This window comes from Mycolicibacterium moriokaense, assembly GCF_010726085.1.
In the GTDB taxonomy this organism is placed as follows: domain Bacteria; phylum Actinomycetota; class Actinomycetes; order Mycobacteriales; family Mycobacteriaceae; genus Mycobacterium; species Mycobacterium moriokaense.
In genome coordinates this window covers 5064275-5121945 of sequence record NZ_AP022560.1, presented here as the reverse complement: position 1 = coordinate 5121945, position 57671 = coordinate 5064275, and the positions used below count along the sequence as shown (strand labels likewise).

The window sequence follows — 57671 nt, the reverse complement described above, 5'->3', positions numbered from 1 at the left end:
GGAGACGGCGAGGTCGGCCCGATCGGCGGCATCACGCACAAGATGCTGGCGGCCAAGGACGCCGGTGCCACGATCTTCCTGGTCCCCGCCGAGAACTGCGAGGAAGCCAAGTCGGCCAACGAGGACGGGCTGGAGCTGGTCCGTGTCGAGACCCTCGATCAGGCCGTGGCCGCCCTCAAGACGTTGTCCGCCGGTGGCGAACGGCCCCATTGCTAGATCGACCTCTCTGTTCGCATGCGTAGAGTTATGGCACGTCGATGAAGACGTATGCCAACGGTTAGAAACTGGAGTTGACGAGTGGGTATGCGGCCCGCGGCAAGAATGCCGAAGCTGACCAGACGTAGCCGAGTACTCATCGCGGTCGCCGCGGTATTCGTCTTGCTTCTATTGGTCGGGCCACGTCTGATCGACACCTACGTCGACTGGCTGTGGTACGGCGAGCTCGGATACCGCTCGGTATTCACCACCCAGCTGGTCACCCGCCTCGTGGTCTTCCTTGTTGCCGCGGTGGTGATCGGCGCGATCGTCTTCACCGGGCTGGCGCTGGCCTACCGCACCCGCCCCGTCTTCGTCCCCACCAACGGCCCCAACGACCCGGTCGCGCGGTACCGCACCGCGGTGATGACCCGGTTGCGGCTCATCGGCATCGGCGTTCCGGCCTTCATCGGGTTCCTGGCCGGGATTGTGGCGCAAAGCTACTGGGCCCGCATCCAGCTGTTCCTTCACGGCGGCAGCTTTGGCATCAACGACCCGCAATTCGGCAAGGATCTCGGCTTCTACGCGTTCGATCTGCCGTTCTACCGGCTGGTGCTGAGCTTCCTGTTCGTCGCGACATTCCTGGCGTTCATCGCGAACCTGTTGGGCCACTACCTTTTCGGGGGTATCCGGTTGTCGGGTCGCACCGGTGCGCTGAGCCGTGCGGCGCGCATCCAGCTGATCACCCTGGTCGGCATCCTGATGCTGCTCAAGGCCGTTGCGTACTGGTTTGACCGCTACGAACTGTTGAGCCACACCCGCGGTGGCAAGCCGTTCACAGGCGCTGGCTATACGGATATCAACGCGGTCCTACCCGCGAAGCTGATCCTGATGGCCATCGCGGTCATCTGCGCGGTGGCCGTCTTCTCCGCGATCGTGTTGCGCGACTTGCGAATCCCCGCAATCGGTGTCGTGCTGTTGCTGTTGTCGTCGTTGGTGATCGGCGCCGGGTGGCCGCTGGTGGTCGAGCAGTTCAGCGTCAAGCCGAACGCGGCGCAGAAGGAAAGCGAATACATCAGCAGAAGCATTACGGCCACCAGACAGGCCTACGGGTTGACCGATGAAACGGTCACCTACCGCGATTACAGCGGGGATGCGCAGACCACGGCCCAGCAGGTGGCCGATGACCGGGCTACGACGTCGAACATCCGGTTGCTCGACCCCACGATCGTCAGCCCGGCGTTCACCCAGTTCCAGCAGGGCAAGAACTTCTACTACTTCCCGGATCACCTGGCGATGGACCGCTATACGGCGCGCGACGGAAATCTGCGTGACTACGTCGTCGCTGCCCGCGAACTCAACCCCGACCGGCTGATCGACAACCAGCGCGACTGGATCAACCGGCACACCGTCTACACGCACGGCAACGGTTTCATCGCCTCGCCGGCCAACACCGTCCGCGGCGTCGCCAACGACCCCAACCAGAACGGCGGCTATCCAGAGTTTCTGGCGAGCGTCGTCGGCGCCAACGGCAGCGTCATCTCGCCGGGGCCGGCTCCGCTGGACCAGCCGCGGATCTACTTCGGCCCGGTGATCGCGAACACGGCGGCCGACTACGCGATCGTGGGCAAGAACGGCGACGTCGACCGCGAGTACGACTACGAAACCAACACCGAGACCAAGAACTACACCTACAGCGGTCGCGGCGGCGTGCCCGTCGGCAGTTGGCTGGCGCGCTCGGTGTTCGCGGCCAAGTTCGCCGAGCGGAACTTCTTGTTCTCCAACGTGATCGGCCCGAACAGCAAGATCCTGTTCAATCGTGACCCGGCTGAGCGCGTCGAGGCCGCTGCGCCGTGGCTGACCACCGACACGACCGTTTATCCAGCCATCGTGAACAAGCGGATGGTGTGGATTGTGGACGGCTACACCACGCTGGACAACTACCCGTACTCACAGCTGACGACGCTGTCCAGTGCCACGGCGGATTCCACCGAGGTGGCCGCCAACCGACTGCAGATCGACAAGCAGGTGTCGTACATCCGCAACTCGGTCAAGGCGACGGTCGACGCGTACGACGGCACGGTGACGCTGTATGCGCAGGACGAGCAGGATCCGGTGCTGCAGGCGTGGATGAAGGTGTTCCCGGACACGGTCAAGCCCAAGAGCGAGATCACCCCTGAACTGCAACAGCACCTGCGGTATCCCGAGGATTTGTTCAAGGTTCAGCGTGCGCTCTTGGCCAAGTACCACGTCGACGATCCCGTGACGTTCTTCTCGACGTCGGACTTCTGGGATGTGCCGCTCGACCCGAACCCGACCGCGAGCAGCTATCAGCCGCCGTATTACATCGTCGCCAAAGACCTTGCCCGCAACGACAGCTCAGCGTCGTTCCAGCTGACCAGTGCGATGAACCGGTTCCGCCGCGACTTCCTCGCCGCGTACATCAGTGCGAGCTCCGATCCTGCGACCTACGGCAAGATCACGGTGTTGACCATTCCCGGTCAGGTCAACGGTCCGAAGCTGGCGTTCAACGCGATCAGTACCGACACCGCGGTAAGCCAGGACCTCGGTGTCATCGGCCGTGACAATCAGAACCGCATCCGGTGGGGCAATCTGCTCACGCTGCCGGTCGCTCAGGGCGGCCTGCTGTACGTGGCACCCGTGTACGCGTCACCGGGCACCAGCGACGCGGCGTCGACGTACCCCCGCCTGATCCGGGTCGCGATGATGTACAACGACAAGGTCGGCTATGGGCCGACGGTGCGCGACGCGCTCACCGAGCTGTTCGGGCCGGGCGCGGACGCCACCGCCACCGGTCCGGCGCCGACGGGCCCGGTGACCAATGGGCAGCCGCAGGCCACACCGTCCGACGGCCAGCCACCGGCTACGCCCCCGCCCGGCAATCAGCGAACACCGGATGCGCAGGTGCCCGCAGCCGTCCCGCCGGGCGGGCCGGTGCAGTTGTCGGCTGCCAAAGCCGCAGCGCTGCAAGACGTCAACACGGCGCTGGACGCGCTGCAGGCGGCACAGACGAGTGGCAACTTCGCCGAGTTCGGTCAGGCCCTGCAGCGGCTCGACGACGCGGTGAAGAAGTACCAGTCGACGCGCTAGCGGGCGGCTGAGCACTCGATTTGGAGCTGCACCTGCGCCTTCGGTAACCTTGCGTTTACCCGACGCGGGGTGGAGCAGCTCGGTAGCTCGCTGGGCTCATAACCCAGAGGTCGCAGGTTCGAATCCTGTCCCCGCTACTAGGTGAAATGGCCCTCGGAGGAAGCTCCGGGGGCCATTTCTCATATGCGTGGCACGTTAGGGTGCCAGGCGCAGCACGCCCAGCCGGATCAGCGGCTGGATCACGCCGATCTTCTCTTCTGTGGTGACGCCGCCGGGTAGCTCGCGCACGTAGAAGCCGTCCACCCGAGCGATGAAATCGATGGCCTCAAGCGCCACGTCGTTGACGGAGAGCACGATTCCTTCGGAGTCGTCCACCAGGTGAACGGTGCCGTCGTCCACGCGGACGGTCAAACTCCCCGTCCTCTCGTTGATGACGGCTGCTCGCTGCGACGTTGTTTCCGTCGTACCAGACGTCCGGCAGGGGGTGGCCGTACAGCTCCTCATACCGTTGACGAAAATCGTTGAAGGAAGCCGTATTTTGGGGCCGATCGCCCTCCGCCTTTCCCTCGCCGCCACCGTGATCGCTTACGGGCGCATGGTGAACGTACTGTCCGAAGTAGCGCTGACCGAACTCCGCGTACTCGGCGGTGAAGAGGACGAATGCGTGCCAGGCTTCGTCCACCATTGCTGAACACATGCCAAACGACACGCCAGGCGTCGCCGCGCACAGTGTCCGTGGCCATGAAAAAGTCCCCACTGGTGGCCAAGTGGAGGTCCCCGTTGGTGGCCAGATAAAAGTCCCCACCTCGTGTTCGTCGTGTCGATCAGGAACTGCGGGCCCCGATGGTGACGGTGAAGGCGCCAACCAATCGCCACCACCACCGGGGAGTTCCATTGAAGTCTGCGAAGGACCGCATGGACATTATTTCTGCCTATCAACAGCTCGGGTCGTACCGGGCTGCCGCCGATGCGTGCGGCACCACCCATAAGACCGTCAGACGTGTCGTGGCCAAGTTCGAGGCCGACCAGGCCGGCGTGCTGCCGGTGCCGCGAGCCGAGCGTGTCCACAACTACGATGCGGTGGCCGATCTGGTCGCTGAACGTGTCGAGAAGTCCCAGGGTCGGATCTCGGCCAAACGGCTGCTGCCGATCGCCCGCACCGCCGGCTACCAGGGCTCGCCGCGTAATTTCCGGCGCCTGGTCGCTGAGACGAAAGCGTTGTGGCGCAGTAACAATCACCGTGGCCGCCGCCCGGCAGTGTGGGCGCCGGGAGAGTATCTGGTGATCGATTGGGCCCAGGCCGCGCCGGGGCTGTTCTTGTTCTGCGCGGTGCTGGCGTTCTCCCGGTGGCGCTTCGTGCGGTTCGCCACCGACCAGAAAGCCTCCACCACGCTGGCGTTGATCGCCGAAGCCATGGGCGTCATCGGCGGCGTTCCGGCGCGGGTGCTGGCCGACCGGATGGCCTGCCTCAAGGGCGGGGTGGTCGCGAACGTGGTCGTCCCGACCCCGGGCTACGTCCGCTTCGCGACGCACTACGGGTTCGCGCCGGACTTCTGCCATGCAGGCGACCCGCAGTCCAAGGGCATTGTGGAGAACCTGTGCGGCTACGCCCAACGCGACCTGGCCGTGCCGCTGCTGACCCAGGCCGCCGTCGACGGTGTGGCGGTCGACCTCCGGTCGGCCAATGCCGCCGCGGCCGCCTGGTGCGCCGAGGTCAACGCCACGGCGCATTCGGAGATCCAAGCGATCCCCGACGACCGACTGGTAACCGAACGTGAACTGCTACAACCACTCCCATCGCTACGCTTGCAGATCGGTGCACCCTCGGTGCTCCGTAAGGTCGACCGGTTGTCGTGTGCGATACGGGTCGGCCCGCTACTCGGTACCGACCCGGCTGATCGGGACCAGCGTGGCCGTCGTGGTCGATCACGGCGCGGTGTGCCTGCTCGAGCCGGCCACCGGGGTGGTCGTGGCCGAACACGAACTCATCGCACCCGGTGGCGCCTCAATCCTCGACGAGCATTACGACGGACCGCGGCCGGCACCGAACCGCGGACCACGGCCCAAGACCACCGTGGAGAAGCAGTTCTGCGACCTCGGTGAAGACGCGCAGGCGTTCCTGGTCGGCGCTGCGGCGATCGGCAACACCCGACTGGCCTCGGAGCTGGAGATCCTGCTCGCCCTGGGCGCCGCCCACGGTGAGCGGCAATTGGTGGCGGCACTGCACCGGGCGGTGGCGTTCCGGCGGTTCCGCGCCGCCGACGTGCGCTCCATCCTGGCCGCCGGCACCGGCGCCCCGCAGCCACGCGAAGCCGGGGATGCGTTGATCCTGGACCTGCCGGTCGCCCCGACCCGGTCTCTGGAGGCCTACCGGGTCGCACCCGTCGCTGACGGTGAGGTGATGTCGTGACCAAGACAGCACCGTTGACCGATACCAAAACCATTGCACCCCCGTCGGTTCCACCATTGGATGCCGATCTGGATGCCGGGCTGCGGCGGTTGAAGCTGGCGGCGATCCGGCGGACGGCACCGGAGGTGTTGATCACCGCCAAGACCCAACGCTGGACCCCTGAAGAGGTGCTGCGGACCCTGGTGGAGACCGAGCTGGCCGCTCGGGATGCTTCCAACGTCGTCAACCGGCTCAAGGCCGCCGCGTTCCCCGTGCCCAAGACATTGGAGAGCTTCGATGTGGCCACATCGTCGATCCAACCGAAGGTGTTCGACTACCTGTCAAGTCTGGAATGGATACGCGCACAACGGAACCTGGCGATCATCGGCCCCGCCGGGACCGGCAAGAGCCACACGTTGATCGGGTTGGGGACCGCGGCGATCCACGCCGGCCTCAAGGTGCGTTACTTCGCCGCCGCCGACCTCGTGGAGACGCTCTACCGCGGGATGGCCGACAACACCGTCGGCAAGATCATCGAATCGCTGCTGCGAGTCGACCTCATCATTCTCGACGAGCTCGGCTTCGCACCACTGGATGACACCGGCACCCAGCTGTTGTTCCGGCTCGTCGCCGGCGCCTACGAACGCCGCTCCTTGGCCATCGGGTCGCACTGGCCCTTCGAACAATGGGGACGGTTCCTGCCCGAGCAGACCACCGCGGTCAGCATCCTCGACCGGCTCCTGCACCACGCCACCGTCGTCATCACCGACGGCCAGTCCTACCGCATGAAAGACGCCCAACACCGAAAGGAGAACGCCACCACAACCTAGGAATCACCGCACGGGGTGGGGACTTTTATCCGGCCACCAGCGGGGACATCGAGTTGGCCATTGACACACAGCACGAGGTACTTCGTTGCTTCAGTGAAAAACCGTTCTGCGAAAGCCGAGTCGCTGGTGACCCGGTTCTTGACGGGTCGATCGATGACAGATGGGGCGTTGAATGCCAACGCCTCTGCAAGTTGACCTTCAAGCGCCACGTCGCCTACGCCACCAGTCCAAAGCAGGGGACGCAGACAACGGCGCTGGCCTTGACGACGCAGTAGGCATCGGGGGCCGGTCGCCCTGCGGGGCTGGCGATGGTCAGCCTGCCGACCTTGACCGTCTGAGTGCCGTTCTTTGCGTTTTTCATCGTTCGTACCTTTCGAATTGGAGGGCTCCGCCAAATTCGAAGCCCGATTGGTACGTCAACTATTGCTCGCGGCGCGATCCCGATGCGCCCACCGATCGGACGGTTCGACCGCCTTCTGGCATGCCGACAGCGGGACCCTCATCTCGGGCGACGCGGTATTGAGTGCAGGCGGCCAGGCGTGGTTCATCCCGGAGACCGTCGATAACGCCGCCGCGACGCGCAGTGAAGAGCGCTTGCGCGCGTTGCCCGTCGAGCACCTACTGCCCGGCCACGGTCTGCCGGTACACCGCGCCGACGTGTGGGCCGACGCGCGCTGAGGCTGGGCTGGTGGATTAAATACCCTGAGCTACAGGCTATTTCGGGGAATCAGGCTATCGAGCGGGCCTGGTTGTTGACCGTCACGCTCATACCCTGCGCAAGATCAGGCGGAAGGACCACCTTGATCTCGCCGGTGCGATTGAACCACAGGAACCCGGAGCCGCTGTCGCTGAGCGTGACTCGGCTGTCGGCAGCGTTCTCGGCGACAGCCAGGTGCGTGCCGTCACCACGCGTGACCAAACGCAGGTCGACGCGGGGCTCCTTGACATCGGCGTCGGTGACGAGGCGGACATCTACCGGCACGTCGCCAGTGTTGATGTCCAACACCCGCGTCGTGGTCGGCAGCGCCTGCGTGTCCGTGACGACGCGAATGCTGCTCACCCCGAAAGCGATAACGCAGAGGCTGATCAAGCTGCCGATGGACACCAATACAGCGATGAGCACGAGTGCGAACCGCATCATCGTGCGGTGACCGCCCTTCAATTCGGGCGGTCGTTCGGCGACGTCGACCTTGCTCACGGCTGCCGCTCCTGCGCCTCGAGGTGTGCGGCGGCATGCTTGAGCACCAGGATCGCGTCGGCATGGGTGGTCCGAGCGTCGTCATTGAAGGCGGGCAGGCTGATCCAGCCCGGCGCGGCCACCGAGTTGGCCATCTGCAGCAGCAGGCCCTCCAGCCGCTCGACCTGCTCATGTCCCGGAGTGGGCTGCCCGAAACCCCAGCAGCCGGCGGCCATGCGCAGCGCTCCCTGGAGACAGAAGCTGCACGGTGTCGAACCGGCATCGGTGTGCGCGCGATAGCCTCCCTCGCCGACGTGCTCGGTGCGCACTCGCACCCATTCGCCCGGGACCTCGACGGACGGCAGCAGCTCGTAGCCGTCGGCGTCGCGCCAGTAAGTGCCCTGGGTCCACCCGTTGTCGGCCTCGATGAGCGCAAGGGCGGCCTCGATCACCTCGCGGTCGGACTTCATGTTCGTCATGACTTCATTCCTTTCGATCACGACTCGAGGTAGCGCAGAACGGCGAGGACTCGGCGGTTTTCGGTGTCGTCTTGCACCAGGCCGAGTTTCGCGAAGATGGAGGCGATGTGCTTCTCCGCGGATCCGGTCGACATGTGCAGTGTCGAGGCGATCGCCGAGTTGGTCCTGCCTTCCGCCATCAGTTGCAGTACCTCGCTCTCGCGAGTAGTGAGCTGGTCGAGCGCGCTGCGGCGATGCGACCGCGCGAGGATCTGAGACACGACTTCGGGGTCGAGCAGCGTCCCGCCCCCGCCGACGACGTTGACCGCGTCCAGAAACGCCGGTACGTCCGCGACGCGGTCCTTCAGCAGGTACCCGAAACCGCGGGTGTCCGAGGTGATGAGGTCCGAGGCGTAGCGCTCCTCGACGTAGTGCGACAACACCAGTACGGGCGACTCGGGATTCTGACTGCGCAGCAGGGCCGCGCAGCGGATTCCCTCATCGGTGAAGGTCGGCGGCATCCTGACATCGACGATCACCAGATCCGGGCGGGTCTCGTTGACCAGGCGCAGCAGGTTCGTCGCATCCGGCACGCTGCCGACCACGTCGTGGCCGGCGTCGGTCAGGATGCGTTCGATACCTGCGCGCAGCAGCGCCGAATCTTCGGCGATCACAATGCGCATGGAAGCTCCGCTGTGATGGTCGTAGAACCGGTGTAGGGGCTGGAAACCGTGAACGTGCCGCGAGCAGCGCGCACCCGTTCGGCCAATCCGCGCAATCCGGTGGCGGTTTCGCTGTCGGTGATCTTCGCGCCGCCGTGGCCATCGTCGAATACCGAGACGTGGAGCACGTTTTCGACCTCGTCGAGTCGTACGGTGACGACAGCCCGCGACGCCTGCGCGTGCTTGGCGACGTTGGTCAGTGCCTCCGCGACGATGAAGTACGCGACCGACTCGGTCTCCTCGGGGATCCGACGGGGGAGGTCGACATTCAGCAGCGTCGGAACGGCGGAGCGCTGCACCACCGACGAGAGTGCGGCGTCCAGGCCCCGGTCCGCGAGGATCGTCGGCGCGATACCGCGCACGACGTTGCGCAGTTCTAGCAGAGCGGTTTTCGCGTCCTCGTGGGCCTCGGCGATCAGCTCCTTGGCGGCGGCGGGGTCGGTGTCGAATTTGGTCTGTGCGAGGCCGATCGTCATCGCCAGCGACACGAGACGCGGCTGGACGCTGTCGTGCAGGTCGCGTTCGATGCGGTAACGCTCGGTCTGCGCCGAGGTCAAGGCGCCCAACCTCGCGTCGGCCAGCGCGTTCATCTCGTGTTTCAGAATCGCGGTCGGCGACGGCGCGAGCAGCCAGCTGTCGATCTTCGCGTCGAGTATGGGTGCGAACACGATGATTGCGGCGGCGATTGCGAACGCGATGATGGCCAGCGGCCACGCCAACATCGGCGGGAGGAATATCACCCCGGCGTTGGGGCCGCTGCGGCTGATCGCGAACGCCCCGGCCGGGGCGAAGAAGGCGAATGCCAGCAGAGCGAAAGCCAGCCCAACGGCCGCCATGTCGTAGGCCAGCCGAATGAAGTGATGCGTGCAGCCCTTCCAGAACCGGGTGCTGTTGAGGTCCAGCCAGAGTTGGTGGAGCCAGCGGGAAAAGCCGGTTTTAGGAGAGATCTTGCGGGGCGGCACCGCCAGACCCATGCCGAAGACGGCCTCGCTGCGCACGCGCTCGAGCCATTCGACGCCGCGCATCAGGTACACAAACATGACGAGGGCAACCGCGAACCCGATGATCGTGGGAAGTGCCGAGATGCCGAAGATCACGATCATGATCGGCACCCACACCCACACGACACCAATCGCCGCACCGGCGATCATCGACGCGCTGGGCGCAAAACCGATGTGACGCCGCGTCGGCGGAGTGGGAGTGTCCGTGTCTGCCGTTTCCGGCTCAGCTTTGTGATCCGCGATTGTGACCATACCCCGAAGTTACGGACAGCTGCGGAGCAGCAACACTGCGTTTACCAACCAGGTTGAGGGGGGTTAACCCCCGGGCGCGGACTCCGCGAACTCCCTCCGGCGCAACCGCCGCTTCAACTTCATCGCCTGCCGCTCCACGACAAACCACGATGCGGCCGCCAGTGGCACCGTGCACAGCGTGGCCACCACGAAGAACACTCGGGGATCCAGCCAGACCAGGCCCGCCGCGGCCAGAAGCTGTTGTACCGGCCAGGCATAGATGTACATGCCATACGACAGGTCGTTGCGCAGCAGGGGCCGCTTCAACAGCGCCCCGGACACGTCACCGCGTAGGCCAGCGGCAATGCCGCGTACACCCGGTAGTTCGGCAGCAGGCCGAGAACCACGACGAGGCCCGCGCACACCGCCACCAGCCACCAGCGAGCCGGAATCCGGTCACGGTACTGGTAAATCAGCGCCCCTGCGGAGAACACGACGATGAAGCGCAACATCATCTGCGGAATCGTCTCCACCGACATCACCGGATAGCCCACAACTGCCGAGCCGGCGACGCCCAAGACGAACACGACGGGAACCGTCCACCGCCACCGCAGCAGTCCGGCGACGCCCAGCAGGGCGACGCCGATGTAGCACATCACCTCGAAGATCAAGGTCCACAGCGGGCCGTCCCACACCCCCGGCCACGGCACGCCCATGGGCGTCCCGTCGATACCCGTGTATTAGATGTTGAGCACCGCGTTGTTCAGCACATAGGCGATCTGCGATGACAGTCGCAACGATCCGCCGGATAGGGCGGCCCCGATCGGGGCCAGTACAAAAGCGATGACCAGCAGGCAGACCCACAGGCCGGGAAAGATCCGTAAGGCACGTGCCACGGCGTACTCCCGCAAACGTGGGTTGTTCAACCACGACCCCGTGATCAGGAACCCTGACACCACGAAGAACGCGTCCACCCATACCTGCGTGAGCAGCCCTGTGAACGGCGTCGCCAGTTCTCGACCGGTCAGCGGCCACGAATGCTGCAGGATGACGCCGGATGCCAACACGAGCCGCCACGCGTTGAGTGCGTTCTCGCGCGGATCGAACACCTGCCCGAGCGCACTTTGCATGGGCAGGGAGTCTAGCCGGGACGCGACGCACACGGCTCGGCAAAGGGCCGAATTTTCGCGGGGGTAAACCCGGGAGGTTTGCCAGAGACTTTTGGGGGGGTTAACCCCCAGGCGCGCCCGACGTGAGTTTGCTGACTGTAGTACTTTCCCTGCGTGTCGAACTTGGCCTTCGATGACCGCGGTCATGGGGAACCGGTGTTGTTCATTGCTGGCCAGGGGGGTGCTGGGCGCACATGGCTGATCCATCAGGTGCCCGCGTTTCTTGCCGCCGGCTACCGGGTCGTGACGTTCGACAACAGGGGAGTGGGCGCGACCGCGAATGAGAGCGATTTCACGACGGCGACGATGGTGGCCGATACCGCGGAGCTGATCGAGAGTCTCGACCTCGCGCCCGTCCGACTGGTGACCGTCTCGATGGGGTCGTTCATCGCGCAGGAGTTGATGCTCGCCCGTCCTGAGTTGGTGCGTCAGGCAGCGCTGATGGCCACCCGCGGACGCCATGATCGGGCGCGCGAGTTCTTCCGCGCGGCCGAACAGGATTTCTCCGATGCCGACATCCAGTTGCCGTCGAGCTATGCGGCCAAACTGCGTCTACTAGAAGGGTTTTCACCTAAAACCTTGAATGATGACGCACTCGTCGAGGACTGGATCGACACATTCACATTCTGGCCCATCGAGTCAACTCCTGGCGTCCGCGCGCAGCATCACGTTGCGCCGGTGAAAGATAGGCTGCAGGCGTACCGGGCGATCACCACACCCGTGCTGGTGATCGGATTCGCCGATGATTTGGTCATTCCTCCACACCTCGGCGCCGAGGTGGCGGCTGCCCTGCCCAATGGACGCTTTCTGGAGATCGCCGACACGGGCCATCTGGGATTCCTCGAACGGCCGGATGTCGTGAACGCGGCCATCCTGGAATTTTTTGCCCAGACGTCCTGATAGCGCAGGCGCGTCGAACTAGTTGTGGCGCAACTAGTTTCACTTTTCAATGAGAACGCGGACACCCTCAACGGCGAGGGTGTCCGCGTTGGAACGTCTCGAATGAGCAGCCGACGGCCTAGGGAATCTGGCGAGTGACCTTCGCGCGGATCAACGCTTCAGTCCCCAAGCCCGGTAGGGCTCAGTAGTTGACGCAGCTGGTCATCATCTGGGTGAAGACCGGGATGGCCTGGTCGATACCCGGATTGTTCTTGATCTGGTTGAGCAGCGAGATGCGTTGATCCTTCGAAGAACTGAGGAACACACGCACGAACTCCTGGTTCGGCGGCGACTGGGCCAGGTACTGCGCTGCCATCGGGTTCTCCGCGTTCACGGCCCTGATCGCCTGATCGTAGGTACAGGTTGAATTGACCATCGCGTCGATGTTCGGTTGCGCCGCAGCGATACCTGCGCCGGCGGTCACCGACAGGGCCAGACCGCTGGCGGCCACGGCCAACCGGGTGAATGTCGTTTTCTTCATTTGTGAACTTCCTCCCTCACGACTATTACGAACTCTAGTTGCCCAGCACGTACCTGTGCCAAATGTTCACTACCGGCACGACTACCTTCATCCCGGCGTTTTGAAACCTGGCGACGAGATGCAACTGCCATATCGGCAGGGGTTTCCCCCGTGTTACATCTACTTCAGGACGCTGTCACGTTCTCGTTATTTCCCGGTGAGCGGGGCTCGGTGGTACTGGACCCAGCGCGGAGTCCGGCCGGGTGGGTCGTTCGAACCCCAGGTCGGACGATGGTTTACCCCGAGCGCAGGTTGGAAAATACCTCTCACCGTGGCGGGTAAACAGCTCACCTTCATGATTTGCGGGCGGGTGGGAAATATCCGTACCGTACCGCTACGCTCGCGCTACGCATTGCGATCCCATTTTGCGTCGGGATCCACCCGATACGGAGGCCGCAGGCATGGTTTACTCGTCACGACCGGTTTGCGCTCGCCTAGGTCCTCGTGTTTGCGGTAACGACGCCCGCCCTGACGGCGACACCGCATTCGAGGGGGTGCCGACTGGCGTGTCGCGGCTGATGTGTAGTTGCATGGTCGCCGACATGGTGCCGGGCGTGGAGCGAGCTGGAGGGGGTCTGTGATTCTCAGGGTTTTCAAGCGGATATGGATTCCGCTGGTGGTCCTGGTGGTCGCCGGTGCCGGAGCGTTCACCGTGTCGCGCCTGCACGGCATTTTCGGATCAGACGACCGTCCTGCCTACGCCGACACGCAAAAGGACGAGGCGCCCTATAACCCCAAACACGTGACATATGAGGTCTTCGGATCGCCGGGAAGCGTCGCCGATATCAGCTATTTCGACGTCAACTCCATTCCCACATTCGTCGAGAATGTTCCCCTGCCCTGGTCGTTGGAGTTCCCTCTCGGTAACACGACGGCGGTGGGCAGCGTGATGGCGCAGGGCACTGGCGACAGCATTGGTTGCCGCATCCTCGTTGACAACACTGTTAGGGCAGAGAAGATCAAAGACGCGTTCAGGGCCTTCACCTCCTGCAGTGTGACGGCGCTATGAGTAACAGCCATGCGGTACAGGAACGCCGCCCATTCGCAGCCCGTTGGATCCATCGCCTTTCGGTTCCCATCATCTTGCTGTGGGTGGCGCTCACCGTAGTTTTGACGCTCTTCGTTCCGTCCTTGGAGCAGGTTGAGAGAGAGCATTCGGTACCGCTAATCGCCCAGGATGCGCCGTCGACCAAGGCCGCTCAGCGAATGGGTCAGGCGTTCTCGGGGTCTAATGTCGGAACTCTGGCAGTGATCGTGATTGAGGGGCAGCAGCCTCTCGGCGCCGATGCTCATGAGTACTACGACAATCTGGTTCATCAGTTCGAAGCCGACACAGCGCACGTTCAGCACGTCGAGGATTTCTGGGGCGATCCACTCACCGCGGGTGCTGCCCAGAGCACCGACGGAAAAGCTGTATACGTACAGGTCTCCCTCAAGGGCGCCACGGGAGCGCCCGAGGGCAACGCATCGGTAGCTGCACTCCAGAGAATCGTCAAGAACACGCCCGCGCCCCCCGGAGTGCAGGCGTACGTCACCGGTCCTGCGGCGATCGTCGCGGACATGGGTGTGAGCGGTAACAGGACGATCATTCTGATCACGCTGGTCACGTTCGCAGTGATCTTCATAATGCTGGTGATCGTCTTCCGATCCATCATCACCACAGTCGTGATTCTGCTGACGGTCTTGATCGAATTGCAGGTAGCCCGCGGGATCGTGGCATTCCTCGGCCTTCACGGGCTTGTCGGTCTCACTACCTTTGTCGTCAATCTCCTGGTGTCCGTCGGCATCGCGGCCGGAACGGACTACGGAATTTTCTTCGTTGGGCGCTATCAGGAGGCGCGCCAAGCGGGCGAGGACCGTGAAAACTCCTACTACATCACCTATCGGAGCGTCGCCAAGGTCGTCTTGGCCTCGGGCGTGACGATCGCTGGGGCCATCGCATGCCTCAGTTTCACCCGATTGCCCTTCTTCCAGCCCCTGGGGGTCCCGGGCGCAATCGGCATATTGGTTGCCGTCGCGGTCGCGCTGACCCTGGTTCCCGCGATCATGGCGGCTGGCGCCCGTTTTGGCATGTTCGATCCAAAACGGCGGATCAAGACACACGCTTGGCAGCGCATCGGAACCGCAACAGTTCGGTGGCCGGCACCTATTCTTGCCGCCACACTGGCTATTTCGCTTATCGGGCTATTGACGTTGCCGGGTTACCATCCGAGCTACAACGACCAAAAGTTCATTCCGCAAGATATCCCTGCCAACGAGGGTTACGCGGCCGCTGCGCGCCATTTCCCAGAATCGAAATTAACGGTTCCGGATTTGCTGGTACTTCAAAGTGACCATGACATGCGCAATCCTGCCGACATGCTGATTTTGAATAAGCTGGCCAAGGCGGTATTCGCCGTCCAAGGCGTTGCCACGGTTCAATCGGTGACGCGCCCAGAAGGTACCCAGATCGACCGCACAACCATTCCGTTCATGATCAGCGTGGGTAGCGCCAGCCAACTTCTGAACATGCCATTCCAGGAATTGCGTATGGATGACATGCTCAAGCAGGCCGATATGATGGCTCAGTCGATTAACATCATGAAGCGCATGCTGGCGCTAATGAAACAGATGGTCGCCGTTACCCATAACATGGTCGGAACGACGCATGAGCTACAGGATGTTACAGGAGAGCTGAGGGATTCGCTCTCCGACTTCGATGATTTCTTCCGCCCGATCCGCAATTATTTCCATTGGGAACCGCACTGCATCAATATCCCGATCTGCTGGTCGCTCCGAAGTCTATTTGTCGCATTTGACGGCGTCGATACGATCACCGCGAAGATGGAGGAGTTGGTTCAGAACCTCGACCGATTGGACGCGCTGTTGCCGCAAATGGTCGCCCAATTGGAACCGATGATCCCCATCATGGAAAGCATGCGAACCATGATGCTGACCATGCACAGCACCATGTCGGGCACCATCGGCGCGTTCCAGGACAACAGCGAAAACGCCACGGCGATGGCGAAGGCGTTCAATCAGGCAAAGAACGACGAGTCCTTCTATCTGCCGCCGGAAATTTTTGAAAACGCGGATTTCAAACGTGTCATGGATATTTTCATGTCGCCGGATGGGAAATCTGCGCGAATGCTGATATCGCAGAGTGGTGATCCCGCGACTCCCGAAGGCATGGCACGGGTTGATCCCATAAGAACCGCGGCGGAGGAGGCGCTCAAAGGCACTCCGCTGGAAACCAGCAGTGTTTACCTTGCGGGTACCGCGGCGACGGTGAAAGACCTCGTCGACGGATCGCGATACGACCTCCTGATCGCGGGCGTTGCCGCGTTGTGCCTCATCTTCATCATCATGTTGCTCATGACGCGAAGCTTTATCGCCGCGCTGGTGATTGTCGGCACGGTGGTGATTTCGATGGGCGCTTCGTTTGGGTTGTCTATCCTCGTCTGGCAACATCTGCTCGGCATCCAAATTCACTGGGTTGTGGTCGCGATGTCCGTGATCGTCCTTCTGGCGGTTGGGTCGGACTACAACCTGATGTTGGTATCGCGAATGAAAGAGGAGATCGGCGCGGGGCTGAAGACGGGCATCATTCGAGCTATGGGTGGAACCGGTCGAGTCGTGACCGCGGCCGGTCTGGTATTCGCAGCGACCATGGCATCGATGCTTGTCAGCGACCTGCTCACGATCGGCCAGGTCGGCACGACCATCGCGATGGGCCTGCTGTTTGACACCATGGTCGTCCGCGCATTCATGACACCTTCGGCCGCCGCCTTGCTGGGACGTTGGTTCTGGTGGCCGCAACCAGTGCGATCCCGCCCGGCCAGCCACATGCTTCGGTCTGTTGGCCCGCGTCCGTTGGTTCGTGCTTTGTTGCTGAGGGACTAGCGAAAGCCTATGAGCGACCAACGTTCTCGGCGTCCCGTTATTGCGCGCATGACACGCGCGCTCGCGCCACTGATCGTCTTGGCGTGGTTGGCGCTGATTCTGATCTCCACTTTGGTAGCCGTGGAGGGGAGTTGGCGCTCGGTGATTCCGGCGCTCGAAAAGGTCGGTCGGGAGCACTCCGTTTCGGTAATGCCTGCGGATGCGCCGTCGGTACAGGCCATGACGCGCATGGGCCACGTCTTCCAGGAGTCCGATTCGGACAGTTCGGCGATGATTGTCCTGGAGGGACAGGAGTCACTCGGCGAGTCTGCGCATCAGTATTACGACGAGTTGGTTCGTCAGCTGCGAGACGATTCGGAACATGTGGAGCATGTGCAGGACTTGTGGGGTGATCGACTCACGTCATCGAGCGTGGAGAGCCCGGATCACAAAGCCACATACGTCCAACTGAGTTTGGTCGGCAACCAAGGCACAGCCCTGGGTGAAGAATCAGTGAACGCGGTCCGCGAGATCGTGAATCGGAATCCACCGCCGGCCGGACTTGATGTATATGTAACCGGTGCCGCGCCTTTGGCTTCAGACATGCAGCGCGCCGGTGATCAATCCGTCCTGAAGATCACAGCGGTGACCGTGGTCATCATCTTCGCGGTGCTGCTCTTTGTCTATCGTTCGATTGTCACCGTGATTCTCCTGTTGATCACGGTGTTCCTGGAACTAGCGACTGCCCGTGGAGTCGTTGCATTCCTCGGCCACAATGACGCGTTTGTACTGTCGACGTTCGCCGTCAATATGTTGGTCTTCCTCGCCATCGCGGCCGGTACTGACTACGGAATCTTCTTTTTCGGTCGATATCAGGAGGCGCGTCAGGTCGGTGAGGACCCGGAAACCGCGTACTACACCATGTACCGCAGTGTCACTCCCGTCGTCTTGGCATCCGGCTTGACGATCGCGGGGGCGATCTTCTGTCTGAGCTTTACCCGGCTGCCCTACTTCCAGACCATGGGTATTCCCTGCGCGATCGGCATGCTCGTCGCAGTCGCCGTCGCGGTGACCGCGGGTCCCGCGGTCGTAACACTGGGTAGTCGATTCGGGTTGTTGGACCCGAAGCGCAAACTGGCGGTTCATCGATGGCGCGGCATCGGCACGGCGGTAGTCCGCTGGCCCGCCCCCATCCTGGCTGGCTCGGTGGCGCTTGCGTTGCTCGGTCTACTCACCTTGCCTGGATACGAGACGAGCTATAACGACCGCGAATACGTACCCGGGAAGATCCCGGCAAATCAGGGTTTCACCGCCGCTGAACGGCATTTTTCCCAGGCACGGTTGATGCCGGACATTCTGATGATCGAGTCCAACCGAGACATGCGGAATCCGGCAGATTTCTTGGTGCTGAATAGAATCGCGAAGGCAGTTTTCAGAGTGCCGGGCATCTCTCGTGTGCAGGGCATCACCCGGCCCGAGGGAACGCCGATCGGTAACACGTCAATACCGTTCATGCTCAGTTTGCAGAACGCCAACATGTCGACGGTGATGAGATACCAAAGCGAGCGCATGGGTGACTTGCTGGTCCAAGCCGACGACATGGCCAAGATGATCAAAATCATGGAATCGCAGTACGCATTGATACTGCAAATGAACGCGTTGACTCATGAATCGGTTGTGCAGACGCATGAGATGAAAAAAATTCTCGACGACTTGCGCGATAGTATGGCCGATTTCGACGATTTCTGGCGTCCCCTTCGGAACTACCTGTATTGGGAACCGCACTGCATCAACATCCCGATCTGCTGGTCAATAAGGTCTTTCTTTGACTCACTCGATGGGGTTGACCGAATTAGCGTCATATTCGACGAACTCCTCGTCCATCTCGACCAGATGGATGTGCTGCTGCCGCAGATCGCAGCGGTGATGCCGGAAAACATAGCGATCATGAAGTTCATGCGAACCATGATCCTCACCATGCACAGTACGACCACTGGTTTCTACGACCAGATGGACTACTCGAATAAATACCTCTCCACAATGGGCATGGCGTTCGACGCTGCCAATAATGACGATTCCTTCTTCATGCCACCGGAAGTCTTCGAAAACGAAGATTTCAGGAAGGCGATGGACTCCTTCCTCTCGCCGGACGGGAAGGCGGCACGATTCATCATCTCGCACCGCGGAGCCCCCGCGACTCCAGAAGGCATCGCCCGCGTTGACCAAATCAAGACGGCGGCCGAGGAGGCGCTGAAAGGGACACCACTTGCAGGCGCGCAGGTTTATTTGGCCGGCGCTGCTTCGACCGCAAAGGACTGGAAGGACGGCTCCGTAAACGATCTATGGCTGGCCGGAGTCGCCGCGATCTGCCTCGTTTTCATCATCATGCTCATCATCACGCGCAGCTTCATTGCCGCTCTGGTGATCGTCGGGACAGTGGTGCTTTCGCTTGGGGCCTCGTTTGGTGTGTCCGTGCTGGTCTGGCAATACATACTCGGCATCCACCTGCACTGGATGGTGCTGGCGATGTCGGTGATCATCTTGTTGGCGGTGGGATCCGACTACAACCTGTTGCTGGTGTCGCGGATGAAGGAGGAGATTGCGGCCGGCCTCAATACCGGCATCATCCGCGCCATGGGCGGTACCGGCAAGGTCGTGACGACCGCCGGCCTGGTGTTCGCGGCGACCATGGCTTCGATGGTGGTCAGCGATCTGCGCATCATCGGCCAGATCGGCACCACCATCGCGCTCGGCTTGATGTTCGACACCCTGATTGTGCGTTCGTTTATGACGCCCTCCATCGCCGCACTCCTCGGCCGCTGGTTCTGGTGGCCGCAACGAGTGCGCCCGCGCCCCGCCAGTTTCCTGCTCGAACCGCTGGGGACCCGTCCGGCGGTGCGCGCATTGCTCTCGGGAGATGGGCGTGCCGCGTACGACGACTACGACGACGATGCGCCGACCACCGAGTTCCCGAGGCCGTCAGTCTAAGGTGCGCTATGGGCGCCTTGGTGCGTCCGCCTAAAAGTACGACGCGGGCGGAGGCGTCCGCTCGTCTAGTAGATGGATGAGAGGCTCCTTTGTTGTCAGCTTCCGTGCTCATCACCGGCGGCGCTGGATTCATCGGATCCGCGCTTTCGCGGCGCCTGGTCAAAGCCGGCCATGACGTCGCGGTAATGGATGTCTTGCACCCGCAGGTGCATACCGGACATCAAGCGATAGATCTGCCGCCGGATGTGCGGCTGTACACCGGCGATGTGACCCACGGCCCAGACCTGGACGCAGTGCTTCGCCTTTTCCGCCCCACACAGATCGTCCACTTGGCGGCTGAGACAGGCACAGGGCAGTCGCTCTCGGAAGCGACGCGCCACGCCTCGGTGAACGTCGTCGGCACCGCCCAGCTGCTCGACGCTCTGACCCGTGCCAGACTTGTGCCCGATCAGTTCGTTCTTGCTTCGTCGAGGGCTGTCTATGGTGAGGGGGAGTGGCAGTGCGGAACACACACCTTCTACCCGCCGCCCCGCAGCCACGCTCAGCTGGTGGCTGGCATCTGGGATCCCCGAGGACCTTCAGACGAACCTGCGACGCCGATTCCTAGCTCAGCAAACCGAACGGAGCCGCGCCCGACCAACATCTACGCCGCGACCAAGCTTGCTCAGGAGCACATGCTGGCCGCGTGGGTGGCCGCGCACGACACCAACCTAAGTGTGCTGCGTCTGCAGAATGTATTCGGGCCAGGTCAGTCGCTGACCAATTCCTACACGGGGATAGTTGCTCTCTTCGCACGGACGGCGCGTGACCGGCAGCAATTGGAGGTTTACGAAGACGGCAGGATCGTGCGGGATTTCGTTTTCATCGATGACGTCGTCGATGCGTTGTTCGCTGCGCTGGAAAAGCCTGCAAGTGGGACCCGCTGTCTCGACATTGGGTCGGGGATCGGAACAACCATCCATGAGCTGGCCAATAAGATTGGTGCGGTCTGTGAGGCCCCGGAGCCGGTGGTGGTGCCCAAATTCCGTGACGGCGACGTGCGCGCGGCCAGCTGTTCCATCGAACCGGCAGACGCCGAACTGCACTGGCGTCCGAAATTTGCGCTCGACGATGGTCTGCGGGCGCTGCTTGACTGGATCGCTGAACAGCCTCCGATCGATCCCGCCGACAACCCGGCCAAACAACGCTGAACGCTCTGGCCGTTTGCTGCCGCCGGTTTGCGCCAGACACCTCAGCTAACACCAGGCGCCTCCGACGCCGACCCGGCCTCGCTATCTTGCCGTATCAGGAGTGGAGGTCCAGCTGCAAAACTCGGCCGCGCTTTGTATTTTGTGAGGAAGGTAACTCCACAATCGGTCTTTGATAGTGACGATGCGATCGTTCGCTAGTGTGCGCTGCCTGGGGGGGCCACCGGGGGTCCTGAAACTGGGAGTCGATGAAACTAGAGCAGGCATTCGACCCGCGAAACAATGCCCTGAATGCCGTGAGGTTGGCGCTGGCCGCCGAGGTGATCCTTTTTCACTCCTTTCCAATCATCGGACACATGCCGCCTGCCGCACTTCTTCAGCTTCTCTTCGCTGTGGGGGTGGATGGGTTCTTCGCGATCTCAGGATTCCTCATCGCCAGGAGCTGGCTCAACAAACCGCGCGTAGGTGAGTATCTCGGCGCTCGGGCCCTTCGCATCCTTCCCGGGTTCTACGTGTGCCTAATCGTCACGGCGTTCGTAATCGCTCCGCTTAGTTTGATGATTCAAGGTGGCTCGGCATTGGAGCTCCTGATGTCCTCGGCACCGTTTGAGTATGTCCTGAAAAACAGCGCCGTGATTTACGTTCAGCATGATGTCGGCGGAACACCGCTTGGGACCCCGTTCACCGGCGATTGGAACGGCTCATTGTGGTCGCTCATATGGGAGGTGTTGTGCTACCTGGCGGTCGCCGTCCTGGGGGTCGTTGGGCTCGCCACGCGGCGATGGATCTCACCCTTGATTTTCGGGTTCGCATTGTTGGGGGCGTTGATGTTGCCGCCGCTCACATTTCCCGGTGTGTGGACCATCCCTCAGTTGCTCGCTCGCTGCGTGATGATGTTCGCCGCTGGCGCGTTGATGTATCAGTGGCGAGATGTGATCCCAGCGAAATGGTCTCTGGTGGCGGTCAGCGCGGTAATTGTTGTTCTGGCATGTGCCCTGCTGCCCGACTATCGGGTCATAGGCGCTCTTCCGCTGGCATACGCCGTCATCGTCTCAGGTACGTTGATCCGCAATCGGCGTTTCGTACTGCGCACAGATCTCTCCTACGGGCTTTACATATACGCATTCCCGATGCAGCAGTTGCTGGCCATCTGCGGACTGACCTTTCTGAACCCCCTCCTGTTCTTCGTAGTTTCGACCATTGCGACCCTGCCCCTAGCGGCGCTCAGCTGGTTCTTGGTGGAAAAGCGTGCTATTTCGCTGAAATCGCGTCTCACACGGAGGACTATCGTTCCCCCCGAGGCTCTCCGTCGGGAGGATGTGCGTGACCCTGAAGTGCCGACATGACGCCACGCTGAAGGCTCGTTTGACGGCTGATACGCGCCGCGGAAGACGGAGATCCGCGGGGGCTGCAGCGGCGATGGATTGGCGCTCTAATTGCCGTCCCGCACCTACAAGTCGGCAAACGGCGGCAAATATCCACAAAACGAAGCGTGTCGTGGCCGGACGAGAACGGATTTGAACGGAAAGGCCAGTAAGACGTTCCTGCCGAGAGGCTGCAGAGATAGATTCATCCGCCACGGGCGATCTGCTTCGCCTATCCCAGCAACAGCCCGCCTCGCCGAGCGGGTACACTTCGAACTCATAAACGCTCGCCATCGGCGGGCAGCCGCCAACCCGGAGACAGGGGCGTTTCTTGACCGTGACCGATCGCCATGCTACCGCCGCGTATCTGGACCTGCTTAGGCGGGATCTCACCAGATACGGAGCCGACGAGCTGGTTCCCGTGGGGTGGTACACCATCGGCCGCCCGCTATTCAAGACGAAGAACATGATGCTGGTCCGGAAACGGCCGTTCAACAAGCATGCTCGCGACTTGGGGCTCGACTGGCCGGCTGACGCGCTGACGATGATCGGCATGCAGCGCCTAACCAGTCTGCAGCACTGTGTTGAGACGGTCCTCCAAGAGGGCATCCCCGGTGACCTCGTCGAATGCGGGGTGTGGCGCGGAGGCGCATCGATCCTGATGCGCGCGACCCTAGCGGCCTATGGTGATCAGACGCGAACCGTCTGGCTTGCCGACTCGTTCGAGGGCGTACCGCCACCCGACGCCGCGAAGTACAAAGCCGACAAGGGTGACAGGCTGCACCGGTACGCGGCGCTGGCTGTGCCCGAAGAGGAAGTTAGGGCTAACTTCCAGCGCTACGATTTGCTGGACGGCCAGGTCCGGTTCATCCCTGGTTGGTTCAAAGACACCTTGCACAAGGCTCCGATCGAACAGATCGCGGTCTTGCGTCTTGATGGCGACCTCTACGAATCGACGATTCAAGCGCTCGACGCCCTCTATCCGCGGTTGTCCCCCGGCGGCTTCTGCATCATCGACGACTATCACGCGATTAAGGCATGCGAGAAGGCCGTCACGGATTACCGTGAGCAACATAAGATCACGGCGGAGATCGTCGAAGTAGATGGGACAGGCGTCCTTTGGCGCAAGTAGTGATGCCTGAACGACGATTCTCGCTGAGCGATTCATAACCGGTGACGTTGGCTGCGCGATGAAAATTGTGCTGGCTTGCTATGGAACTCGGGGCGACGTCGAGCCCGCCTTGGTGATTGGTCGCGAGCTGCTGCGGAGGGGCCACGACGTGACTATGGCCGTTGCGCCAGATTTGGTGGAGTTCACCGAGGGTGCTGGGCTACCCACAGTCGCTTACGGCCTCGACACACGCACCTGGCTGGATACCTACCGCAATTTCTGGACGTCTGCGTTTCACTCCTTCTGGAAGTTCCGGAAATTGAGGGCACTGTGGCGGGAAATGTGGGACATCAGCGACAAATGCTGGGCGCAGATGAACGCCACCCTGTCATCCCTGGCCCGGGGCGCCGATGTGGTGTTGGCCGGACAGGCTTACCAAGAAACCGCGGTAAGCGTGGTCGAGTACCTCGACATCCCGTTGGTGACGCTGCATCACGTTCCAATGCGGCCCAACAGCCAGCTCGTCGCGTTTCTCCCACGGCCTTTTCGCCGGCCCGCGATGACGGTTTTCGATTGGTTCGCTTGGCGATTGAACAGAAAGGTCGAGAACTCTCAGCGCCGTGAACTGGGATTGCCGAAAGCGACGACTCCCTCGCCACGGCGAATCGCCGAACGAGGCGCGGTGGAAATTCAGGCTTACGACGAGGCGTGTTTCCCGGGTTTGGCAGAGGAATGGAAGAAGTGGGATGGGCTTCGACCCTTCGTTGGCACGCTGACGATGGAGCAGAGCACCGAAGTAGACGACGAGGTTACGTCGTGGATCGCGTCGGGGTCACCGCCGATCTGCTTCGGCTTCGGCAGTATGCCGGTGGAATCTCCGGCTGAAACGGTCGAGATGATCAGCTCTGCCTGCGCTGAACTGGGCGAGCGCGCGTTGGTGTGCGCCGGGTGGAGTGACTTCAGCGATGTGGCGTGCGCCGACCACGTGAAGGTTGTCGGGGGAGTGAATTACGCGGCTGTATTTCCGGCCTGCCGCGCGGTGGTCCATCATGGCGGCTCAGGCACCACGGCCGCGAGTCTGCGCGCGGGCGTACCGACGCTAATCCTCTCGATGGATGCGAATCAGGCCCTTTGGGGCACGCAAGTCAAGCGAATGAGAGTCGGTACCGCCCGGCGGTTTTCAAAAACAACCCGGGAAACGTTGGTTGCAGATCTGCGCCGCATCCTCGCCCCGGATTACGTTCAGCGAGCCCGAGAGCTCTCTACCCGTATGACAAGGCCCGCAGAGAATGTCGTCGTCGCTGCTGATCTTGTAGAGAAGTTTGCCAGCGCAGGAGCCAGCTGAATGGAGGAGGCTGCCATTCTTCCCGGAAAGCACGAAATGACAGCGCTCGAATCGGCCACGATCATCGTGTGGACTTCCAACCATGTAGTTGCTGGTCAAGTAACGAAGAATCGACCGTTGCCCACGCCCGGCGGACGTAATTCTGCTAGGTTCGCGGTGGGAGAATTCCGGCAAGATGTCGGCCCGTCTCCTCGGACGAGCGGTCGGTAGTTGTCGGACATAAACTGCCGCACAAAGTACGTGGCGTGCGGATGGGGGTCCGGATGAAGTTTGTGCTGGCGGCTTACGGTACGCGCGGCGATGTTGAACCGTCGCTCGCCGCTGGCCGTGAGCTGCTGGCCCGGGGGCACGAAGTGCGCATGGCGGTTCCGCCCAATTTGATCGACCTCGCCGAATCGGTCGGACTCACGGCAGTCGCCTACGGACCGCCTCCGCATGACTTCTGGGATGACGAAATCCTTCTCAAGTTTTCGGAGCTCTACCGCAAATTCTGGACAATCCGAGAGCCGATCAAGGTGATGCAGGAGGCCTGGGAGCCAGTGCGTCGGCACTGGGCGGATATGAGCAAGACCCTGACCGCACTAGCGGACGGCGCCGACTTGCTTTTCACCGGTCAGCTGTATCAGGATCTCGCAGTCAATGTCGGCGAGTACTACGACATTCCGTTGGCCGTGCTGCACTATTTTCCGATGCGGCCCAACGGCCACCTCATTCCGCTCGTGCCCGCGCCGCTGGCCCGCACCGGATTCAAGGTGTACGACTGGGTGTGCTGGCGCATGAACAAGCAGGCCGAGGATGCGCAGCGCCGTGAACTCGGACTGCCGAAGGCTACGGGCGCCTCTCCGCGACGGATCGCCGAACGCGGCTCACTGGAGATACAGGCCTACGATGAGGCGTGCTTCCCCGGGTTGGCTGCTGAATGGGCGAAGTGGAACGGTCAACGGCCTTTTGTGGGCGCGCTGACAATGGGGCTGTCCACGGATCGCGATGACGAAGTTGCGGCTTGGGTCGCTGCGGGATCACCGCCGATCTGCTTCGGCTTCGGCAGCATGCCTGTGGAATCTCCCGCCGCTACCGTCGAAATGATCAGCTCGGTATGTACGGAGTTGGGCGAGCGAGCGTTGGTGTGCTCCGGCTGGACTGATTTCAGCGGTGTGCCGGAGTACAACCACGTCAAGGTCGTAGGTGCAACAAACTACGAGAGAATCTTCCCGGCCTGTCGCGCGATCGTTCACCATGGCGGTTCGGGCACCACGGCCGCGAGTCTGCGCGCCGGGGTGCCCACTCTGATCTTGTGGACCGCGGGAGATCAACCGTTCTGGGGGAATCAGATGAGACGGTTGAAAGTGGGCGCTGCTCGGCGCTTTTCGAGCACGACTCGGGAATCGTTGATCGCTGATCTGCGTCGCATCCTCAAGCCTCAATATGCAGTGAATGCCCGTGATCTCGCTGCCCGGATGACGAAGCCCACCGAAAGCGTTGGCCGCACAGCCGATCTCCTGGAGAGATTCGCGAGCAGGAAGTGTCTCGTGTAGCCGCGTGGTACTACCGAGCCGATCTGGGCCGTCGTCCGATGTTATGGTTGCCGCCGTGGCATCCGGATTGTCAGCTAAGACCCGCATATGGCTGTTGGCGGTGCGCTTCGAGTACTGGCTCGCGCGCACACTGCTACCCAAGGTGTATGCGAATGACGCCTTGATCTGCTTCAACAGCTACGCGTTCGTGGACGACCCGGCGTTCCAGCGGGCGTACAAGCGTGGCGCACGCGCACTCGGTGGTGAGGACTGGTATCAGTGGCAGTGGCGGGTTCACGTGGGGCTGTGGGCGGCCTCGAGCGCCAGCAAGCTCAAGGGTGATTTCGTCGAGTGCGGCGTCAGCTATGGATTTCTCAGCAGCGCCATCATGGAGTACCTCGATTGGGATCGACTGGACAAGACGTTCTATTTGCTCGACACTTTCTCGGGGCTCGACCCTCGGTACGTCACCGCCACTGAACGCGCCGCTGGGGCCCTCGAGACGAGTAAGCACCATGTTGAAACCGGGATGTACGTGAGTTCGGTGGACAGTGTCCGGGCGAATTTCGCGGAATGGCAGAACCAGCGCATCATCGTGGGTGCCGTTCCGGAGACGCTCGATCAGGTCGATACGGACGCGGTGGCGTATCTGCATATCGACATGAACTGTGCTCCACCAGAAGTCGCGGCACTGCGGCATTTTTGGCCCAAGTTGACCCCAGGAGCATTCGTGCTGCTGGACGATTACGCGAATCGGGGACGCGACGAGCAGCGCTTGGCCATCGATGAGGTGGCAAGGGAATTGGGCGTCTCAGTGTGTATGTTGCCCACGGGCCAGGGACTGATCATCAAGCCCGCGGTTTGATGCGGTGACAAATCTGGCGCTGAACGAGTTCTTTCGCAACGGTCGGACGGCGATGCGGCCGTCGTTGTCCCGAGATCACGTCGCGGCTTAAAGGCTTGCTGAAATCGGCGACATATGCCGCAAGAGCGGTACGTGCCAAAGTATTGTGACCGCCGTGAGAGTATCGAAGCAGTGGCCGCTGAAGTTCCGTCTCATGTGGCTTGCCCTGCGCGCCGGATATGCGATTCCGAGGACTTTTCTTCCCGATGTGTATTCCGATGACGCATTGGTTTGTTTCAACAGCGATGCATTTAGGGATGACCCGGCGTTTCGCCACGCGTATCAGCGTGGCGTGCAGTCGCTGGGAGGCGAGGATTTCTATCACTGGGAGTGGCGATTCCACGTCGGACTGTGGGTAGCGGAGAGCGCCAGCAAGCTCGAGGGCGACTTCGTGGAGTGCGGTGTCAGCCACGGCTTCTTGAGCAGTGCGGTGATGCAGCACCTGGACTGGGACCGGCTGGGCAAGACCTTCTACCTGCTGGATACGTTCGGCGGGATGGATCCGCGATTCGTTACGGATGTCGAGCGCGAGACAGGCTCGCTGGAGAAGAGCCAGGCCGCTATTGACTTCGGCATCTACGCGAATTCGGTCGAGAGTGTCCGGAAGAACTTCGCGGAGTGGACGAACGTGCGGATCATCCCCGGCACCGTTCCGGAGACATTGGATCAGGTCGATACGGACGCCGTGGCGTATCTGCACATCGATATGAACTGTGCCCCACCAGAAGTCGCGGCGCTGCGCTTTTTCTGGCCACGGCTCACTCCGGGTGCGTTTGTGCTGCTGGACGATTACGCCCAGCGGGGGCGCGATGAGCAACGCCTGGCCATGGACGCAGTGGCCCGTGACCTCGACGTGCCAATCTGTACATTGCCCACGGGGCAGGGATTGCTGATAAAGCCGGCGAGTTCAGGCGGCAGAGGGTAGATCGCTGCGTGTGCTCGCCGTATTGGCCGACGCGCGTCCACGGTGACGTCGAAGAGGGGGAACGGTCAGTAGTCACCTAGGCAGCAGGATCAGCTGGCGCACCGCGAACCGGCGATAATGACCCCAAGTGTCGCCTAGGCGCAGGACACCGAAAGGCACGGATTCCGTGATGAAATTCGCCCTTGCAGGCTATGGAACTCGCGGCGACATCGAGCCTTGCATCGCTGTCGGTCGCGAGTTGCTGGGCCGAAGGCACGAGGTGCGTATCGCCGTCCCGCCCAACTTGGTCGGCCTTGTCGAGGCGGCCGGGCTAGGTGCCGTCGCTTACGGGCCGAATCAACAGGACGGGTTCTGGGACGCCGATTTCCTTCGGAAGTTCTGGCGAGTCAGGGAGGTGACCAGGCTGTGGCACGAAGCTCAATCGCAACTCATCCAGTCTTGGGCGGAGATGAATGCCACGCTGATGTCGCTGGCGGACGGGGCTGACCTGCTATTCAGTGGTCCGGGATTCCCCGCCATCCCTGCCAATGTCGCCGAGTTTTACGACATTCCGTTCGCCACTATGCAGTATTTCCCGATGCGGCCAAACGGCCAGCTGGCTCCGAGCCTGCCGTCGCCCGTAGTCCGGATGGCAATGACAGCGCTGGACTGGCCGCAATGGTGGGTGACCAAGAAAGCCGAGGATGTGCAGCGCCGAAACCTGGGCCTTCCCAAGGCAAGAGGTCCTGCGCCGCAACGGATCACCCGACGCGGATCGCTGGAAATCCAGGCATACGACGAGGCGTGTTTTCCGGGTTTGGCAGCTGAGTGGGCCAAGTGGGATGGCCAACGGCCATTTGTGGGGACTCTGACGATAGAGATGACCACCGAGGCCGATACGGAGGCTTCGTCATGGATTTCCGCGGGCACGCCGCCGATCTTCTTCGGATTCGGCAGCACAACGGTCAAGTCTCCCGCGGAAACTGTTGAGATGATCGGCGCCGCGTGTGCAGAGCTGGGTGAGCGGGCGTTGGTGTGCTCCGGCTGGAGCGATTTCAGCGACGTACCCACTCCGGACCACGTCAAGGTGGTCGGCGCGGTGAACTATGCGGCGGTGTTTCCCGCCTGCCGCGCGGTGGTGCACCACAGTGGTGCTGGGACCACGGCTGCGGGTTTGCGTGCCGGGGTCCCTACGCTGAGCCTGCCGAGTACCGGTGACCAGAAGATCTGGGCAGCTCAGGTAGAGCGACTCAAGGTAGGTAAGTCCCGTGGCTTTCCGGCAACCACACGCGAAACCTTGGTCGCCGATCTGCGCGAAATTCTCTCGCCGGAGTATGTTGGTCGGGCTCGCGAGTTCGCGGGCCGGATGACTCAAGCAGCGAAGAGCGCGGCCAACACCGCCGACCTGCTGGAAAACTTCGCTACTACACGGCATTTAACGTGAGGCTGCCGGTGGAACACAGGGACGACCGGCGCCTGTCCACGATGTCGGAAGGTGCCGAAATGACCGAGCTGCCCAGGAACGCCAAGGAAGACGACTCGAAGTGACCGAAGAAGAGGCAGCGCCGCCCAGGGTGAGCATCGTCGCGACCACCCACAACCAGGAGGCCTACGTCCGTCAAGCATTCGACAGCTTCCTCGACCAGCGGACGGATTTTCCCGTGGAGATTGTCGTCGCCGACGACGCCTCGACCGACTCCACCACCTCGATAATCAAGGAGTACAGGGACCGATACCCGGCCTTGTTTCGGCCGATCTTCCGATCCGAGAACCTCGGCCTCAACCGCAACATGACCGGAGCCCTGTCCGCCAGTCGCGGCGAGTATGTCGCGCTGTGCGAGGCAGATGATTACTGGGTCGATCCGCTGAAACTGAGCAAGCAGGTTGCCTATCTCGACCGCCATCCGAAGACAACCGTGTGCTTTCATCCCGTGCGGGTGGTCTGGGAAGACGGTTACGCCGAGGACTCCAAGTTTCCACCGCCACATGTGCGAGGCAATCTGACTGTCGACGCACTGCTCCTGATGAACTTCATACAGACCAACTCGGTCATGTATCGCCGCATTGAGCGTTACGACGACATACCCACCGACGTGATGCCCCTGGACTGGTACCTGCACGTTCGACACGCCGCACGCGGTGATATTGCCATGCTGCCCGACACGATGGCCGTCTACCGCCGCCACTCGCAGGGCATGTGGCACAACCAGGTGGTAGACCCCCCAAAATTCTGGCTGACGCTGGGACCTGGGCATGCGGCGACCTTCGACGCGATGCTCGACCTCTTCCCGGGCGACGCCGCACGCGAAGACCTCATTGCCGCCATGGCCGACTGGATTCTGCGTCAGATTGCCAACGTACCCGGTCCGGAGGGGCGCGCGGCGCTTCAGGACACCATCGCGCAGCACCCGCGGATGGAGACGCTGGCGCAGCGGTATCGCCAGGCTGGCCGCGCGCAGCGGTTAAAGGCGATATCTCGCAGGCTGGCCCTGGTAGTGCCGCGGCCGAGGGGACTCGTCGACTTCTGGCCTTCACGCTTTCGCGGGCACGCCGAGGTCACCGGAGCTGCTGCCAAATCGCTTCGCGACCGGTATGCGGTGCGTGGTGGCGACGCAGGTGACGGGACTGGCGCCTAGGCGGTAATACGCCGTCGTGCCAGGAGTACGGAGCCGAGCAGGTTTAAGGTGATCGGGAGCGGGATGGGCAGGCCTGCCGGCTACGGAGGGCCTGCGTACAGGGGAGGATCGGTCGCGGTGCCGGATAACGGTGACAATAACGGCGTGAAGAGCCGCGCAGGTCAACGACGGCGGGTGGCCAAAGTAGCGCGAAGGGATGCCAGGTGACATCTGCTCCGACTGTCTCAGTGATCACGATCTCGATGAAGGACTTCGAGGGGCTCAAGCGCACCGTGGACAGTGTGCGGGCGCAGCGCTACGACGGGGATATCGAGCACATCGTGATAGACGGTGGGTCCGGCGACGACGTCGTGGAGTACTTATCCGGAATTCAGCCGGGCTTTGCGTACTGGCAGTCCGAGCCCGACGGCGGCAGATACGACGCGATGAATCAGGGGATCAGCCGCGCCTCGGGCGATCTGCTGTGGTTTCTGCACTCAAGCGATTGCTTCTCTGATCCCCATGTGGTGGCTGACGCCGTAACTGCGATCTCCGACCGCGGGTCGCCGCGCGAAATGTGGGGCTACGGCAAGGACAATCTCGTCGGCCTCGGGCGTGTGCGCAGCCCGATGCCCTTCAGCCTCCGGAAGTTCCTCGCCGGCTGGCAGACGATTCCGCACCAAGCGTCGTTCTTTGGCGCGTCGTTGGTTCAGCAGGTGGGCGGCTATGACCTTGACTTCGGAATCGCCGCCGACCAGGAATTTATCCTCCGCGCTGCGTTGCTTCGGGAGCCAGTCACGGTGCCGCGGGTGTTGTGCGACTTCGACACCACCGGCGTCGGAACGAATCGACCGCCCCGCGAGGTGTTCCATGACCTCCGCCGCATGTGGGACATGCATGACCGCTACCCGCTGGGAGGGCGGCGGCTCTCGCGCGCCTACCTACGAGGGTGCGAATACTACTTCGACTTACTGGCGTACATCTTCAGGCAATGATCGTCAGTTGGCGGTGACCTCGCCCTTGGGCGAGCCTGTCTAGGCCCTTCTCAGCCAGAACGAACCGGGTTCGCGGGATTCAAATTGCTCCCGAAGTACGGGGCACGCTGCGGTCAGCTCGTTCGGGTGGTGATGTTTCAAGAAGTTCAGCGCCCCGATGATTTTGAACTCTGAATTGTAACTAAGGAAGGCCTCCAGCAGATACTGCTCATTCCAGAAGCAGCCAGCTTGTATCCATTCTTCGAGATAATCTTTGGGGGTGAAAATATCATGAATATGAATCAAAACCCCGGGCTTCAGAATTGGGAGAATCTCGAAGTATTCGTAGAGCACATCGCCTTGTGGCCGGATCATGTGCGACGAATCGATGAAGAGGATGTCGTTCTCCTCCAACTGCCGGAATAGCGAGGTATCGATCAGCTCCACCGGCTTGCGGACGACGTTCACGCCGATCTCGTCGAGCCACCCGACTTCGTAGGGTTCGATGCAGACGTGTTCGCACTGGTAGTCGGGGTCGTCGCCGCGGTTGGCTTGCACGGCGCATGCCGCCAGGAGGGTCGACTGGCCGCTGCCGATCTCGAAGATGCGTTTCGGCTTGAACAACCTGATCATGTTGTACAGGAACTCGGCATCGCCCGATTCGAAGAAGCCGTTCTGATAGAAGAATTCGTGGTCGGCGTGGCGTTCGAGGGGAAAGCGCCTCAGTTCATCGTTGAAGTGGAACTTGCTGAGTAGGTCGAGCTGTTCTGCCTCATTCCAGTCGATGCCACGCAGTTCACGGTCGTCGGACAGCGGCTTTCGAAGATGGGCCGGATTGAACAGGGGTTCGTAGTAATGGTCGAGAAGCGGATATATCCCCACTTTCCTGAAGACACGCAGGGTCAGCGGCATCCGTCCGAACCCGGTCTGGCGGATCACCCGCAGCGCCACAGACGCCGTCGCCGCGATTGGAATCAGCGCGAAATCAATCAGTGACAAACAGAATTTTTGAAACTTCTGCATCGCTAGCTGACAGCCATATCGGAATTACTCGTGACAAAAGGAATTTTGTCCGACTTGACAGAAATTTTCAGTGATCCCCGGTTCACGCCGCGATCGTAACATCAACGCTAAAATTCATCAGCCACTCGCGACGTAGTCGCTCGATTGCGGCAACGTCGGTACGGGGTACGACGGGCACGCGGCCGGCGTGTATGGCCTCTATTCATGTCAAACTTTGGCCGAGACCTGCCAAACGCCGGGGGCCTGACAAAGGAGAACGTATGGGGATGGTCGAAGCCGCGTATCGACTCGCGCGGCGCGCAATCGACAGGTTGCACGGATATGGCGTGATCAACCGCGGGGGCAGAGGGGTGGTCGGCCTGATCGACGTGGGTTCGGTGGGCCCCCTGCCCGACCCGTGGCATAAGCGGTCCGACCTCGTCAGCCACGTCCTCAAATTCGAACCTCGCGATCCTCGCGAGGAGAAGCCGCGGGTGGTCAGCGTGGACGTGGCGCTCTGGAGTGAACCGGCGACGCTGCCGTTCTATGTGTACGCCGGTCAAGCCGGCCACGGTTCGTCGCTCTTCCGCGAGGACCAGGACTACGTGCGCGAGAACTTTGAAAAACTGCGCACCCTAGGGCCGGCTCACCTCGCTGAAACGTGGTTCGACCGAGTGCAGCTGCACCATGTCGAAGAGATTCAGTGCACGACGCTCGACGCCGTGCTCGCTGAACGCTCGGAGACGTATCACGTACTCAAGATCGACGCACAGGGCGCTGAGCGGCAGATCTTGGAGGGCGCGGCCAACTACCTGTCGGGTGACGATTGCCTGGCCTTGCATCTCGAACTGTTCCGGTTGCCCCTGTACAAGGGGATCGCGTTGCGGCCCGAGGTGGAGGCGATGGTCGACAGCCTGGGCTTCAGCCTGGTCAAAGAATTTCCGCCACACGGCACATTCGACTCGCAGAACGACTGCGTGTTTCTGCGACGCGGAGCCGATGGCCCGGTGGCGGATGCGATTCGCGTTGCCTATGAGCTCTAGTGGGCGAACGCGGTGACACTTTCGGCCGACCGGGTCACGGTGCCGGTGGCCTACCACGGCGAGGGCCCCTTCTGGGACGCGATCTCGGGCCGACTGTTGTCGCTGGATGTCCTCGCGGGTGTCATCGTGGCGCTCGATTCCGCGGGCGGGTTGTCGCGCTACCAGGTGCCGAGTCGAGTCGCGGCGGTGGTCAGGCGCCGAGCATTGGGTGGGTTCGCGATTGTCACTGAACACGGGCTTGTCGGTGCGAACGAACAACTGTCGGCTTTCGAGCGAATCGCCGGCATTACCGACGATCCGAACGTGCGATCCAACGACGGGGGCTGTGACCCGCTCGGCGGCTTCGTCATCGGCACGATGGCCTACGACGAGCGTCCCGGCGGTGGCGCTGTGTATCGCGTGACGCCCGACCACCAGGTCGTTCAATTGCTGTCGCCGGTGTCGATTTCGAACGGAGTCCAGTGGTCGGCCGACGGGTCCCGCGTCTACTACATCGACACGCCGACCCGGCGGGTCGACGTGTTTGACGTCGATCCGGAAACCGGCGCCTGGTTGGGGCGGCGGCGCCACGTCGACCTTGACGGGACGCCGGGCTACCCGGACGGGATGGCCATCGACGAAGACGATGGTCTCTGGATTGCGCTGTGGGGAGGCGGTGCCGTGAACCACTACGACGCGGCGGGCCGCCTCGTCGAGACCATCCGCATTCCCGGCGTCACGCAGGTCAGCTCCTGCACCTTCGGCGGTGACGGGCGGGACGTGCTCTACGTGACCACTTCGCGCCAAGGGCTTCCCGACGACCATGAGCCCTCTGCTGGCGCGATATTCGCACTGCGCACCCACGCGCGGGGGGCTGCGGCCGCCGAGTTTGCCGGCTGACGTCTAAACGGATTGGTTCGCACTGTGCCGCAACGCCGCGAAAACTGCGACCTGCAGGTATGGTGAGGTCGCAATGCTCCTGTGCGCGATATCCATTGTGTCATGGGTGCGTGCGGGCGGCAGCGCAAAATTTGCGGGCGGCGTGACAGGTGATGAACCGCGGCTAGGCCTTCGGTATGGTCTGGTCCGACGGAATCTCAGCTAAGGGTGTTCTCGCCACCCCAATAGACATGCAGGTCGACCGAGATGGGGGCAACGCGCGAGCGATGAACGGGGACAATTCGCCACGCCGGATATCGGCGGTCATCCGTGCCTTGAACGAAGGCAAGCACATTGGCCGTCTGCTGAAGGGACTTGATGAGCAGACCGTCAAACCAGACGAAATCATCGTGGTCGACTCCGGTTCCACGGACGACACTGTCGCGATCGCCGAAGCGGCCGGCTGCAAGATCGTGCACATCGCCAAGCACGAGTTCTCCTTCGGGCGTGCCTTGAATAGAGGCTGCGCCGCGGCCACTGGCGACATCCTGCTGTTCGCTTCGGCACACGTCTATCCCGTTTACAACACGTACGTCGAGCACATCGTCGGTGCGTTCGAGCGCGAAGGCGTGGTGATCGCATATGGGCGTCAAGTCGGTGATGAGCGAACAAAGTTCTCAGAATCACGAGTGATGCTGAAATGGTTTCCCAACCAGAACATTTGGGACCAGGGCCACCCGTTCAGTAACAACGCGAACGCTGCTGTACTGAGATCTGTATGGCAGGAGACACCCTACGATGAGACGCTGACTGGCCTCGAAGACCTCGACTTCGCCAAGAAGGCCCTCGACCGGGGCTACAAGATCGCCTACGTCGCGGATGCTCCTGTGGTCCACGTGCACGAGGAGACGTGGAGCACGATCCGCAACAGGTATCGCCGCGAGGCGATGGCTTACGCCCGCATCGTCAAGGGGTCCGATATGTCCCTGCGGCGGGCGCTGAGTCTGGCCGTAACGAACATCGTGAGCGACTACCGCGTTGCGCTCAAGGCGCGCCTTCTTCGAGGCAATGCGTTGAGCATTCCGCAGTTTCGCCTCGCCCAGTTCATAGGAGCATGGCAAGGGTTTCGCGAACCAGACCACGTATCGGCCCGATTGCTGGAGCGCTTCTATTACCCAGCCGAACCAGAAAGCAACGAATCTTCACCCGCGCCCGGTCGCAAGATCGTCTACTCCGATGACTCCTAGCCGTTACAGAGCAATGACCCGAACCATCGCTGTCGTACCGATGCGCCACAATAGTGAGCGCGTCCCTGGCAAGAACTATCGACCCCTGGCCGGAATTCCGCTGTACCACCACGTCGTCCGAACGCTGGCTGCGGTACCCGAAATCGACCTGATCGTCGTCGACACCGACAGTGATTTCATCATCGGTGACTGCGCAGAGCACTTTCCGCAAGTGCGGGTACTACTCCGTCCAGAACACCTCCGCGACGGCAATATCGCAATGAACGATGTCCTGCTGAACACGCTCGAGCAAGTCGACGCGGATACCGTATTGCAGACACACTCGACGAATCCGTTCCTCAAGGCGGACACGATGTCAGCGGCGCTGCGACGATTTGCCGCGTCCGACCGGGAGTTCGACTCGGTGTTCAGCGTTACGCGCCTTCAGGCTCGACTTTGGGACGCTGACTCACGGCCGGTCAACCACGATCCGTCCGTCCTGCTACGGACGCAGGACCTTGCACCCCTTTTCATCGAGAATTCCTGCTTCTTCATATTCACTCCAAAGCTGTTGCGGGAGCGTGGTACTCGCATCGGCGCCCACCCGCTCATGATCGAAATGGCGCCGCTCGAGGCCGTCGACATCGACACCGAAGAGGATTTCGCGTTGGCGGTCGCCATCGCCGAGCACAGTGGGTCCGTCAGATGAGCACTCCGCTGGTACTTGTGACCTGTCGACAGATGCAGGTCGAGTTGCCAAGGCACCGTGACCGGATCGAGCAGCTCGGCTACGAAGTCGTCGCGCCGGATCTCGCTGGGCGACAACAGTTCACCGCCGCAGAGCTGCTCGAGTACAGCGATCGATTGGTCGGCATCATTGCCGGCGATGACGAGCTTGACCGCACATTCTTCAATGGGTCCACCAAGCTGAAGACAGTGATCCGTTGGGGCATCGGCATGGATTCTGTCGATCACGATGCCGCTCGAGATCACGGGGTCACAGTGCGCAATACCCCAGGTGTCTTCAGCCACGAAGTCGCCGACTCAGCGTTCGGTTACATCTTGAATCTCGCACGCGGCTACATCGCGGTCGACGCTGCTGTACGACGTGGCGAATGGCCCAAGGTCGAGGGGATAACGCTGGCCGGCTCGCAGCTCGGAATTGTGGGCTTGGGTGCAATAGGTCGTGAAATCGCCAGGCGTGGAACAGGTTTCGGTATGGACGTGGTAGCGCACGATCCTTTTGCGGGAACAACGCCGACCGGTGTCTCGATGATCGACTTGGATAGTCTGTTAACTACCAGCCGGTTCATCGTCCTGGCGTGTCCGCTGACATCGGAGACGCTGCACCTCATCAACGCCGAACGTCTAGCCCTGGTGCGCCCCGACGCCTACCTGGTCAACGTCGCCCGGGGCCCAGTCGTCGCGGAGAAGGACCTGATCGACGTCCTCAAGAGCGGCCGGCTTGCCGGTGCGGCGCTCGACGTCTTCGAGGTCGAGCCGTTACCGCTGGATAGCGAGCTGCGAAACCTGCCCAACGTCGTGCTGGGTGCGCACAACGGATCCAACACCCGCGAGGGCGTCGCACGTGCGAGCAGCGCCGCAGTCGACTTCTTGATCGAGGAGCTCAGACGATGACCTCCGCGGTCATTGTCACGGGCGCCGCCGGCGGGATCGGCACCGCTCTCTGCGAACGGTTTCGCAAAAACGGCCACATCGCGATCGGGCTCGACAGAACTATTGCATCGGCAGCCGATGCCTACATCGAAGTCGATCTGAGCGAATCTGATCAGCTCGTGGAGCTGGGCCGGCAGCTCGCAAGGGACTACGAGCTGAAGGCCCTCGTGCACAACGCCGCCGTGCAGCCCGTCGCCACGGCAGGGGAGACACCCCTCCGTGAGTGGGAGAACGCCTGGCGCGTCAATGTCGTTGCTGTCGACGCCTTGGCCTCGGGCGTACGAGAAAACCTGGCCGCCAACCAGGGGTCGGTTGTCGTCATCAGCAGCGTCCACGCCCATGCGACGACCAGCGGGATCACGGCCTACGCCACGACTAAAGCAGCGCTGGAGGGATGGGTACGCGCCGCTGCATTGGATCTCGGGCCGACTATCCGGGTTAATGCCATCGCTCCGGGGGCGATCGACACTCCGAAGCTTCGTGAGGGGTTCGCTCGGTGGGGAGAGACGGCTGAAGAGCGCAGGGCGATCCTCTGTGAGCGCACCGCACTCCGCCGAATTGGGGACCCGGCTGATGTCGCTGGGGCAGCGTCGTTCCTGATGGGCGAAGACGCCCGATTCATCACCGGAACAGTGCTCGTCGTCGACGGCGGAGCGACGGCCCGATTGGGGTCGGAATAAGGATAGAGGGGGCGTGCCCACATTGACCACGTTTGCCGCCGTAGGGCGGAACAACAGCATCGGATTTCTGCGTCTAGTCGCCGCATCGCTCGTAATCGTGGGCCACTCGATCCCGTTCGGTGGGTTCGGCAGCTCAGATCCGCTAATGGAGTGGACACACAATCAGGTGGCAACGGGGCGGTTTCCCGTCGATGTGTTTTTCATCCTGAGCGGCTTCCTCATCACGGCCAGTTTCGAAAGAACCGCGGACTGGCGCGTCTACGCATGGCATCGCTTCCTTCGGATCTACCCGGCTTTCCTGGTGTGTATAGCTTTGACAGGTCTGGTCGTGGCGCCGATATTCGGATCTGGGGTGGACCTCACTTACATCTTGGTGAATGCCCCGCTGATCAGCGGCATCATCGACGTGAGCCCAGGGCTCTTCACCACCAACCCCTATCCCTCGGTGAACGGCGCGCTCTGGACTCTGCCCTGGGAACTGAGGGCATACCTGCTGCTCGGCGTCCTCGGAGCTCTTGGGCTGTTCAAGCGGCGGTGGTTGATTGCCGCCGTGTTCGTGGTGTGTTGGGCGACGTTCGTCGTCGAGATCTTCTCCTACCCGGGACTGCAGACCTCGGCCGCGGTGACCTCGGGTATGCGGCTGTTTACGTTCTTCTTTGCAGGAGCACTCTTTTACTTGTACCGCGAATCGACTCCCGTTAAATGGCAAATCTTCGTGGCGTCGCTGGTATTTATCTTGGTCGGAATAATTCTCGGAACTATCACTCCGGCTTATTCAGGCGGTGTTTTCTACGCCGTGGCTCCGATCCCGCTATCGTATGCGACGTTATATCTCGGAATACGATTGAACGTCACCAAGGTGAATTCGTTAAATGACCGATTGTACGGGATCTATATATACGGTTCACTGATGCTCAATATCTTCGTGTGTTTGGGCCTCAATCGCATATTCGGAGATGGGCCCAGTTTCTGGAACTGGCTCGCCTACCTCGTGCTGACGTACATCGCGACGTATATCGTGGCTTCCCTCAGCTGGTTCGCGATCGAGAAGCCTGCGATGAGCTTCAAGAATCGTCCGCCATGGCGCCGGTCTGGTAAGTCCGGCCCCGGGATACGACCTCGCGAGAGCGAGGTTACAAAAAAGTTGACTGGAGAAGCCGCTCAGTGAGTTTTCGTGAACACACAGCCAGAATGCTGACTCGATCCATCGCTGGCGCGCGGGCGCTGGCGGATGACACGCTGAGCGCGGCGGGCCGCGCAAATCGCGCGTACATCCGCCAGTTCAGGCAGGTGCACACCGGCGAACGATGTGTCATCATCGGCAACGGTCCAAGCCTTCGCGATACCGACCTGAGCTTGTTGCGCGACCAGTACACGTTCGGCCTCAATCGCATCTACCTGATGTTCGATGAACTGGGATTTGAGACCACCTTCCACGTCGTCATCAACCGGCATGTGGTCGAGCAATGCGCCGACGATTTCCGTAAGATCAACGCTCCTCTGTTCACCACGGAGCAAAACCGTGATTTCCTCGACGGCGCCGCCAATACCGCGTTCCTTCACAACATCGTTGGGCTGTGGCCGCATTTCTCTCGTGATGCCAGTCGGGGAGTCTGGGAGGGCTATACAGTCACCTATGTGGCGATGCAATTGGCGTACTACATGGGCTTCACCGAGGTCATCCTCATCGGTGTCGACCATCGCTTCGCGGTCAGTGGAAAGCCAAATCAGCTGATTGAATCCACCGGACCGGACGCCAGCCACTTTGACCCGCAGTACTTCCCGAAAGGGTTCAAGTGGCAGCTGCCCGATCTCGAGAACTCCGAATTTGCGTACCGGCTTGCCCGCAAAACGTTCGAGGATGACGGCCGACGAATTGTTGACGCCACAGTTGGCGGCGCGCTGACGGTGTTTCCCAAGGTGTCACTCGAAGAGGCGCTCGCCAGGTGACCGGTGAGCAGGATCGACCGCAGAGGACGCGTGAAGGGTCTGTGTTGATGGCATGCACGGTGTTCTGCAGGCAGGTGAAGTGATGGTATTGCGATGGCTCGCGCGCCGTGTGCTGCCTCCGTGGGATCTCGATGAAGTTGGCATCGTGTTCCACGTCATTGGAAAGACGCCCGGCACCATGCTCGATGTCGGAGCGCACCAAGGCTATTCCGCGGCACCGTTTTTGGCGAAGGGGTGGACTGTCCACGCGTTCGAGCCAGATCCGGCCAACCGCGGCATATTGGCGGCCCGCTTTCCCAACGCAAGAGTGACGATAGATCCGCGCGCCGTATCTGAGCAGGACGGCGACGAAGTCCAGCTCTTCACGAGCGATGTTTCCAGCGGCATCAGCACCCTGTCGCCGTTCCACACCACCCACACCCCGACGACGACGGTCCGAACCGTTCGGCTAGACACGTACATTCGTGAGCGAGGCATCGCGAACGTCGACTTCTTGAAGGTCGACACCGAGGGGTTCGATCTGTTCGTACTTCGCACCTTCCCGTGGGAGTCGCTGCACCCCAAGGCTGTGGTGTGTGAGTTCGAGGACAACAAGACAACCCGCCTGGGTCATGACGTCCACGAAATAGCCCGATTCCTCGAGAGGCAGGGGTACGCGATTGTCGTCTCGGAGTGGGAGCCGATCACCCAATACGGGGTCCGGCACACGTGGCGTCGTTTCGCGCGTTACCCGACTCAGCTCGATGCGGACAGCTGGGGCAATCTCATTGCCGTCGAGCCATCGCTGCTCGACTCGGTGGATCGCGCCGGCCAAGCTGCGGTCAGGCGTCTTCGCATCAGCCAGTGGGCGGCCCAGTGATCAGGCTCCGGTGAATCCGAAGAATTAGGCGTGTCGCAATGTGGAAATCGAGGGTGCTGATTTGTTCGATGCTTTGAGGCTCCGTGCGTTGAATCGACTGGGGAAACCCCTGCGCATCAAGATTCAGGGCGTCGACTACTACCTGAACCCAGAACCAGTCGCCTTTTATCACGCCCGCAATTCGATGTCGAAGCTAGTACGCATGGTCGATTTGATCAGCGATGCTCAGTCGATATTCGACGTAGGCGCGAATTGCGGCATCTTTTCAGCGCTCTGCGCTCGAAAGTTTCCAGGGGCATCCATACATGCTTTCGAACCCGCGGAGGCACTGCAGTCGGTCTTGGCGCTGAACTGTTCAGCTCCCAACATCTCGGTGCATCAGTTGGCTGTCGGGGAAAGAAACGAGGACGCGACCCTCTACGTGAATCCCGATTCGCAACAAACCAACAGCCTCCAGCTGTCGGCGGTAGAGCCGTTCCTCGCCGCGACGAAGATCGAGACGGAAACCACAAGATGCGTTTCCATCGATTCCTTCGTTGCCGAACACGGCATCCCGCCTATCGACGTACTGAAGGTCGACGTCCAGGGCCTCGAGGGTGCCGTGCTGCGCGGCGCCCAGGCTTCGATGGACAGCGTCCAATATCTATTTCTCGAAGTGACCTGGCTTGACCTCGAGGGTGTTCAACGCATATTGCCGGCCGCTGAGCACTACGGCTTCAGCTATGTCGCGGTCGTCAATCCCGTCTATACGGGCGCGGATCTGCTGTTCACGCGGCAACCACTGAGCACCGACGTGCCGAACGTGTTGTGCTTCCCGCTGAACGAGGAAAGTGCTGGCCAGCAATGGTTCTAGACGCCGTCGGGTGAGCCTACGAACGAGCCGGTGACCCTACGCTGCGTGCAGGATGAGGTGCGTCTGATCCCATCGATCGGCCCGGTAGGTGGCGTTGGTGTACCCGAACTCTTTGAGCAGCGCGTGCACCTCGTCGGCCGACGATCCAAAACCTGGCAGGTACGTATCGTGCACTTCGATATAGAGGGCCCGCGGTCGTTCCGGTGACGTCAACAGTTGTTTCGCGCCCCTGAGGGCCAGAATCTCCGCGCCCTCGATATCCAGCTTGATGACGGTCGGATGGGGGAGCCGGCCTTCCGCTACGAGGCTGTCCAGCGATCTTGTCGAGACCGACACACTGCCGGTTTCGTCGCGCTGATGAACAAGACTGGGACTGTTGCCATCGTCGCCATCGGTGTACAGGACGACGGTTCCGTCCGAGTCGCTGATAGCGAGGGGCTCGACGGCGAACGTCCGATCAGGGTTGAGCGCCGCATTGACCTCGAGGCGACGTCTGATCGAAGGGTCGGGTTCAAACGCCACTGTGCGGCAGATTTTTGCCGCATGGAGTGCGACCATGCCGATGTTCGCGCCGACGTCAAACAGCACGTCATCGTCACGAAGGTCTTCCAGCATCGCCGCCGTGTATTCGGTCTCCCCGCCGTGCTCGACCACTCGGAAGGTCTCTGTGAGATTGCTGATCTCGAAGCGCACACCGGGACTCTGGAACTCGGTCAGGGTCACCACCATCGGCAGACGACGCCTGTACACGTACTCGTTCAGTCGTCTCTTGGCTTCCGATGCAGCGAGCCGAATCGATTTCACTTGCAGTATCCCCTCCGAGAACGTCGGGTCTGAAGTCTAATCGAGGGCGATGAAGGGCGTAGTTGTTGCGGCCTAAGCCGCTCGCGGTGCCGATTGACGTCGACATCTACTATGAGGCTGGCGGCGGCGCCTCAAATTGCCAGCAGGACAGGCTGACGATCGCTGCAGCTATACGTCAGACGTGCGGTGACCTACACCAGAAGCGGGAAACCAGTGAAGCGAGCGTTGATAACCGGAATCACCGGACAGGACGGCTCATACCTCGCCGAACTGCTATTGCGCAAGGGATACGAGGTCCACGGGCTTATTCGGCGTGCGTCAACGTTCAACACATCGCGTATCGATCACCTCTACGTCGATCCGCACCAACCGGGCGCGCGATTGTTCTTGCACTACGGAGACCTCACTGACGGCGCGCGTCTGGTGACGCTATTGAGCACGATCGATCCCGACGAGGTCTACAATCTCGCGGCGCAGTCGCACGTGCGGGTCAGCTTTGACGAACCCGTACATACCGGTGACACCACCGGTATGGGTTCGATGCGACTGCTCGAGGCCGTGCGGCTCTCGCGGGTGGACTGTCGCTTTTATCAGGCGTCCTCTTCCGAGATGTTCGGCGCATCGCCGCCGCCACAGAACGAGAACACACCGTTTTACCCGCGGTCGCCATATGGGGTGGCGAAGGTCTACTCATATTGGGCTACCCGAAACTATCGGGAAGCGTATGGAATGTTCGCGGTCAACGGCATCCTGTTCAACCACGAATCCCCAAGGCGCGGTGAAACCTTCGTGACTCGAAAGATCACTAGGGCGGTGGCGCGCATCAAAGCTGGTATCCAGTCGGGCGTCTACATGGGCAATCTCGATGCTGTGCGCGACTGGGGATACGCCCCCGAGTACGTCGAAGGGATGTGGCGGATGCTGCAAGCCCCCGAGCCTGCGGACATAGTTCTGGCGACTGGCCGCGGATACACCGTCCGCGAGTTCGCCCAAACCGCCTTCGATCATGCAGGGCTCGACTGGGAGAAGTATGTGAAGTTCGATGACCGCTACCTCCGGCCTGCTGAGGTGGATTCACTGATTGGCGATGCCTCAAAGGCAGCTGAGTCGCTTGGTTGGAAGGCGTCGGTCCATTCCGCGGAACTGGCCAGAGTCATGGTTGATGCCGACATCGCTGCCTTGGAATGTGATGGCACACCGTGGGTGGACAAGCCGAATCTTCCGGGCTGGAGCTGACACGGATGGATTCGCCACTAGGCGTTCTCGACCGCGCAGCACGCATATATATAGCCGGGCACCGCGGGTTGGTCGGTTCGGCACTGCTGCGCAAATTTCAGGACGAAGGATTTACCAACCTCCTTGTCCGGCCACACAGTGAACTCGATCTGACTGACCGGGCGGCGGCATTCGACTTCGTGTTGGAGTCACGACCGCAGGTGATCATCGACGCCGCAGCCAAGGTCGGCGGGATCATGGCGAATGACACCTACCCGGCAGATTTTCTATCCGAGAACCTCCAGATCCAGGTTAATCTGCTCGACGCCGCCCTCGCAGCGCGTGTACCGCGACTGTTGTTCTTGGGTTCCTCGTGCATATATCCGAAGCATGCTCCCCAGCCCATAGAAGAGAGTGCGCTGCTCACGGGCCCCCTGGAACCCACAAACGATGCGTACGCAATCGCCAAGATCGCGGGCATCCTTCAGGTCCAAGCGGTGAGGCGGCAATACGGATTGGCGTGGATCTCGGCCATGCCCACCAACTTGTATGGGCCCGGTGACAACTTCTCCGCGTCGACGTCGCACCTGCTGCCTGCGCTCATCAGAAGGTATGACGAGGCAAAGGCGGCGGGCGTGGGGGAGGTGACCAATTGGGGGACCGGAACCCCACGCCGTGAGCTGCTACATGTTGACGACTTGGCGGGCGCGTGCCTGCATCTTCTGGAGCATTTCGACGGTCCGAACCATATAAACGTGGGCACAGGAGTCGATCACACCATCAGCGAAATTGCCGGCATGGTGGCCGACGCGGTTGGGTACACCGGCGAAACACACTGGGACGCAACGAAGCCGGACGGAACGCCACGGAAGCTGTTGGATGTCTCGGTCTTGCGAGGGCTGGGATGGCGACCCCAGATCGAGCTGCGCGACGGTATTGAGGACACGGTGGCGTGGTACCGCGCGAACCTTGATGCGGCCAGGAAATGAATCTGCCGATTGCGCCGGTCCGGAAGAAGTGATTTGGTAGCTTCGCGCAGGGAGAACGCAGGATCACCCACACCAGGCGGACCGCAAGAGGTCAAAGATGTCCGGCGCGGATCTTTTCTATTCCGGACGGCCTGTGCACAGGAAAGACGTAGGGGGCATCGCAATGGAAAAACTTGACAGCGCCGTGGAATTCACCGCGCATAACATCCGCCTCGATGATGGCACTTACACGATTCCCGAGTCTCCGCATTCGATGGTGGATCTCTCCTGGTTCATATCCGCCCGCGGGGTCCTGGACACGGTGTTTCCAGGGGATAAGAGCCAATTCCGGATAGCGGATGTCGGCTGTCTCGAAGGTGGGTATGCCGTCGAGTTTGCGCGCATGGGATTCCAGGTCCTTGGAATAGAGATTCGTGACCAAAATATCGCTGCGTGCAACTATGTAAAGTCGAAGGTCGACCTACCGAATCTCGAGTTTGTCCAGGACAACGCCCTAAATATCGGCGATTACGGCGAATTCGACGCGGTCTTCTGCTGTGGACTTTTCTACCATTTGGAACGTCCTAGGGCATATTTGGATACACTCTCGGCGGTAACGAAAAAGCTTTTGATCCTGCAGACTAATTTCGCGCTTATCAGTCGGGCGGAAAAGCTACTTCGGTTGCCAACCAGTGTGCGTTTTGTAACGGACAAATTGCTCAGGAAGAGTGAGCCGACGAAGTTCGTACTTTCTGCACCGATTGTGAACGAGGGCGTTCCCGGAAGGTGGTTCACCGAGTTTCCCACTAAACGGTCTTACATCGACCGGGCGTCCAACCGGTGGGCGTCCTGGGACAATCGCAAGTCCTTCTGGATTCAGCGCGAACATTTACTCCAGGCGATCAAAGACGTCGGGTTCGATCTCGTCATGGAGGAATTTGACAATTTGAAGCCCAGCATCGCGGAGTCCCTTCTCGGTGGCCGCTATGCAGCGAACCTTCGGGGAACGTTCCTCGGAATCAAGACCGCGGATCAGGCGTCTCCCGGCATCGGCTGAACTCGACGCGAGGAACCGTCCCCGCCGGGATTACGTCGCTGATTCGGCCGCTCGCCGATACCCGCGTACGGCGATCGGAAGGAATACGACGACCAACGCGCTTGTCCAGAGCACAGTCATAGCCAAAGGCCAGGCAACGGGGTCACCCAGCGCCAGTGCGCGCATCGCCTCGATGGGCGGTGACATCGGCTGGGCGCGGACCAATGGTCGAAGCCATTCCGGGAACAGGTCAATGGGTGTGGTACCGGGATTGAGAAATGCCAGTGACACGACGGTAGCCACCAGCCAGGTCATGATGGTGCGGCCGTTGGAGCGTACAGCCATTGCCATTACCAGCGTTGCGTATCCGATGACTGCGAACGAGGGGATCAGGATGAACAACAGCGCCGTGTGCCAGCCGTGCACGAATCGTAGGCCCATAACCATCCCGACGGCGGTGATGAGGATCGTCCCGACCGACGCACGCACGGCTTCGGCGAGCAACCGGCCGATCAACGGGCTCGAACGGTGTACGGGTAGCACCCACATCCGACCCGTGAGCCCCCAATCGCGCTCCAGTTGGAGGCCGACTGCGCCCCCCAAGGCGCCGAACACTGCTGACAGCACTGAACACAGCGGTACGAGACCGTAAGTGCTGTCGACGCCGGTGACCTCTTGAACGCGCCGGCCCAAGACGATGTCGTAGACCACCAAGATGAATATCGGGAGTGTGAGTGATCCGATGAGGACCCCTTGGTCGCGGCGCCACTGCGTGAGGAATCGCCCGGTTTGCACCAAGCTCTCCGATATCAGCGAGCCCTGTAACCGATGCTTCGGCATCACTTGACCCGCCTCTGCATACGCAACGTGATCGCACCGAAGACCATCACCATGCCCACGCACCACGCGAGGCTTACTGCAAAGTTGCTGATCATCAAATCTCCGCTGGCGAACCCACGGAGCGTCTCGGCGACCTGAGACACCGGCTGGTTTCGTACGTATGGACGCAACCAGCCAGGGAAGGTCGCCTCGGGCGCGATGCCGGTCGATAATAGGAACAGCACAACCTGGCAGACGAACAACATGGGGCTGATCGCCTGCAAGCTGGTCGAACTCGAACCCAATGCGTCCGCGCCAAGCGCCACCGCCAGGCACAAGAGCATCGCGATGCCGACAAACGCCAGCGCATAAAGCGGTCCGCCGGTGAATCGAAACCCGAACGCAAAGCCGGCGACCGTCGCAACCGACAGTGCGAGCGCCGCGCGCATCAAGGTGGCGACCATACGGGCGGTCACCGGGGCGGCCGCAGTGATCGGGAGCGTTGCAAACCGCTCGCCCATTGCGGTTTGGCGGTCACGGGCGGCGCGGTCTGCGGTCATCAGCCCGACGAAGATCACCGACTGGACGATCACCGCGGGAACGAGGTACTGCGAATAGCTGATCGGTCCGGTTTCGACGAGGCCACCCAGCGCGACGGTGAAGCCTGCCAAATACGCAATGGGCGAAAGCATTTCGAAGACCAGGCCACCGTCCCGCGCAGCTGCGGTCAACGAGCGTTCGGTGAGGGCCGCCAGGGCGCTCATGACTGTGCGACGGTCCGCTCGGTGATCTGCAGGAACGCCTCGTCCAACGAGGGTTTGCGCAGCGAGATGTCGGCGAGTTCGATGCCCAGCGCATCGAGGCGACGGAATACGTCGCCGAGCGTGGACACCCCATCCGGCGCCGGTACTGAAACCGAGTTCGTGTCGGCGTCGACATCGATCCCCGCGAGCCCGGTCAACGCCGTCGCCACCCGGGGCAGGTCGGCTGGGTTGACAGGACTGACCTGGCAATACGTGGTACCAACTCGGCGCTTGAGATCCTCTGCGGTACCGCTCGCGATCACCTGCCCGTGGTCAATGACGACGATCGAGTCGCTCAGAACGTCCGCCTCTTCCAAGTACTGCGTGGTCAGGAGCACGGTGGTGCCCTGCAAGGTCAAAGAGCCCACCAGAGCCCAGACGGTTCGGCGACTGCGAGGGTCCAGTCCGACTGTCGGTTCATCCAAAAACAGCACCTGAGGCACTACAACGAGGGCGATGGCAAGGTCGACGCGGCGCCGCATCCCTCCCGAGAACGTGGAAGCGCGCCGGTCGGCCGCATCGACGAGGTCGAACTGTTCGATCAACTCCTGGGCCCGAGCCTTCGCCTGCTTACGACTCAGACCCCTCAACCTGCCGAACAGGACCAGGTTCTCCCTGCCGCTCAGCAGGGGATCCATGGCGGCGAACTGCCCGGCCATCCCGATGCTGGCACGCACCGGGACGGGCTGGCGGATGATGTCGTACCCGTTCACGAGTGCGCTGCCTGCAGTAGGGCGGATCAGAGTGGACAGGATGTTTATGGTGGTCGTCTTGCCTGCGCCGTTGTGGCCGAGCAGGCCACATACCGTCCCCGTCGGGACCGAAAAGCTCACATCACGCAGGGCGGGCGTTTTTCCGCCGAAGGTCTTTGTGAGGCCGACGACCTCGATGGCAGGTGGGCTCACGGTAGGGAGTATTCCACATCGGGGAGACCGCAACCTCTTTGCTGTGGCGGGCAGCCGCCCTGGATAGCCAATAGTCTCAAGATCACCGGGAGCACTGCCACAGCGCCTGGTCCGGTTGGCGTCAACTGCCGCAAATGCCGTCTGACACCTGACGGGCTAGTTGTACTAACCATGGCGTTCATGGCGCAGTCCGTGCCGAACGGCGGTCAACTTGGTGTTTAGCGACGGGCTGCGCGCTCGAAGAGGTCGGCCGTTCGGGTGATGCTGTCGGCGGGCGCAGTCAACTGGGTGGCGAGATCACGCGCGCGAACGGAGTACTCGGGGTCCAGGATTCGGCGGAGGTCGCGGACCATCGACTTAGTAGTGGTGGCCGACTGTCGTCGCGCGGTGCCGACGCCGAGTCGTTTGAGTTGATTCCCCCAATACGGCTGATCGGCCGAGCTCCACAGGATCAGCGCAGGGACCCCGGCGCGAAGGCTTGCCGCTGTAGTGCCGGCGCCGCCGTGGTGGACGACGGCACGGCACGCGGGAAAGATCTCGGCGTAATTGACCGTGCCAACGACTTTGATGTAGTCGGGGTGAGGAACGTTGCTGTAGTCCGTCCCGCCAGCGCACACCAGCCCTCGCTGGCCGAGCTCTTCGCAGGCGGTGCTGATCATCTCCATCGTGTCGGCGGGCGATTCGACAGGGATGCTCCCAGTGGCGAAGCAGATCGGTGGCGTCCCCTCGGCGATCCAGGCTGCGACTTCCTGATCGGCCGCTGTGGTCAATTGCATGGTCAGTGCGCCGACAAAAGGACGTTGCCCATCCCACTTGGCCCACTCTGCGGCTAGCCCGGGCACGCATACCGCATCGTAGGATTGGATTTCCAACCACCGGTGCTCGGCGATCCGACGTGGCGAGCGTCGGGTCGCCTTAGGTAGCCCTAATGCGCGACGCTGGTCGTCTTCGACGCTGCGGGTCGCGCGCCAGAACAGCCACTCTGAGATCGTGCCGCCCGAGCGGACCAGCGGTGAAGGCAGCATAGGAATGAGTTGGCCGTTGGGGCGCAACGGGAAGTGGTGCATCGCAATCAACGGAATGCCGTAATGCTCTGCGACGTTTCCGGCGGCCTGCTCGAAATTGATCGCGGTTGACAGCAGGTCCGCGCCGTCAGCCAAACCCATCAACGTCGTGTGGACCTCGGGCCAATTGCGGATGATCGGCGCCCACATCTCGCGTAGCAGCCCGATTGGATTGCGGAAGAACTTCGACCAGAGATTGCGTACGAAGTCCTCATTGAGGATGGCTTCTACCTCGGGTCCGTATGGAACTGCCGGTAGCCCGGCCGCCTCGACGAACCCCACCAGGTCCGGCGGAACGGCCATCCGCACCTCGTGCCCGCGGCGGGCCAGTTCACAGCCGACCGCCAGCGAAGGCTCGACATCGCCGCGACTTCCCCAACACGCCAGGACGAATTTCATCGAGGGTCCAGGCCTTTCGGTGGTCGTGTCGGGGCGTCTTGGTTGCGGTCCATTATCTACGGCTGGTATGGAATGCTGGGCCGAGGTAGAAGCCGCCTGCTCAGATTACGTTTGAGCCCATCGCCACGAGCACAGCGCCGCCTCCGACGCATGTGTATACCCAGTAAGCGAGCATGTTCTGGCCCGGGCCGTGGGCGGAAAACGACGAGGAAAAATCGCGATGAAGCGCAGGGGATCGGCCAGCGAAACATGCGCCAACGCCATCGCCGAGCCCCCATGTACCCAACGACACACTGACGGGATCTGCCCGGTGATTGATCCGCGAGGGATCCGCAAGCCGCATACGTCGAAATAGTTGTGTTACAACGTGTTTAGACCACACGCAGTCAGCAGGCCAAAATCGATTGGATTTGCCTATCACCGCTTACAGGTATAGTCGGTCCCATGAACCTGGTCGAGTCGATCGAACGCGGCTTGGCATGGTTGTCGACGCCGAGATGGATCCCGGGTCGTCTCGAGATGGAGACGAAGCGCGGCCAGCGTCTAGAGCTGGAGATCGTGTCGTTCCGCATGCGCGTGCCGATTCCAGGCGGCGCGGTCGTTCGCGTACCCCTGTTCATCGCTCTCATGCCGGCTGGCTCCTCGCCGATCCAGGGAGACGATGGGCCATCGGGCGAGGACTCCAACTGACACTCACGCCACCAGGCGACGCAACTTCGATTCCGCTAGGGCCCATCGAGTGCTTGTTGGTATTGGACAGCAGTATCAATACCCGGGCGTATGGTAGATTACCGACCAGTAACCCCCGCTGAAATCCGCGACTGCGGGCATCTATTCGGGCTGTTCTGTGATCAATCACGAGATTCTAATAGTTTGCCCGCGCGCGACCGCGACCGTTGCTGGATGCAACCCTGACGGGACACTCGCAATGTTGCTGTATGGTCGGCTGAATCCGTGGGCGAGGTAGCTTTGTACAAATCGCTTACCTTACGGCGCGGTTTGTACAACTCGCTTACTTCACGCCGGTGAACGAGAGCCGGCGCGGCCACCCGCAGTCGACACTACGGGGCACCTCCGGGGCGCGGCTTCACGTTCATGCACTACGCGGGTTTGTGTGGCGGTCCTCCGTGAGCGGGCGCGACGACGCATGTGGTGCCTGGCTAAGCCGGTCCTTCACGCTGTGCATCCCGCAGACAACACGCTTGTGCCGTCGACAACTCCGGCCCTGCCACCGTGTCGTGCACGTTTGCGGGAGATCCCCGATTGATTGCTATATCCGTCCCCGGGTTTCACATTGAGAGATAGCCCACACCCCCGTGGTGGGCGAAGCTCGACCGATATGCATCAAATCGTGATGCTGGCAACCTCTTGAGTAGCCAATAAACCGTCGCTAAGCTCTCTGAGCCGTCGACCGGAGAGAATCTAGCGACCATGGGAGCCGTCTGATAGCCGACAGAGGGCTGCCGCGCAGCAGACTTTTGCAAGATTGTTTGCTGGGGCCGTCTTTCCATTGGGAAAGATTCAGCTAGCCCTCTGGCCGTCGGCTTAGCGAGCCCACAGGAATTTCACATTCGGGCCGATCTCGCAAAGAGAGGTTTCAGAAGGATATAACTGCTAGCCTGCGTGGACGGGAGAGGAATTGACGCCGCAGTTAATAACCAAGGCGACCTTGTTAAAGTTTGCTGAGGATCCCGACCCTGGGAACCTCGTGAGAATGATTTGCCCACCATTTCAACCTGCACTAGGTTTGCGGTAGGCTCGCCATCGGTTTGCGGTAACCGACGAACAACCTGGAGAGACGTGAGCATCAATCCGTTCGACGACGACAGCGGCAGCTTCTTCGTCTTGGTCAACGACGAGGAGCAGCACAGCCTGTGGCCGAGCTTTGCCGACGTGCCAGACGGCTGGCGTGTGGTTTACGGCGAAGCTGACCGTGCAACGTGTCTGGAGTACGTCGAGAAGAACTGGCCGGACATAAGGCCGAAGAGCCTGCGGGAGCGGTTGGCGCAGGACGGGGCTCTTGACGGCTAGTCAGTGCGGTGGGGAGGGCGCGCGCGTGGGGACTTACGACGGGGGCTTTCCGCTGTCGCGAGGTCAGATGGATATCTGGCTCTCGCAGGAGAGCGGCCTCGTCGGGACGGAGTGGCAGCTCGGCCTTCTCGTAAGAATCGACGGCGCGATTCAACGAGATCTGCTGCACCAGGCGATCCGTCAGGCGGTGCAGGAAGCCGAGCCCTCGCGCGCGTGCTTTTTCGAAAGAGACGGTCAGGTATTCCAGAAACCGGTCGATTACTCGGATCTGGAGCTGCCGTTCTACGACGTGCAGGATGCAGACGATCCTGAGGACAAAGTCCGCGAGATTGCTTCGTCAATTCAGCACACCCCGATGCCACTTACCGGCCGGCTGGTGACATTTGCGCTTTTTCAGACTCAGCCTGATCAATATTATGCGTTCGGCTTGGGCCACCACATCTCCGTCGACGGCGTGGGCATGGCGCTGGTCTGCCGCCGAATCGCGTCGATTTACACGGCGCTGGTCAAGGGCGAACCCGTGCCGCCCGCGTACTTCGGGTCACTGCAGGACTTGGTCGACATCGAGGCTCGCTACGCAGCCTCCCCTGACTTCGTAGAAGACCAGGCCTACTGGAGCCAGAGTCGTCCCCCGGAAAGCGGTCTGGATCGGCGCGCATCGCAACTGGCGAGCCGGCACGACGGCTACGCGCCCTCTGGGCAGGTTCAGGTTGGTCAAGCTGCGATCGGCGGCATCAAGTCGCTGGCGAAGGCTCTGCGCATCCGTCGCCACACGGTGATGACCGCCGCTCTGGCGTTGTTGTCGCGGTCGTGGTCTGGCAACGGTTCCGAGGTTGCGCTGGACTTCCCGGTCAGCCGGCGAGTCGGCGAAGAGACGAAGTCGATCCCCGCGATGCTCGCCGGCATCGTGCCTCTGGTGCTGTCCGCTCCACCGGACGCCACGGCAGGTGAGTTCTGCCGACATGTGGACGTACGCATTCGAGAGTTGTTGCAGCATCAGCGATTTCCGGTGCACACCCTGGATGATGAGTCCGGTGGTCCGAGGCAGACCTCCGATCGGGTAGCGATCAGTTTCCTGCCGTCGCGACTCACGCTGGACCTGGCGGGTGTTTCCGCGACTGCCGCCTTCACCAACCACGGTCCGATGGGTCACTTCGGGTTGTTCTTCTCCGGCGCCAGCGACCAGATGTTCCTGGGCACGGCCGGTCCAGGACAGCCGTTCGCCAAGTTCGGTGTCGCCAATCTCGCGGAGCGCCTGGAACGCATCGTGGTGGCGATGGCCGAGGATCCCGATCGACCGCTGTCGTCGATTGACGCGCTCGACTCCGAAGAGCGTTCAACTCTGGATCGACTCGGTAACCGAGAGGTCCTGACTAAACCTGCGCCTCGGTCCACGATTCCGGAATTGTTCGCCACACATGTGAACAGCTCACCGGACACTGTGGCGCTGGTGTGCGGCGACCAGTCGTGGACCTATCGCGAGTTGGATGAATCGGCCAACCGATTCGCACACCTCTTGGCTGACACCGGTGCTCGCGCAGGCGAATTCGTCATGCTGCTGATGCCCCGGTCCGCCGAGGCGATCATCGCGATTCTCGCGGTACTCAAGACCGGTGCGGCGTATGTGCCCGTGGACCCGTCGGTGCCGGAGGCACGCTTGGAGTTCATCGTCGGTGATGCTAAGCCTGTTGCGGCCATCACCACCGCGGGGCTGCGATCACGGCTGGACAAGTTCGACGTGGCGGTGGTCGATGTCGACGACCCGGCTGTCGACGCACAGCCGAGCACATCGCCGCGGAAAGGTCCGTCACCAGGCGACTTGGCCTACATCATCTACACCTCGGGCACCACGGGGACGCCGAAAGGTGTGGCAGTCACCCACCACAGTGCCGGGTACGTGATGAAGAATCTGGAATCCAGCTTCCCGCAGCCGGCGATATGGGCGCAGTGGTTTTCATTGGCGTTTGACGCTTCGGTGTGGGAGATCTGGCGTGCGCTGCTTCGCGGCGGCCGGTTGGTAGTGGTGCCTGAGGACGTCGCGAACTCACCGGAGGATCTGCACGACCTATTGATCAGGGAACGGGTCACCGTGCTGACCCAAACCCCCACGTCGGCCGCAATGCTGTCGCCGGAGGGCCTGGAATCGATGGCGTTGGCGGTGGTCGGCGAGGCCTGCCCGCCCGCGTTGGTGGATCGGTGGACCACCGACGGGCGCGTGATGGTCAACGGTTACGGCCCGACCGAAACGACGGTGTGTGCGGCCGTCAGCAGGCCGCTGACGGCGGGATCCGGTGTTGCGCCGATCGGTGAGCCGGCGGCCGGGGCGGCGCTCTTCGTGTTGGACACCTGGCTGCAGCCGGTCCCCGTCGGTGTGGTCGGCGAGCTGTATGTGGCCGGCGAGGGAGTAACTGCGGGTTATCTGGGTCGATCCGGCCTGACCGCGTCGCGGTTCGTGGCGTGCCCGTTCGGGGAGCCCGGTACGCGGATGTATCGCACCGGCGACTTGGTGTGTTGGGGCGACGACGGTCAGCTTCAGTATCTGGGTCGCGCTGATGAGCAGGTCAAGGTCCGGGGCTATCGCATCGAGCTCGGGGAGATCCAGTCCGACCTGGCTGAACTCGAGGGGGTCGACCAGGCGGCGGTGATCGTCCGCGAGGACCGCGCCGGTGACAAGCGTCTGGTGGGCTATATAGCTGGCACCGCCGATCCGGCCGAGCTCCGTTCCCAGCTTGCCGATCGGCTCCCGCCCTACATGGTGCCGACCGCAATCGTGGTGTTGGATCAGCTGCCACTGACGATCAACGGCAAGCTGAACATCCGCGCGCTGCCGGCACCGGACTACCAAGGTCTTGGCGCCAACTATCGCGCGCCTTCCACGGCGATCGAGGAAATCCTGGCGGGCATCTTCGCTCAGGTGCTGGGCGTGGAGCGCGTCGGCGTCGACGACTCGTTCTTCGACATGGGTGGCGACAGCATCTTGTCGATGCAGGTGGTGGCGCACGCCCGGGCGGCAGGACTGCTGTGCCGCCCGCGTGACATCTTCGTCGAGCAGACCGTCGCCCGGTTGGCCGCGGTGGTCACGGTGGTCGGCGGCGAGGCCGCCGTCGTGGACGAGGGCGTCGGCGCGGTCGTGCCGACCCCGATCATTCGTTGGCTCCACGACGTCGACGGTCCGATTGACGAGTTCAACCAGACCCTGGTTCTGCAGGCTCCCGACGGGGTCACCGCTGACGACGTGGTGGTCGTGCTGCAGGCGCTGCTGGACCGGCACGCCACGCTGCGGCTGCGTGTCGATAAGCACGAAGCGACCGGTCAGTGGTCGTTGGCGGTGCCCGAGGCCGGCGCGGTGCATGTGCGCGACGGCGTACACACGGTCGATGCGTTGACCGACGAAGCGATTGCCGAGGCGCGGTCGCGGTTGAGCCCGGCGGCCGGGGCGATGATCAGTGCGTTGTGGGTGTCTTCGACGAGCCAGCTGGTGTTGATGATCCACCATCTGGCCGTCGATGGGGTGTCGTGGCGAATCCTGTTGGAGGACATCAACATCGCCTGGGCCCAGCACCACAACGGCCAGCCGATTGAACTTCCGACGGGTGGCACGTCGTTCCAGCGTTGGGCCGCACTGCTCGACGAGCACGCGCGCAGCTCGGAGGTGGTGGCCACCGCCGAGACGTGGCGGCAGGTCGCCGAGGTTCCGGCGGTATTGCCCGCCATGCAACCCGAGGACACCTACGCGAACGCCGGGCGCCTGACAGTGTCGCTGGACACTGACACCACGCGGCAGCTGCTGGGAGAGGTGCCTGCGGCGTATCACGCTGGCGTGCAAGACATTTTGTTGATCGCGTTCGGATTGGCCTGGACGGAGTTCCTGGGCACCAACGCTCCGATCGGCATCGACGTGGAGGGTCACGGCCGTCATGAGGAACTGCGCGCCGATGTTGACCTGTCGCGCACGGTGGGCTGGTTCACCACCAAATATCCCGTCGCGCTGACCGTCGGTCGGCTGCCCTGGGCGAAGGTGAGTGCCGGGGACCCGGCTTTGGGTGCGGTGATCAAGGACGCCAAGGAACAACTGAGGTCGCTGCCCGACGGCCTGACGTATGGACTGCTGCGTTACCTGAATCCCGACCTGGATCTGGGCGGGGTGGATCCGGGGATCGGGTTCAACTACCTGGGCCGCCTCGGCGCGGGTGCCGGTGATCTGTCCGAGGACTTCTGGCGCATCAGTGGTGACAGCCTGGCGACAGCGGATGTGGCATCTGCGGTGGCGATGCCTCTGGCGCATGCCGTTGAGCTCAATGCCGGTACCGACGACACCGACGCCGGTCCGGTGCTGCAGGCCAACTGGTCCTGGGCCCCCTCGGTGCTCGATACCGACAAGGCCGAGCGGTTGAGCCGATTGTGGTTTGAGGCTTTGGCCGGGATCTGCGCGCATGTGCGTGCCGGTGGTGGCGGGGTGACCCCGTCGGATCTGGCGCCTGCGCGGTTGACGCAATCCCAGATCGACGAGCTGGCTCAGCAACTCAAGTTCGTCGATGTGTTGCCACTGACGCCGCTGCAGCAGGGGCTGTTGTTCCAGTCGGCGTTCGTCGAAGACTCCGGGGACGATGTGTATGCCGTGCAGTTGGGCATCACGATGGCCGGGGCTCTGGATGCCGAGCGGCTGCGCGGTGCGGTAGCCGCGATGGTGGGTCGGCATCCGAACCTCGCGGCGCGGTTCATTGCCGATCGGTTCGATGAGCCGGTGCAGGTCATCCCGGCCGATCCCGAGATCGCCTGGCAGTACGTCGAATTGGATGCCTCCGGCGATGTCGAGAACCAAATCGAGGCGATTTGCGCCGCCGAGCGCGCAGCGGTGTGCGACCTGTCGGGGGCCCAGCCGCTGTTTCGTGCCTCCCTGATCGCGCTGCCGAACAACCAGCACCGGCTGGTGATCAGCATTCACCACATCGTGGTCGACGGGTGGTCGTTGCCGATCCTGTTGCAGGACGTCTTCGCCGGCTACTTCGGGCACCGGTTGCCCGCGCCGGCAACGTATCGCAACTACGTGACGTGGCTGGCGGCCCAGGATCGTGAGGCGGCGACGGCGGCCTGGCGTGCGGTGCTGGCCGGGTTCGAAACGCCGACATTGGTGGCGCCACCGGCCCAAGCCGGGGCGCGCAGGGTGCAGTCACATCGGCTGTCGGCCGAAATCACTGCGGCGCTCGGGGAATTGGCGCGTGCGCAGCAGACCACTATCAACACGGTGCTGCAGGCGGCGTGGGCCCAGTTGCTGGTGTGGCTGACCGGACATCAGGACGTGGCGTTCGGTACCGCGGTGTCGGGACGCGCGGTGGATCTGCCCGGTGCGGATGCCATGGTCGGGCTCTTGATCAACACGGTGCCGGTGCGCGCCAACATGACCGCGACCAGCACCGTGGCCGACTTGTTGGCTCAGCTGCAACGCGCCCACAACGACACCGTGGATCACGAGCATCTGTCGCTGGCCGAGATCCACCGCGCCGTCGGACAGGACCGCCTGTTCGACACCCTGTTCGTCTACGAGAACTACCCCATCGACCCCGCCGCGCTGTTGAGCGTGGAGGACCTGGCCGTCACCGACTTCAGCAGCCGCGAGTACAACCACTACCCGCTGTCGTTGGTCGCCACCCCGGGTCATGAGGTGAGCCTGCGCGTCGAATTCGACACCGAGGTGTTCGAGGCGGCAGAGATCGAAACCCTGATCGGTCGGTTGAACCACGTGCTGGCCGCCATGGTTGCCAATCCGAGTGAGCAGCTGGCTTCCATTGATCTGCTCGCTTCCGGCGAGCGCGACCAACTCGACGAATGGGGCAATCGGGCCGTCCTGACGCAGATAGCGACCACTCCGGTGTCGATCACGGCGATGTTCGACGAGCAGGTGGCTCGGTCGTCCGAAGCGGTGGCGGTGACGTTTGAGGGTCGTTCGATCACCTATGGCGAGTTGGATGA

48 protein-coding genes, 1 tRNA gene and 2 pseudogenes (2 of these 51 running past the window's edge) are annotated in these 57671 nt (G+C 61.9%); 37 read left to right on the top strand and 14 right to left on the bottom strand.

Translation table 11 applies throughout. The annotated features are described in order from the left end of the window. From G6N43_RS24940 to G6N43_RS24930, 3 genes are all read left to right on the top strand, one after another. On the top strand, positions 1–216 hold the end of the coding sequence (locus G6N43_RS24940; protein WP_083154150.1) for a YlbL family protein. 807 nt of this gene lie to the left of the window's left edge; the window shows 216 of its 1023 coding nt (coding positions 808–1023); the start codon falls outside the window, past its left edge; it ends in the stop codon at positions 214–216. Positions 217–297: 81 nt separating this feature from the next. Next, positions 298–3306, top strand: a complete 3009-nt coding sequence (locus tag G6N43_RS24935; protein WP_083154147.1) for a UPF0182 family protein — start codon at positions 298–300, stop codon at positions 3304–3306. A gap of 63 nt (positions 3307–3369) precedes the next feature. Next, positions 3370–3443 (top strand) — tRNA-Met (locus G6N43_RS24930). A gap of 58 nt (positions 3444–3501) precedes the next feature. Here G6N43_RS24930 and G6N43_RS24925 read toward each other — a convergent pair. Then, entirely contained in the window at positions 3502–3717 is a 216-nt protein-coding gene (locus tag G6N43_RS24925) for a hypothetical protein (protein WP_133056563.1), read from the bottom strand. 19 nt (positions 3718–3736) lie between these two features. Here G6N43_RS24925 and G6N43_RS24920 point away from each other — a divergent pair, with 19 nt between their 5' ends. The 3 genes and pseudogenes from G6N43_RS24920 (at position 3737) to istB (ending at position 6525) form a co-directional block, all read left to right on the top strand. Next, entirely contained in the window at positions 3737–3997 is a 261-nt protein-coding gene (locus G6N43_RS24920; RefSeq protein WP_083154143.1) for a hypothetical protein, read from the top strand. A 203-nt stretch (positions 3998–4200) separates the two neighbouring features. Further along, a pseudogene (gene istA / locus G6N43_RS24915) lies at positions 4201–5716 on the top strand (IS21 family transposase). Next, the gene (istB, locus tag G6N43_RS24910; RefSeq protein WP_179967918.1) at positions 5713–6525 is read left to right on the top strand and encodes an IS21-like element helper ATPase IstB; all 813 of its coding nucleotides are present in this window, start codon (positions 5713–5715) and stop codon (positions 6523–6525) included. Before istA ends, istB begins: the two are co-directional and overlap by 4 nt. 214 nt (positions 6526–6739) lie before the next feature. Here the strand turns inward: istB and G6N43_RS24905 are convergent, their stop codons facing one another. Next, positions 6740–6886, bottom strand: coding sequence for a hypothetical protein (locus G6N43_RS24905; RefSeq protein ID WP_163658198.1), 147 nt, complete (start codon positions 6884–6886; stop codon positions 6740–6742). A gap of 158 nt (positions 6887–7044) precedes the next feature. On the opposite strand from G6N43_RS24905, the gene G6N43_RS24900 reads away from it, so the two are divergent. Further along, positions 7045–7203: a hypothetical protein gene (locus tag G6N43_RS24900; RefSeq protein ID WP_163658196.1), complete on the top strand. Its 159-nt coding sequence runs from the start codon at positions 7045–7047 to the stop codon at positions 7201–7203. 49 nt (positions 7204–7252) lie between these two features. On the opposite strand, the gene G6N43_RS24895 is transcribed toward G6N43_RS24900, so the two are convergent. The 5 genes and pseudogenes from G6N43_RS24895 to G6N43_RS24875 all read right to left on the bottom strand — a co-directional run bounded on the left by G6N43_RS24895 (position 7253) and on the right by G6N43_RS24875 (position 11244). Further along, a complete protein-coding gene (locus G6N43_RS24895; RefSeq protein ID WP_083156949.1) occupies positions 7253–7723 on the bottom strand; it encodes a hypothetical protein in 471 nt (156 codons plus the stop codon). Beyond that, positions 7720–8181 carry a DUF6197 family protein gene (locus G6N43_RS24890; RefSeq protein ID WP_083156950.1) on the bottom strand — a complete coding sequence of 154 codons (462 nt, stop codon included), beginning with the start codon at positions 8179–8181 and terminating at the stop codon, positions 7720–7722. The genes G6N43_RS24895 and G6N43_RS24890 overlap by 4 nt, the downstream gene beginning before the upstream one ends. 17 nt (positions 8182–8198) lie before the next feature. Further along, positions 8199–8843 carry a response regulator transcription factor gene (locus G6N43_RS24885; RefSeq protein WP_083156951.1) on the bottom strand — a complete coding sequence of 215 codons (645 nt, stop codon included), beginning with the start codon at positions 8841–8843 and terminating at the stop codon, positions 8199–8201. Then, a complete protein-coding gene (locus G6N43_RS24880) occupies positions 8831–10135 on the bottom strand; it encodes a sensor histidine kinase (protein ID WP_083156952.1) in 1305 nt (434 codons plus the stop codon). Before G6N43_RS24880 ends, G6N43_RS24885 begins: the two co-directional genes overlap by 13 nt. Before the next feature lie 63 nt (positions 10136–10198). Next, positions 10199–11244, bottom strand: a pseudogene (locus G6N43_RS24875) (acyltransferase family protein). A 153-nt stretch (positions 11245–11397) separates the two neighbouring features. Between G6N43_RS24875 and G6N43_RS24870 the strand changes: the two are divergent. After that, a complete protein-coding gene (locus G6N43_RS24870) occupies positions 11398–12183 on the top strand; it encodes an alpha/beta fold hydrolase (RefSeq protein WP_083156953.1) in 786 nt (261 codons plus the stop codon). Between the two features lie 181 nt (positions 12184–12364). Here the strand turns inward: G6N43_RS24870 and G6N43_RS24865 are convergent, their stop codons facing one another. Next, entirely contained in the window at positions 12365–12703 is a 339-nt protein-coding gene (locus tag G6N43_RS24865; RefSeq protein WP_083156954.1) for a hemophore-related protein, read from the bottom strand. Between the two features lie 616 nt (positions 12704–13319). Here G6N43_RS24865 and G6N43_RS24860 point away from each other — a divergent pair. The 13 genes from G6N43_RS24860 (at position 13320) to G6N43_RS24800 (ending at position 31530) form a co-directional block, all read left to right on the top strand. Further along, entirely contained in the window at positions 13320–13751 is a 432-nt protein-coding gene (locus tag G6N43_RS24860) for an MmpS family transport accessory protein (protein WP_083156955.1), read from the top strand. Continuing rightward, positions 13748–16624: an MMPL/RND family transporter gene (locus G6N43_RS24855; protein WP_083156956.1), complete on the top strand. Its 2877-nt coding sequence runs from the start codon at positions 13748–13750 to the stop codon at positions 16622–16624. Before G6N43_RS24860 ends, G6N43_RS24855 begins: the two co-directional genes overlap by 4 nt. Before the next feature lie 9 nt (positions 16625–16633). Further along, positions 16634–19591 (top strand): MMPL/RND family transporter, encoded by a 2958-nt coding sequence (locus G6N43_RS24850; protein WP_083156957.1) that lies wholly within the window; start codon positions 16634–16636, stop codon positions 19589–19591. A 104-nt stretch (positions 19592–19695) separates the two neighbouring features. Next, the gene (locus G6N43_RS24845) at positions 19696–20781 is read left to right on the top strand and encodes an NAD-dependent epimerase/dehydratase family protein (protein WP_083156958.1); all 1086 of its coding nucleotides are present in this window, start codon (positions 19696–19698) and stop codon (positions 20779–20781) included. A 245-nt stretch (positions 20782–21026) separates the two neighbouring features. After that, entirely contained in the window at positions 21027–22124 is a 1098-nt protein-coding gene (locus G6N43_RS24840) for an acyltransferase family protein (RefSeq protein ID WP_083156959.1), read from the top strand. Between the two features lie 349 nt (positions 22125–22473). Next, entirely contained in the window at positions 22474–23274 is an 801-nt protein-coding gene (locus G6N43_RS24835) for a TylF/MycF family methyltransferase (RefSeq protein WP_083156960.1), read from the top strand. 58 nt (positions 23275–23332) lie between these two features. Next, positions 23333–24598: a glycosyltransferase gene (locus G6N43_RS24830; RefSeq protein WP_083156961.1), complete on the top strand. Its 1266-nt coding sequence runs from the start codon at positions 23333–23335 to the stop codon at positions 24596–24598. A 263-nt stretch (positions 24599–24861) separates the two neighbouring features. Further along, positions 24862–26133 carry a glycosyltransferase gene (locus G6N43_RS24825; protein WP_083156987.1) on the top strand — a complete coding sequence of 424 codons (1272 nt, stop codon included), beginning with the start codon at positions 24862–24864 and terminating at the stop codon, positions 26131–26133. Positions 26134–26188: 55 nt separating this feature from the next. Next, positions 26189–26977 carry a TylF/MycF/NovP-related O-methyltransferase gene (locus G6N43_RS24820; protein WP_110810533.1) on the top strand — a complete coding sequence of 263 codons (789 nt, stop codon included), beginning with the start codon at positions 26189–26191 and terminating at the stop codon, positions 26975–26977. A 193-nt stretch (positions 26978–27170) separates the two neighbouring features. Beyond that, complete coding sequence (locus G6N43_RS24815) at positions 27171–27941, top strand: TylF/MycF/NovP-related O-methyltransferase (RefSeq protein ID WP_083156963.1); 771 nt, start codon at positions 27171–27173, stop codon at positions 27939–27941. Positions 27942–28110: 169 nt separating this feature from the next. Further along, entirely contained in the window at positions 28111–29364 is a 1254-nt protein-coding gene (locus tag G6N43_RS24810) for a glycosyltransferase (RefSeq protein WP_083156964.1), read from the top strand. A 100-nt stretch (positions 29365–29464) separates the two neighbouring features. Beyond that, a complete protein-coding gene (locus G6N43_RS24805; protein WP_110810531.1) occupies positions 29465–30556 on the top strand; it encodes a glycosyltransferase in 1092 nt (363 codons plus the stop codon). Between the two features lie 203 nt (positions 30557–30759). After that, complete coding sequence (locus G6N43_RS24800) at positions 30760–31530, top strand: glycosyltransferase family 2 protein (RefSeq protein WP_083156965.1); 771 nt, start codon at positions 30760–30762, stop codon at positions 31528–31530. A gap of 39 nt (positions 31531–31569) precedes the next feature. Here G6N43_RS24800 and G6N43_RS24795 read toward each other — a convergent pair whose 3' ends face one another. Continuing rightward, complete coding sequence (locus G6N43_RS24795) at positions 31570–32532, bottom strand: class I SAM-dependent methyltransferase (RefSeq protein WP_083156966.1); 963 nt, start codon at positions 32530–32532, stop codon at positions 31570–31572. Positions 32533–32792: 260 nt separating this feature from the next. On the opposite strand from G6N43_RS24795, the gene G6N43_RS24790 reads away from it, so the two are divergent. The 10 genes from G6N43_RS24790 to G6N43_RS24745 all read left to right on the top strand — a co-directional run bounded on the left by G6N43_RS24790 (position 32793) and on the right by G6N43_RS24745 (position 41657). After that, on the top strand, positions 32793–33554 hold the full coding sequence (locus tag G6N43_RS24790; RefSeq protein WP_234810279.1) for an FkbM family methyltransferase: 762 nt from the start codon (positions 32793–32795) through the stop codon (positions 33552–33554). 12 nt (positions 33555–33566) lie between these two features. Continuing rightward, positions 33567–34433, top strand: coding sequence for an SMP-30/gluconolactonase/LRE family protein (locus tag G6N43_RS24785; protein ID WP_083156968.1), 867 nt, complete (start codon positions 33567–33569; stop codon positions 34431–34433). 176 nt (positions 34434–34609) lie between these two features. After that, positions 34610–35659, top strand: coding sequence for a glycosyltransferase family 2 protein (locus G6N43_RS24780; RefSeq protein WP_234810280.1), 1050 nt, complete (start codon positions 34610–34612; stop codon positions 35657–35659). Positions 35660–35699: 40 nt separating this feature from the next. Further along, entirely contained in the window at positions 35700–36347 is a 648-nt protein-coding gene (locus G6N43_RS24775) for an acylneuraminate cytidylyltransferase family protein (RefSeq protein WP_234810281.1), read from the top strand. Beyond that, positions 36344–37276: a phosphoglycerate dehydrogenase gene (locus G6N43_RS24770; protein ID WP_083156971.1), complete on the top strand. Its 933-nt coding sequence runs from the start codon at positions 36344–36346 to the stop codon at positions 37274–37276. Before G6N43_RS24775 ends, G6N43_RS24770 begins: the two co-directional genes overlap by 4 nt. Continuing rightward, on the top strand, positions 37273–37995 hold the full coding sequence (locus G6N43_RS24765; RefSeq protein ID WP_083156972.1) for an SDR family NAD(P)-dependent oxidoreductase: 723 nt from the start codon (positions 37273–37275) through the stop codon (positions 37993–37995). The genes G6N43_RS24770 and G6N43_RS24765 overlap by 4 nt, the downstream gene beginning before the upstream one ends. 13 nt (positions 37996–38008) lie before the next feature. Further along, positions 38009–39163, top strand: a complete 1155-nt coding sequence (locus tag G6N43_RS24760; RefSeq protein ID WP_083156973.1) for an acyltransferase family protein — start codon at positions 38009–38011, stop codon at positions 39161–39163. Between the two features lie 23 nt (positions 39164–39186). Then, on the top strand, positions 39187–39945 hold the full coding sequence (locus G6N43_RS24755; protein WP_083156974.1) for a 6-hydroxymethylpterin diphosphokinase MptE-like protein: 759 nt from the start codon (positions 39187–39189) through the stop codon (positions 39943–39945). 82 nt (positions 39946–40027) lie between these two features. Further along, entirely contained in the window at positions 40028–40804 is a 777-nt protein-coding gene (locus G6N43_RS24750; RefSeq protein WP_163658194.1) for an FkbM family methyltransferase, read from the top strand. 40 nt (positions 40805–40844) lie between these two features. Next, positions 40845–41657: an FkbM family methyltransferase gene (locus G6N43_RS24745; RefSeq protein ID WP_083156976.1), complete on the top strand. Its 813-nt coding sequence runs from the start codon at positions 40845–40847 to the stop codon at positions 41655–41657. Positions 41658–41693: 36 nt separating this feature from the next. On the opposite strand, the gene G6N43_RS24740 is transcribed toward G6N43_RS24745, so the two are convergent. Further along, positions 41694–42350, bottom strand: coding sequence for an FkbM family methyltransferase (locus G6N43_RS24740; RefSeq protein ID WP_234810282.1), 657 nt, complete (start codon positions 42348–42350; stop codon positions 41694–41696). A 324-nt stretch (positions 42351–42674) separates the two neighbouring features. On the opposite strand from G6N43_RS24740, the gene gmd reads away from it, so the two are divergent. From gmd to G6N43_RS24725, 3 genes are all read left to right on the top strand, one after another. Next, positions 42675–43697: a GDP-mannose 4,6-dehydratase gene (gmd, locus tag G6N43_RS24735; protein ID WP_083156977.1), complete on the top strand. Its 1023-nt coding sequence runs from the start codon at positions 42675–42677 to the stop codon at positions 43695–43697. 5 nt (positions 43698–43702) lie between these two features. Beyond that, positions 43703–44665: a GDP-L-fucose synthase family protein gene (locus tag G6N43_RS24730; RefSeq protein ID WP_083156978.1), complete on the top strand. Its 963-nt coding sequence runs from the start codon at positions 43703–43705 to the stop codon at positions 44663–44665. 163 nt (positions 44666–44828) lie between these two features. Then, on the top strand, positions 44829–45701 hold the full coding sequence (locus G6N43_RS24725; protein WP_083156979.1) for a class I SAM-dependent methyltransferase: 873 nt from the start codon (positions 44829–44831) through the stop codon (positions 45699–45701). Positions 45702–45731: 30 nt separating this feature from the next. Here G6N43_RS24725 and G6N43_RS24720 read toward each other — a convergent pair whose 3' ends face one another. The 4 genes from G6N43_RS24720 to G6N43_RS24705 form a co-directional block, all read right to left on the bottom strand. Beyond that, positions 45732–46520: an ABC transporter permease gene (locus tag G6N43_RS24720; RefSeq protein ID WP_179967917.1), complete on the bottom strand. Its 789-nt coding sequence runs from the start codon at positions 46518–46520 to the stop codon at positions 45732–45734. Continuing rightward, complete coding sequence (locus G6N43_RS24715; RefSeq protein ID WP_083156980.1) at positions 46520–47263, bottom strand: ABC transporter permease; 744 nt, start codon at positions 47261–47263, stop codon at positions 46520–46522. Before G6N43_RS24715 ends, G6N43_RS24720 begins: the two co-directional genes overlap by 1 nt. Next, positions 47260–48207, bottom strand: coding sequence for an efflux ABC transporter ATPase subunit, DrrA-related (locus tag G6N43_RS24710; RefSeq protein WP_083156981.1), 948 nt, complete (start codon positions 48205–48207; stop codon positions 47260–47262). Before G6N43_RS24710 ends, G6N43_RS24715 begins: the two co-directional genes overlap by 4 nt. Before the next feature lie 218 nt (positions 48208–48425). Then, a complete protein-coding gene (locus G6N43_RS24705) occupies positions 48426–49670 on the bottom strand; it encodes a glycosyltransferase (protein ID WP_083156982.1) in 1245 nt (414 codons plus the stop codon). Between the two features lie 444 nt (positions 49671–50114). Here G6N43_RS24705 and G6N43_RS24700 point away from each other — a divergent pair, with 444 nt between their 5' ends. The 3 genes from G6N43_RS24700 to G6N43_RS24690 form a co-directional block, all read left to right on the top strand. Then, the gene (locus G6N43_RS24700; protein WP_083156983.1) at positions 50115–50360 is read left to right on the top strand and encodes a hypothetical protein; all 246 of its coding nucleotides are present in this window, start codon (positions 50115–50117) and stop codon (positions 50358–50360) included. Positions 50361–51470: 1110 nt separating this feature from the next. Then, positions 51471–51701 (top strand): MbtH family protein, encoded by a 231-nt coding sequence (locus G6N43_RS24695; RefSeq protein ID WP_083156984.1) that lies wholly within the window; start codon positions 51471–51473, stop codon positions 51699–51701. Positions 51702–51768: 67 nt separating this feature from the next. Then, a protein-coding gene (locus tag G6N43_RS24690; RefSeq protein WP_234810283.1) for a non-ribosomal peptide synthetase crosses the window boundary here: on the top strand, positions 51769–57671 show its 5' portion. Its footprint extends 4327 nt past the window's final position; 5903 of the gene's 10230 nt are visible here — the first part of the coding sequence; it begins with the start codon at positions 51769–51771; its stop codon lies beyond the right edge, outside the window.

What these genes read in the sequence shown, in the direction of transcription:
- G6N43_RS24765 (WP_083156972.1), top strand. Translation starts at nt 37,273, where the DNA reads ATGACCTCCGCGGTCATTGTCACGGGCGCCGCCGGCGGGATCGGCACC.
- G6N43_RS24795 (WP_083156966.1), bottom strand. Translation starts at nt 32,532, where the DNA reads ATGCAGAAGTTTCAAAAATTCTGTTTGTCACTGATTGATTTCGCGCTG.
- G6N43_RS24715 (WP_083156980.1), bottom strand. Translation starts at nt 47,263, where the DNA reads ATGAGCGCCCTGGCGGCCCTCACCGAACGCTCGTTGACCGCAGCTGCG.
- G6N43_RS24700 (WP_083156983.1), top strand. Translation starts at nt 50,115, where the DNA reads ATGAACCTGGTCGAGTCGATCGAACGCGGCTTGGCATGGTTGTCGACG.
- G6N43_RS24770 (WP_083156971.1), top strand. Translation starts at nt 36,344, where the DNA reads ATGAGCACTCCGCTGGTACTTGTGACCTGTCGACAGATGCAGGTCGAG.
- G6N43_RS24880 (WP_083156952.1), bottom strand. Translation starts at nt 10,135, where the DNA reads ATGGTCACAATCGCGGATCACAAAGCTGAGCCGGAAACGGCAGACACG.
- G6N43_RS24855 (WP_083156956.1), top strand. Translation starts at nt 13,748, where the DNA reads ATGAGTAACAGCCATGCGGTACAGGAACGCCGCCCATTCGCAGCCCGT.
- G6N43_RS24920 (WP_083154143.1), top strand. Translation starts at nt 3,737, where the DNA reads ATGACGGCTGCTCGCTGCGACGTTGTTTCCGTCGTACCAGACGTCCGG.
- G6N43_RS24810 (WP_083156964.1), top strand. Translation starts at nt 28,111, where the DNA reads ATGAAATTCGCCCTTGCAGGCTATGGAACTCGCGGCGACATCGAGCCT.
- G6N43_RS24890 (WP_083156950.1), bottom strand. Translation starts at nt 8,181, where the DNA reads ATGACGAACATGAAGTCCGACCGCGAGGTGATCGAGGCCGCCCTTGCG.
- G6N43_RS24720 (WP_179967917.1), bottom strand. Translation starts at nt 46,520, where the DNA reads ATGCCGAAGCATCGGTTACAGGGCTCGCTGATATCGGAGAGCTTGGTG.
- G6N43_RS24790 (WP_234810279.1), top strand. Translation starts at nt 32,793, where the DNA reads ATGGGGATGGTCGAAGCCGCGTATCGACTCGCGCGGCGCGCAATCGAC.
- G6N43_RS24825 (WP_083156987.1), top strand. Translation starts at nt 24,862, where the DNA reads ATGAAGTTTGTGCTGGCGGCTTACGGTACGCGCGGCGATGTTGAACCG.
- G6N43_RS24905 (WP_163658198.1), bottom strand. Translation starts at nt 6,886, where the DNA reads ATGAAAAACGCAAAGAACGGCACTCAGACGGTCAAGGTCGGCAGGCTG.
- G6N43_RS24780 (WP_234810280.1), top strand. Translation starts at nt 34,610, where the DNA reads ATGGTCTGGTCCGACGGAATCTCAGCTAAGGGTGTTCTCGCCACCCCA.
- G6N43_RS24750 (WP_163658194.1), top strand. Translation starts at nt 40,028, where the DNA reads ATGGTATTGCGATGGCTCGCGCGCCGTGTGCTGCCTCCGTGGGATCTC.
- G6N43_RS24755 (WP_083156974.1), top strand. Translation starts at nt 39,187, where the DNA reads ATGCTGACTCGATCCATCGCTGGCGCGCGGGCGCTGGCGGATGACACG.
- G6N43_RS24830 (WP_083156961.1), top strand. Translation starts at nt 23,333, where the DNA reads ATGAAAATTGTGCTGGCTTGCTATGGAACTCGGGGCGACGTCGAGCCC.
- G6N43_RS24775 (WP_234810281.1), top strand. Translation starts at nt 35,700, where the DNA reads ATGCGCCACAATAGTGAGCGCGTCCCTGGCAAGAACTATCGACCCCTG.
- G6N43_RS24705 (WP_083156982.1), bottom strand. Translation starts at nt 49,670, where the DNA reads ATGAAATTCGTCCTGGCGTGTTGGGGAAGTCGCGGCGATGTCGAGCCT.
- G6N43_RS24725 (WP_083156979.1), top strand. Translation starts at nt 44,829, where the DNA reads ATGGAAAAACTTGACAGCGCCGTGGAATTCACCGCGCATAACATCCGC.
- G6N43_RS24730 (WP_083156978.1), top strand. Translation starts at nt 43,703, where the DNA reads ATGGATTCGCCACTAGGCGTTCTCGACCGCGCAGCACGCATATATATA.
- G6N43_RS24815 (WP_083156963.1), top strand. Translation starts at nt 27,171, where the DNA reads ATGTGGCTTGCCCTGCGCGCCGGATATGCGATTCCGAGGACTTTTCTT.
- G6N43_RS24865 (WP_083156954.1), bottom strand. Translation starts at nt 12,703, where the DNA reads ATGAAGAAAACGACATTCACCCGGTTGGCCGTGGCCGCCAGCGGTCTG.
- G6N43_RS24885 (WP_083156951.1), bottom strand. Translation starts at nt 8,843, where the DNA reads ATGCGCATTGTGATCGCCGAAGATTCGGCGCTGCTGCGCGCAGGTATC.
- G6N43_RS24850 (WP_083156957.1), top strand. Translation starts at nt 16,634, where the DNA reads ATGAGCGACCAACGTTCTCGGCGTCCCGTTATTGCGCGCATGACACGC.
- G6N43_RS24840 (WP_083156959.1), top strand. Translation starts at nt 21,027, where the DNA reads ATGAAACTAGAGCAGGCATTCGACCCGCGAAACAATGCCCTGAATGCC.